Here is a 57,671-nt window from a genome sequence, read left to right as displayed (position 1 = left end):
TGGGCCATCCACTACTCGGAAGTAACCGGGTATATAATGATATCCGCATAGAAAGATCACAAAATGTTCTTTTAATAACAGGTTCCAATATGTCCGGTAAAAGCACACTTCTTAGAACTACAGGTATTAACTTGGTTTTAGCCTATGCTGGTGCTCCTGTATGTGCGCAAAGTTTTAACTGCTCTATAATGGACATTTATACCTGCATGAGAACAAGTGATAACTTAGAAAAAAACATTTCATCCTTCTATGCAGAACTTTTAAGAATAAAAAAACTTGTAAATGCTACGAAAAACAAAACTCCAATTTTCTTCTTATTAGATGAAATCTTTAAAGGAACTAACTCTATAGATAGACATACCGGCGCTAAAATACTAGTCGCCAAGCTAAGTACTGAGAATGCACTAGGCTTTGTGTCTACCCACGACTTAGAGCTAGGTGACATAGAAACCACTAATAAAAGAGTTAAAAATTACCATCTTAAAGAATATTATAAAGATGATAAATTATACTTTGACTATAAACTCAGACATGGAGTATCTACCACTAGAAATGCATTATACTTAATGAAAATGGCAGGCCTTGATATTCCACCTGACATTGAACTCCCAAAATAAAAAATAAAAAAAGTATATATTACAATGCATTATACGTAATATATACTTTTTTGCGCATAAAAAAGCGTAACATCATTTAATAATTCGGTTAATCATAAGGTCAATTATTCCATCATATATATTAAATAATGCAGTCTTTTCTTATGGTCAATATAATTAGTAATTTAACCATGTATATGTTTTGGCAATTTCCCTATGTTTCAATAGGTTTTTAATATTAATTTAGAGCAAAATAATATTATAGTAATATCGTGAAAGGAGAAATCTTATGAAAATCAATTTAAATTTAAAAAAATTTATTATACTAGTTTCTATATTCACTTTTTTGAAAGGTTCTTTTTTCGCCGATTTTGCTAGCAAAAGTAAAGACTATGAAGATAAATATGGTGTTTATCTAGTCTTCGCTGAATGACACAATAAAATACATCAAATTTAAAAAAGTTGTATAAGCTAACTAAAGGATAAAATATCCAATAGAGCTTGTACAACTTTTTTATTACCTCTTATCTTTTATATCCCTCGGGATGACTTTCATGCCATTTCCACGCAGTTTCTATAATAGTTTCAAGAGAAGCATATTTAGGTTCCCATCCGAGAATTTTCTTAGCCTTTTCACTAGAAGCTATAAGAACTGCAGGGTCTCCTGCACGTCTAAGAGCCATTTCAGCCTTTATTTCTTTTCCAGTAACTTTTCTTGTTACGTCGATTACCTGTTGAACAGAAAATCCTTGCCCATTTCCAAGATTGCAAGTTATACTGTCCTCCCCGCATCGTAGCCTCTTCACTGCTAGTAAATGAGCACTAGCAAGATCAGTTACATGGACATAATCTCTAACACAAGTACCATCCTCAGTGTCGTAATCATCTCCAAATACCATAATCTTTTCTCTTTGTCCGAGTGCTACCTGAAGAATAATAGGAATTAAATGAGATTCTGGTCTATGGTCTTCTCCTATATTTGAGCTTATATGTGCACCTGCTGCATTAAAATATCTTAACGCAGTATATTTTATACCATAAGCATTATCACACCATTTTAAGATCTTCTCCACACAAAGCTTTGATTCTCCATAAGGATTAGTAGGAAAAGTCTTATCTTCTTCAAGTATAGGAATATTATCTGGCTCCCCGTAGGTTGCTGCAGTTGATGAGAAAACTATATATTTAACCTTATGATCTCTCATAGCCTTAAGTAAATTTATAGTAGATCCTATGTTATTTTCAAAATACTTTAGAGGTTCTGTAACACTTTCCCCTACCAATGAATCTGCTGCAAAATCTATAACTGCATCTATAGTATTCTCTGTAAAAACCTTATTAAGTATTTCATCGTCTCTTAAATCTCCACAGTAAAGCTTTCCACCAAGTAGCGCATCATGATGTCCCTTTTGGAAATTGTCTAAAACAACTACCTCTTCACCTTTTTCTAAGAGCTCAGCGACCATATGACTTCCAATGTACCCCGCTCCACCACATACTAAAATAGCCATTAACTAAATTCTCCTCTCATAAAAACTTATTATTAAATAATACAATCTTATATATTATTTTAACACAACAACTTCTATTAGTTGTAACTTTATTGTTAATCAAATCATTTCTATACGGTTGACAATGCAGTGCTACCATCATATAATAATTTGAACAAATATATAAGCTTTTCCGTATTATACTAAAAAGCTATTTTTATTGGAGGTACTATCAATGGATTCTGGCCCCATACCGAGGAATTACTATATAAAATTTAATATTATTATAGAGGAAGAATTCATTTATACTAGCGCTTTGACCTAATTATGCACTTTTCTTGCAAACCTTATTTTATTAGCAAACCTTCTTCCTCTAAATAAAAGTTAGGAGGGAGATTATGTCTCATAGATTAAACCAAAAAGAACTAACTGAATTTTTGTTAACCGAAACTATAGATGAAATAAATAAACTTATTCAGTTCATTCATCCTGCTGATATTCTAGTAGTTATTAGGCAATATGATGGAGATAAAATAAATTTATTTCAAAAGCTATCTCCAAATGTGATTGCAAACATTATTGATGATGCAGAAGATGAGGAGAAATATGACCTCTTATCCATTCATTCCACCATCATTCAAAAAAAAATCATACATGAAATGTCATCAGATGAATTAGTAGATTTATTAGAAGCTGTTTCGGAAGATGAAGCTAAAAGCATCATGAAAAAAATGAATAAAGAAGATGTTGACGAAGTCAACGCATTGTTAACTTACTCTCCAGACAGTGCGGGTGGTATTATGGCCACTGAGTTTATCAGTGTAAAAGAAAATATGACTATAGGTGAGACCTTAAATTATCTTCAAAAGGAAGCTACAGAAGCGGAAACTTCTTATTATATATATGTAATAGGCGAAAACGATCTTTTAAAAGGAGTTATATCCTTAAAAGACATAGTACTAAGCAACTTTGATGTGAAAATTTCAGATATCATGAATAGTAATGCCATGAGCGTCCCTGTTGATATGGATCAAGAAGAAGTTGGGCACATTTTCGAAAAATACGGGTTTTTAACTATGCCCGTAGTCGATGAAGATATGCATATTTTAGGAATAATAACTTCAGATGATATAATGGGAATTCTTAGTGATGAACATACTGAGGATCTATATCGTCTCGCGGGTTTAAAAGGAGATGAAAAGGTTACCGGTTCTCTTAAATCTTCCATCTGCAGTAGATTGCCCTGGCTATTTGTAAATCTAATAACTGCAATCCTTGCCGCTTCAACCGTTAGTTTTTTTGAAGGCACCATTCAAAAGGTTGTAGCCTTGGCCGTCTTCATGCCAATAGTTGCAGGTATGGGCGGTAATGTAGGTACACAAACGCTAACTATTATTATTCGAAGCATAGCCCTCGGAGAAATAGACGCTAAAAATTCCAAGAAAATATTATTAAAGGAATTCGGTGTAGGTCTATGTACAGGTGTTGCAGTGGGTATTGCAGTAGCTCTATTAGGCTGCTTTTGGGAAAAGAATATTGTTTTTGGGATAGTTATTGGTTTATCTATGTTGTTAAACATGATGGCAGCAACCATAGCCGGTTTTGCAGTACCAGTTATACTAAAAAAAATCAATATTGACCCAGCACTTGCTTCTGCTGTATTTGTTACTACAGTAACTGACATTTTAGGTTTCCTCTTCTTTCTTGGGCTTGCAACGTTATTTTTACCTTACTTAATATAATAAATAAAAACTACCAAAGTGTATTATTAAATATAGCATGATACGTATAGGATAGAGAGTAAAAAATATTTACTCTCTATCCTATATTTTTTATTTTTATAATTTAAGCATTAACTTTCCCTAAGAAGAAGTAATCTTCCCTAAGAAGAAGCAATTTCCCCTAAGAAGAAGCACCCCTCCCTAATAAGAAGTAATCCTCTATTTACATTATAAAGGTATTAATTTATACTTGATTAAGAAAAGCAATAATATTACATACTTGATTTAACAAAATATTATACCTTGGAAGGGGGGAATTTATCAAAAGTTGAATATTACTTTTGATAAAACCAAAATGCCAAATGGCTCTGTTTTAAAACCTGTTTATAAAAAAATAGCTATTGATATTGCTAATAGAATTCTATCTGGAGATCTTCCTATAGGCGATAAGCTATACGGTCGCTCTTCACTTGCAAGCCAATATAACGTATCGCCAGAGACTATAAGAAGATCAATAACTCTTCTTAGCGACATGGATATAGTTAAAGTAACAAAAGGTAGCGGAATAGTCATAAACTCAGTAGATAATTGTTTGGAATTCATCCATAATTTCAAAGATATAGATTCTATAACTTCTCTAAAAAAAGAAGTTGTTGATTTACTTGAAAAGAAAAAAGAATTAGATAAAAATATAGAGTCTTCTATCGATGAACTAATAGATTATTCTAGCAGATTTAAAAATAGTAACCCTTTCATACCCTTTGAGTTTGAAATACATTCTGAAATGAGTGTCGTAGGTAAAACTATATCTGAAGCTGAATTTTGGCAAAATACAGGAGCAACAATAATTGGTATAAGACGAGATGAAAAATTAATACTTTCCCCCGGGCCACAAACTATATTTGAATATAATGACATATTTGTGGTAATCTGTGATGAAACTAGCTATTATAGAATTAAGCTCTTTCTTTATAAAAAATAAAACTCAAAAATCCCTTACATCGCAGATGTAAGGGATTGATTTTTGGTTGAATTTTCACTAAATTAAATAAATAATCTTTAATAATATACTAGTAATTTCAACATACTAGCAAATTTTATAGATTAGCCCATTCTTTACAAAGTAACAACCCAATGATATGATAAAGTTGTTGCTTTTGCAATAAATTGGGGGGTTTTAATTTGATTAAGGGATATTATGTAATTTTATATACATTAAGAGATCAATTCATAGATATGGAGGTAACTGTTAATGAATAGTATAAATTCCTTTATAAATTTCGTAATAAGTAGACAAGCTGAAATATTCAATTTATTTATACAACATATTCAACTGACTATATTTGCAATATTGATGGCTGTGTTAATAGCAGTGCCTCTTGGAATACTTATAGTTAGGTATAGAAACCTCTCGGGTCCTGTCATTGGTTTTACAAATTTAGTTCAATCAATACCAAGTCTCGCATTGCTCGGGTTTTTAATACCTATAATTGGTATCGGCAGCAAACCAGCAATTATTATGGTAGTTATGTATTCTCTTCTACCAATTCTAAAAAATACATTTACAGGACTAACTAACATAAATCCTTCACTTATCGAAGCAGCTGACGGCATGGGACTTACCAATACTCAGGTACTACTCAAGGTTCGTTTTCCACTAGCTATGCCGATTATTATGTCGGGTATTAGAATATCTTCAGTTACAGCAGTAGGACTTATGACAATAGCCGCTTTTGTAGGAGCTGGCGGTTTAGGCTCCTTAGTCTTTACAGGCGTTTCAACTGTTAACAATAATATGATCCTAGCGGGGGCCCTTCCTGCTTGTTTTCTTGCTATTTTTCTAGACTTTATTATAGGCAAGGTAGAAACTATAGCAATTCCGGAAGGAATAAAGATTTCTCAAGGCACAAAAACACTAAAAACTAATACTATCTTTGACAGCAAAAGATTTAAAATCGGAACTTCGGCATTAGTTCTTATAATCATTTTATCCTCAGTATTTACAAGTTTCTTTACAAGTAAGGATACAATAGTTGTAGGTTCTAAAAACTATAGCGAACAATTAATACTTGGAAATATGGTAGCCTCTTTAATAGAAAGTAATACAGACTATAAAGTTGAAAGAAAAATGAATTTAGGTGGGTCCATTGTAACGCTTAATGCTATAAAATCAGGTGCTATAGACATCTATGTAGAATACACAGGTGTGGCCCTCGTAAATATAATGAAAAAAGATTCTATAAGCGATCCTGACAAAGTTTACAACATAGTTAAAGATGGTTTTAAAAAGGATTACAATGTAGAATGGTTAAAACCATTAGGTTTCAATAATACATATGAGTTAGCGCTAAAGCAAGATCTTGCTAAAAAATATAATTTAAATACTATTTCAGATTTAGCAAAAGTTAGCAAAGATTTTGATTTAGGATGCACCATGGAATTTGCAAGCAGAATGGATGGTTATCTTGGATTACAAAAACTATACAATTTAGAGTTTAAAAATGTAAAAGGTATAGATGGCGGACTTCGCTATTCAGCACTTCAAAATAATGAAACTCAAGTTACAGATGCATTTACTACTGATGGTTTGCTTCAAAGATTCGATCTAAAACTTTTAAAAGACGATAAAAAATTATTTCCACCTTATTATGCAGTTCCTATAGTACGGGAAGAAATACTAAAAAAATATCCTGAAATAAGACCTGTACTACTATCCTTAGAGGGTAAAGTTACCGCTAAAGATATGCAAAAACTAAATTATAGAGTAGACAACGGTGAGGACCCTAGAACAGTTGCAGAAGACTTTTTAAAATCTAAAAAATTAATGGATTAAATTAAATAGGAGGCTATATTTTGATTGAATTTAAAAACGTAAATAAAATTATAAATGGAAAACATATTTTAAAGGATGTAAATATTACTATACAAAACGAAGAATTAGTTGTTTTTATTGGACCTAGTGGTTGTGGAAAAACTACCACACTTAAAATGATTAATAAATTACTAATCCCATCAACAGGTGAAATTTTTTTAGATGGAGATAAAATACAAGATAAAAACACTATAAAACTTAGGCGTAATATGGGTTACGTTATACAGCAAGCGGGTCTTCTTCCTCACTTAACTATAGGTGACAATATTGGTTTAATACCATCCATAGAAAAAATTCCAAAGGATGAAATAAAGGAAAAAGTAATTGAGCTTTTAAATTTAGTAGGGCTAGATCCTGATGAATTTATGGATAAATACCCTAATCAGTTAAGTGGAGGTCAGCAACAAAGAGTTGGCGTTGCAAGGGCATTTGTAATGAATCCTGAGGTAATCTTAATGGATGAACCTTTTAGTGCACTAGACCCTATAACAAAAACGCAACTTCAAGATGAGGTATTTAATATACAACAAAATTTCAAGAAAACCATAATATTTGTAACTCATGATATGGATGAAGCATTAAAACTCGGAGATAAAATTTGTATTATGGATGCTGGCAGCGTTGTTCAATTTGATACTCCAGAAGAAATATTAAAAAATCCTATCAATGACTTTGTACGCGACTTTGTAGGTAAAAAAAGAATATGGAATCAACCTGAATTAATTAAGGCAAAAGATATTATGATAGAAAAACCTATAAAATCAGTTGCAGAGCGAACAATACTCCAAGCAATTGAAATAATGAAGTCTGCTAATGTAGATAGTTTACTTATTGTAGATAAATCCAACATTTTATGTGGACTTGTTACCTTAAAGCATATTAGATCAACTCTAAGAGCGAACCCAGATAAAACTATAAAGATTAAAGAAATAATGCAAAAGGAACTTATAACAGTAAATCAAGAAGATTCTATAATAGATATATTAGAAGTTATAAAAAAAGAAGATATAAATTTTGTTCCTGTAGTAGATGATAACAATAAACTATCGGGACTTCTTACCAAAAGCAGCCTTTTATCTATATTAAGTAATCAATTTATAGACATGGAGGTAGATGTAGATGAATAGTATTAATTCTTTTATGAATTTCGTAATAGATAGAAAATCTGAAATAATAGACTTATTTATTCAACATATACAATTAACTATATTTTCAATTTTGGTGGCAGTTTTAATAGCAGTGCCTCTTGGAATACTTATAGTTAGGTATAGAAAACTAACAGGTCCTATCATTGGGGTTACAAACGTAATTCAATCTATTCCCAGTCTGGCACTTCTTGGATTTTTGATACCTATACTTGGTATTGGAAGCAAACCAGCTATTATTATGGCGGTTATGTATTCGCTTCTACCAATTGTAAAGAACACATTTACGGGGCTCACTAACATAAACCCTGCACTTATTGAAGCAGCTGATGGTATGGGACTTACCAATACTCAGGTACTACTCAAAGTTCGTTTCCCACTAGCTATGCCGGTTATTATGTCAGGTATTAGAATATCTTCAGTTACAGCTGTAGGACTTATGACCATAGCCGCTTTTATAGGCGCTGGCGGTTTAGGATCCTTAGTCTTCACAGGCGTTTCAACTGTTAACAATAATATGATCCTTGCCGGAGCTATTCCTGCTTGTTTTCTTGCCCTTTTTCTAGACTTCATTATAGGCAAGGTAGAAAACATAGTAATTCCAGAAGGAATAAAAGATACTCATAAACCCCCAACTCGAACTACTAGATTCTTTAAAAACAAAAAAACTCAACTTTGGGCTTCTGTCTTAGTTGTTATAATCATTGTATCAACAGTCGCTTCAAGTTTTGTTAAAAGTAAAGACACAATAGTTGTAGGCTCTAAAAACTTTAGTGAACAATTAATACTTGGAAATATGGTAGCTTCTTTAATAGAGGATAAGACAGACATTAAAGTTACACGAAAATTAAACTTAGGTGGAACTAATGTAGTATTTAGTGCTATGAAATCAAAAGATGTAGATGTATATGTAGAATATACTGGAACAGGTCTTGTAAATATTCTAAAAAAACCTACCATGAGTGATCCAAATAAAGTTTATGATGTGATGAAAAATGATTTCTCGAAAAATTATGATATAGATGTAATGGAACCTTTAGGATTTAATAACACCTATGTAATCGCAGTAAAAAATGATTTTGCTAAAAAAAATAATTTAACTACTATTTCTGATTTATCAAAGATAAGTTCTAAATATAATGCTGGTTTTACTATGGAATTTGCAGCTAGACAAGATGGTTACCTTGGAGTTAAAAATTTATATAATCTAAATTTCAAAAGTTTAAAAAGTATAGATGGTGGACTTCGCTATACCGCACTTGAAAAAGGCGAAACACAGGTTCTAGATGCCTTTGCTACAGATGGATTACTTGAAAAATTTCATCTTAAACTTTTAAAAGATGATAAGAGTTTTTTCCCACCTTACTATGCAGTTCCAGTAATAAGAGCAGAAACACTTAAAAAGCATCCTGGATTAAAGGATGTATTACTCCTTCTCGAAGGTAAAATTACAGATGAAGATATGCGAACTCTTAATTATAGAGTAGATAATGAAGAACAACCTAGAAAAGTTGCAGAAGACTTTTTAAGATCCAAAAAATTGATAGAATAAAAAAATAAGAGTGCAAGACCTATGAAGTTTCTCCTGCGTGGCACCAAATAAGAGCTTGAAACGTGAAATTCAATGTTTCGGCCCTTCTTATTTGGAGTCACTCCCGGAGAAACTTCATACTATTATGCAATCTGTTTCCTATAAAATAAAAAAACGTGATATATTTTAATAATATATCACGTTTTTTTTATTTATTCTTCTGATTTTTATGCGCAAAAAAGGTATATATTACGTATAATGCATTGAAGCAAGCTTTAGTAGTTCTTAGCGAAGCGAATGCAATACGCGTAATATATACTTTTTACCTTATCTCATATCTTTTGCTTTTCCTATTGTGCCCCCAAGTCCATCCCATAGGTAATTATGTTCGTCCACTCCACTTTTAAAATTATTATCTTTCCACCTTTCAAGAAATTGTAACAAAGTCGCCTTATCAGGATATTTACTTTTTGTAACTTTCGCAATTAGTTGGTTGCACTTGTCGGGGGTTATTTGTATCTCTCCCCATATTTTCCCGTCTTGTGCTACAATTTTAGTGTTTATCATTTTATGCATAGTACTATAAAGTGATAACTCATCATCACTTATTTTTTCTACGGTATCATTTGCTTTTATTTCAACCGCCTTATTAGCTAACTCCTTATTTAACTGGACTGCCTGTACCGTTTTTGGACTTTCCGTTTCAGTTAATTTATGTTGTGTAATATAGTAACTTCCTGCCCCTATTATTGCAAGTACCAATGCAATGCTACTTACCACAAGCCATCTACCATGTAAGGGAAAGATTTTGCCGCTTATGGCATGAAATTTGTCACTTACTTTATTCTGTTTCATACGATTTTACCCCCTTATATTTACAGGCTTTTTATAGCTAGCCTGAAGCTATTACGTTTTTCAGTTTTTATGAATACGATTTCATATTACTTATTTTCTCTATACCTATTTATCTCCTTCGGGCTATTTATCTCCTTCGGAGCTATTTACATTATTACAATCATAAAATAACATCCCCTGTAATATTTTAGTATGTTAGACATTTATAATTATACCACATTTGTAATATTATTCCAACGTTTATTTTAAAAAGTAATATATTGTATTAGTGTATAAAATTACATAAATTCCGAGTAAAAATTGCATAATTACATGATTATATATGGCAATATATTTTATTATATGCTAATATGTAATAATAAGTATATTAATTTTGGTAATTTACTTAATTTATGATTATAAAATCTATATTGGGCGTGTTAAAAAAATTGGGGGAATTATGATGGAAACCACCTTTAGTAGCATAATAATAAAACCACTTTTATATTCGTGCGATAATATTATAACAAAGGTTAATAAAGATTTTCTTGATTTAACAGAGTATGCGTTAGATGAATTGTTAAATAGATCGCTCATAGAAATAGGAGAAATGCTAAAAATCAACTCACAAATACTTCTTGATACTATAGATAGTAACTATACATACTATATATTCACAAAATCCAGTCAATCAATAGAAGTTAATATATCACTTTCCCATGTTAAAGGGACGAATGAAAGAATATATACTTTTGTTGAGACCCCAAATTCCAGACTTAATGACAAGCTCATGTTTGTTGAGCAATCATTTATAGATAACATATCGGGTGTAGCTATTTACAGTGTACCCGATTTAATATTACTTAAAGCGAATCAAAAATACCTTAATTTTACGGATTCTCCTTTTAATAAAGGAGAAAATAGTATAGGTAGTCCTATTAGAGAAATTATACCTGGATTTTCGGGAAGCCAAGTTGAAGTTATTTATAATACTGTCCTATGGTCACAAAAGGCAAACTATATAAAAGATTTCAAATTTGATAGCTTTACTAGAGGTATAACTTATTGGGATTCTACCCTAACACCTATATTTGAAAACAATAAGATGAAGTACCTATTTCAGACTGCTACTCAGGTTACGCAAAATACTATTAAAAATCAAATTGTAAAGAGGAGAACCAAGCTAATTGAGAATCGAACTGAATTGGCCTCCGTGCGATGCCGATTTGAAATGCTAAGCAGAGTGATAGACACTTTTGATTTACCTGTTATTAGATTATCATGTCCGGATTTAAACATTATTGATATAAATAAAAAAGCATTTGATTACATTAAATTGCTAAAGCCTGATTTTAAATCAATTAACCTTATACGAAATAATAATGCTGAAATTTTACTAGGACCACTCAAAACAACTGAATATTACAAATGTATTGATGAAGTCTTAAAAGAAAAGAAAACTAAGTATTTGAATAAAAAGAAACATTTGATAAATGGGGACGAGGTATATTGGAATCTTATATTTGAACCAGTGTTTAAATTAAACGGAGAAATCGAGGAAATATTAGTTTTAATAATTGATGTTACCCCTGAAATAAAGTCCAATATAGTGATGGAAAGAGCATTAAAATTGCAGGGAGAATTTCTTGTTAACATATCCCATGAACTTAAAACTCCACTAAATGTTATATTTGCAACAACTCAGTTATTAAATATGTATTGCACTAATGGATCCCTGGACCAAAAGAAGGATTCAATTATTAAATATATAGCCTCAATTAAGCAAAATTCCTATAAATTATCTAAAATGATTAATAACATAGTTGATTTATCGAAAATTGAAGCAGGGTTCTTTAAATTAAACCTATCAAATAATAATATAGTCGAATTTGTAGAGGAAATAGCTATGTCTGTAACAAACTTTACTGACAGCAAAGGATTAAAAATCATTTTTGATACAAATACAGAAGAAAAAATTATTGCTTGTGACCCAGAAAAGGTAGAAAGAGTAGTATTAAATCTTATATCAAATGCGATAAAATTTTCAGATGAAGGCGATGACATATTTATAAACGTTAATGATAAGAATGAATTTGTTGAAATATCAGTCAAGGATACTGGGGTTGGCATTGAAGACAAGTACTTGGATATGATATTTGATAGATTTAATCAAGTAGATAACTCACTATCAAGAAATGCAGAAGGTACAGGTATTGGTTTGAGTTTAGTTAAGTCAATTGTAGAATTACATGGCGGTAGTATATCTGTTGAAAGTGAATTCGGCAGTGGAAGTACGTTTACAGTTAAACTTCCGTCTAAAAAGGTACTTAATGAAGATACGCTATATAATAGCAAAATGAGAAGTAGAAATGAAACCGTGCAAGTTGAGCTTTCAGATGCTTATTCGTAATCTCCATATTCGAAAATAAAAAATAATACTGCAAATATAATCCCATCTTTAATAATATAATTATAGTGACTGATAAAAAGGATGGGAATTATGATAAAAACAAAAAAATGTTCAAATAATAAAACAAGCATAGGATTACTTGTTTTATTATTTATATTATTTGAAATTATTTTCACAGCAATTACAGGTCCATTTTTAATTTATTATGGTCCGTTCAAAAAGGTAAAGACTACAGTTGTAGGTGCAGCTATGACTACTACTTCATTGCAATGGCTAGCAACATCATTTTTATCTGATGAAAAAATAAAACAAATTATGAGTCAACAAAAGGTAGACCATATAGTTCAAGATAACGTAAATTCTCACATAAAAATAGAGGCTAAAAATGATACTAGTATTGAACGATATGTTATACGCGCAAAAAGATTTAAAGGGTCTATACTAGTAATTAATGACCCCACTAGGCTAAAAGTAGGTTACAGCCGTAAGCTCGGACATGAAGGCGAAGTTACCAGTGAAATTGCAAAAAATAATAGTGCCATTGCTGCGATTAATGGTGGTGGGTTTTCTGATGGAGTTCCTGGATCACTTTGGACGGGAACTGGAGCAAATCCAGAGGGTATTATAATGACTGGTGGAAAAATCGTTTATAATGATATAACAAATGAAAATGAGAAAGGAAATGTTGTAGGATTAACTAAATCGGGTAAGTTATTAGTTGGTCCTCATTCTATTAAAGATATGAAAAAGATTGGAGTAACTGAAGCAGTATCTTTTGGCCCCGCCATCATAGTTAACGGAAAGAAAACTATAAATAGTGGTGATGGAGGCTGGGGCATTGCGCCTAGAACAGCCATTGCACAAAGAAAAGATGGTGCAATAATATTAATAGTTATTGATGGTAGGCAGCTAAATAGCTTAGGAGCTACTTTAAGAGAAGTACAAGATGAACTGTATAAATTTGGAGCTTATAATGCTGCTAACTTAGATGGAGGTTCTTCCTCTACCTTATATTATAATGATGAAGTCATAAACACTCCCTGCGACAGCTTGGGCGAAAGATCCGTACCTTCAATTATATATGTAAAAAGAAAAACAATAACGCACACGAAATTATACCAACATATAGAAAAGTAGTAGTCTTCCATATGTTAACAAAACAAAAACTGCTGAAATAAATATATTTCAGCAGTTTTTTTCCCCTTACTTTGCCAAGGGTTTGGACTTCTATTATGTTACCTTCAATATAGTTTTCCTACCTTTGTCTGTAATTTTCCACATATTTATATTCACATTTGAGCTACTACAACAGCTCGGTTTTTTAGAACTGCTCCCACAATTACATCCGCCTGAGCAAGTCTCCATATCTTCCTTTTCAATATACCCGAGCCTCTGAAGTTGTACTAGCATTTGCTCAACCATACCCTCATCTATTCCTAATTCCTTGGCCATTATATTATTAGAATACCTTCCGCCTTGAACTAATCTTGCAAGTACTTTCATTAACATAATACACCCTCCCTTTTATTTCAAATTTTCTTTTACATTCTGATATTAATATTCATTCTCATGCAAAGGTTAATCTCTGCTCTTTTTATTCAAAATACTACTTAAATCCTAAGAGACCTCCTATTTGGTATACTAAAACTGCTCCTATCCAACCAATTACGCAAGTATATATTACTGCCATAATAGCCCATTTTCTAGAGTTTGTTTCTCTTCTTATTGCACCTATTGTAGCTGCACAAGGACAATACAATAAAGTCATTACCATAAACGCTAGAGATGTAAGAGGCGTAAATGCCTGTTGAATAGCCGCGGTTAATGATGCATCATTTGATGCTGCATAAACCGTTCCCAAAGTACTAACCACTGCTTCTTTAGCAGCAAGACCTGTTATAAGTGCCACTCCAGCCTGCCAAGTTCCAAAACCTGCCAGTTTAAATATTGGTGCAATAACCGCCCCTACTGATCCAATTAAGCTCTCTCTAGTTCCTGGCTCAATTCCCATTGGTAAGTTTGAGAGTACCCAAACAATTATAACTAGCCCTAATATAATTGTACTCATCTTTTTCAGAAAATGAGAGGATTTTTCCCACATATGAATAAATACACTTTTAGCTGTAGGTATACGATAAGGTGGAAGTTCCATTACAAAATAAGATTCTTCTCCTTTAAATACTTTCGCGCTTAAAAATTTACCCATTAATATTGCAACTGCGATCCCTAGCAAGTAAAGACCGAATACAATAATTCCACCTGCATCAAAAATCCAAACTTTTCTACCTGCAAAGAAAGCACCAGCAAATAATGCATAAACTGGAAGTCTTGCACTACAAGATACAAACGGATTTATAAGTATAGCCACCATTCTATCTTTTCTACTATCTAATGTTCTTGTAGACATTATCCCCGCCACATTACAACCACTAGAAATTATAAGAGATACCGCTGTTTTACCATGAAGCCCTATTGAATTCATAAACTTATCCATTATATAAGCTGCCCTTGCCATGTATCCACTATCTTCAAGAATAGCTATAAGAAAATACATAGTGAAAATCATAGGTGTAAATACAAATACTGCCCCAAGTCCTCCTATTATTCCATCAGTTATAAATGATTGTAACAGTGCAGGCGTTCCCATACCAGTCAAAATGCCACCTACAAAATCTCCTAGAGCACTAAATCCACTATCTACTAGTCCTCCTAAAAATTCATTCCCAAAGGTCATTGATAGCTGATACATAAGAAACATTACTAATGCAAATATTGGTATTCCAAACCACCTGTGAGTAGTCCATTTGTCTATTTTATCAGAAGTACTTTCTACATTTGATACTTCTTTTTTAACACTATTTTGTACTATTTTACTTATAAATTCGTATCTTTTATCTATTATAAAAGCATCTGGTTCATACCCTATTTTGCCGGTTAATTTTTCTACACTTTTTTCCAATGTAGCATTTATCTTTTCAAGATTTTCATTCTCATTTGTATATTTCTTTATATATTCATCGCCTTCTAAAAGCTTAAGTGATGTCCATTGTACTGGGTATTCTAAAGTAGCTGAAGTTTCTAAAAAAGTTTCTGTAAGCAACTTAATTTCTTTATCTATGTCACTACCATAATCAATTTTAAATGCATCGCGTTCTAATGAATCGCCTATTTTTATTGCTTCGCGTATAAGTTCTTTTATACCCTCGCTCTTAGTCGCAATAGTCGCAACAACAGGTATATTTAATGCTTTTGATACCTTATTAACGTTTATTTCTATGTTTTTATTTCTTGCTTCATCCATCATATTAAGTGCTAAAACCATCTTTGCACCAGTTTCTAAAATTTGCATAGTTAAATATAAATTTCTTTCAATATTACTTGAGTCAATTACATTAATCACTACGTCTGGCTTACTTTTTAATATAAAGTCGCGGGCTACTATTTCATCATCTGAGTATGCTCCAAGACTATAAGTTCCTGGTAAATCCACCACAACTATGTTTCTGCCTTCAAACTTAAATTTACCTTCTTTTTTTTCAACTGTAACTCCTGGCCAGTTACCGACATGTTGCTTTGAACCAGTTAATGAATTAAACAAACTAGTTTTCCCACAATTAGGATTACCAGCTAAAGCTATTACTAAATCTTTACTCATATTGCTCCCCCATAATTTCGCATTATTTTAAACTTCTCGGACCATAACCTTTTGTGCCATAGCTCGCCCCAGAACTAATCGAGTTTCTCCGACTTTCACAATTAAAGGACCATTATCATTTTTCATAATTTTTACTATAGCACCCTTGCTCATGCCCATCTCCATAATTTTCTTGCACATACTCTCGCCGCCTTGTACACTATTAATCTCTGCAAACTTTCCTATTCCAATAAAATTTAGTGGCATATTCATCATTCCCACCTCCATATTATTTTTCACACTTAAATGTCGTTAAATCAATTTCACCATAATATCTCTTGCTTCGCTTTTTCTAAGGCTTAAAGAATACCCTCTAACCTGAAGCTCTATAGGATCACCCATAGGTGCTTTTCCTATTACAACAATTTCTGTACCTTTAACTATTCCCATATCCATTATTCTTCTTCGAACTTTACTTGCTAACGATATATCTACTACTTTAACCCTAGTTTTCAATTCTATTTCTACTAATGATATTTGATTTGTCATAAAATCACTCCTCTTAAACTTTATTGACGATATTGAAATTCATTATCAACTGCTATATAAAAAAATATATTTAATTTCTATGTAATACTCGTAATCATTTGATTTCCATTATCATCATACCGTAATATAGAATATTTGTAAACAACTATATTATATTTTTTACTAGAATTAATCCATTAATCTAATTTAGCTCGTCTACTATTTTTATATATTATTAATCTTAAATTTGTATACATACCAAATATTATTGTATAAATACACAATCTTAACCAGTCCATCTCTTTTCTATATAATAGTTAAAAAAAAATAAGCCCTCTAATTTAATAGAGGGCTTATTTATTTTATTTTCAAAATTATATTATACGGGTCCCATTAACCTAATAGGTATGTACCCTTTTTTCATTAATTTACTTTTAGATCTTACATCTTTTCTTGCTACTGGAATTGGCTCGTAGGGTGTAACTGTAGGTATGTTTTGTTCATACACATTTAAATTATCACTGTTTTTCTTATCTGAATCTATATATAACATAATATGTCCTTTTCCACTACCATTATCTAAGAGCAAAGCATCTGCTGGTTTCAAATCATCCCAGGATATTTGGCTGACAAATTTTTTCCCTGTTTTACTAGTTCTCTTTACCTCATCATAAAGCGTAAGGGTAGTCTGCCTTTTTATGCCCCAAGCTGCACTAACTAAACCAGAGCAGTCATTACCATATAGTCCTTTATTTTTATTAATTTTATTTAGAAAATCACCCGGTGATGAAACTTGATATGGGTCCATACTATATGGTACCCCCTGATATACTTTTCCTTTAATAAAAGTATAAGAGCAACTCTTATCAACCATATTACGCTTAGGTATCCATTTTACTTCAGTCATTGCCTTTGCTTTGTTAAGACTCTCAATTTTTAAATCATCAGACTTACTTTCATCTTTAACTTTAGGAATATCAGAATCGGCTTTGGCATTATAGACTATATCACTATCTTTTAAAGAAAATGGAGAGATTTTCGGTATATTACTTAGGCTTGTACTGATTCTAACCGGATTATGTGTAGGCGTTAATATAATAAAAACAAATAGAAACAAGACTATTGCAGAAAATATATTTATTACTATTTTGGCACCTTTAAACGTCATTCTCATATTTCACCCACTTTTTAAATATATAGTATACTTAATACTATTCTATTCAATAAAAGGTGAAACATTCCAAATAAATAATAATTGTATTATTTTTATAAGTTTATGCATTTATCGTATTATTCCTATAAATTTATACATATTATTTTAATAACATTTATTGCATAATTATACATTTTCTAAGGTGCCATAGCAATGATTTCAAGTCCCCTAGTTTCATCTATTCCAAACATTATATTCATATTTTGCACAGCTTGACCTGCGGCACCTTTTATTAAATTATCTATAGCAGATATTACAATTACTCTTTTTGTACGCTTATCTACTTTGATTCCAATATGACATAAATTTGAGTTTCTTACCCATCTTGTTTCAGGTAATCCATCAATAATCTTTACAAAATAATCTTCCTTGTAGAAATCTCTATATAAATCTATAAGCTCACCTGTAGTTACTTCTTTCAAAAGTGACCCATAACAGGTTGATAAAATTCCACGATTCATTGGTACTAAATGCGGAGTAAAACATATCATTAAATCATCGCATGCAGCCTTACTTAGCTCTTGTTCAATTTCTGGAGTATGTCTATGACTAGCAACTGCATAAGCTTTAATTGACTCATTACATTCTGTAAAAAGTGAGCTAATATTCGCAGATCTACCCGCTCCAGATACTCCAGATTTAGCATCAACTATTATGGATTTTAGATCTATTAGATTGTTTTTCAAAAGCGGAGTTAGCGCTAATATAGTAGCTGTTGGAAAACACCCTGGATTAGCTAACAGGTTGCACTCTTTTATAGCTTCTCTGTTTGATTCAGTTAAGCCATAAACAGCACTTGCTAAAAGGCCTTCACTTTCATGTTTAACGCCATACCACTGCTCATATACTTCCTTAGATTTCAGTCTGAAATCAGCACCTAAATCTATCACTTTTACCCCAAGCGACAATGCTTTTTCAGCTATTTTAAAGGCCTTGCCCTGTGGCAACGCAATGAAGAGAACATTTATATTTGATAATTTACTTATAGCTGTTTCCATATCAACGCAAATGTCATCTATATAACTATAGAAGTTATTATAGATGTCACTATAGCCCACCTCTGCATAATTATGAGAAGAATAAAATTCTACATTAACCTCTGGATGCTTGTACAAAAGCCATGTTAATTGTTCACCGGCATAGCCAGTGGCCCCCATTATTCCAGCCTTTATCATAATAACCACCTCTTAATTAAATTTAATGTTAAAAGTGATTATACAATAACCTTATAAAAAAATCAATATTTTATTGAATACTTATTCAAATTGGTGTATAATTATTCAAAAGTTGCAAAGTTCATAAAATTTAATGGAAATTACATATTAAAGTTGGAGGCCAGAATGGATATAACCGATAATCACTTAAATATAAAAGAATTTTTACAAATTAATAAGTATGAGGGAAAGACCTTCGTTATAAAATATGGCGGAAGTATAATGAGTAACAAAGCCGCTAAGTTAGCCTTTGTAGAAGATGTAGTGCTTATGACAAGGGTCGGTATTAAAGTGATTATAGTGCATGGTGGTGGTGCTGAAATTAATAAATGGATTGAAAAAACCGGTGGAGAGCATAAATTTATAAAAGGATTAAGAGTTACAAACAGCGTTACTATGGAAGTTGTAGAGATGGTCCTATCAGGAAATATTAACAAAAGACTATCTTCTATATTAAGTACAAGAGGACTAAATGCCATAGGTATAAGCGGTAAAGATAGTAATCTAATAGAGGCTAAAAAGAAGTTTGTTTATAAAGGTAACCAAAAGTTTGATATAGGTTACGTTGGAGAAGTTGTTAATATTAATTCGCAGTTATTACACACTTTAATTAAAAATAACTATATCCCAGTTATTTCTCCTGTAGGCATAGGAGAGGACGGACATAGTTACAATATAAATGCAGATTATGCTGCAGCCTTTATAAGTGGTGTGCTAAAAGCTGAAAAGTTATTAATAATGACAGATATAGATGGTGTATATACAGATATAAAAGACCCATCAACGCTTTTATCATCAATCACAGTAGCTGAAACTAAAAATTTTATAGATAAGGGTATTGTCTTTGGCGGTATGATTCCAAAACTGGAATGCTGCGTTACTGCTATTAATAAAGGCACTAAAAATGTTCATCTGGTAGATGGAAGAAAAAAACACAGTTTATTACTAAATGTAATCAAGAATTGTGGAACTAAAATTATAACAGCGAAGGAGTAAATAAATGATAGAAAATTGTATAATGGACACTTACGGAAGATATGATGTTACTTTTGAAAAAGGGCTTGGATGCAAGATTTATGATACAAATGGACGTGAATATATAGATTTTCTCTCAGGAGTTGCAGTAAATTGCCTTGGGCATAGCCATCCTGCTATAATAAACGCTATAACTGAGCAAAGCAGTAAACTTATTCATATATCAAATTACTTTTGGAATACTCCCCTCGCGCTCCTTGCAACAAAGTTAATAGATAACTGTGATCATAGCAAGGTATTCTTTTGTAACAGTGGTACTGAGGCTGTGGAGACTGCATTAAAGATATCAAGAAAATACGGGAAATTAACAGGTACAAAAGATAAAAATGTACTTTTATATATGGGTAATTCTTTTCATGGTAGAACTATAGGTGCTCTTTCTGTCACAGGTCAGGAGAAATATCAAGAGGATTTTAGACCTTTAATGGACGGTGTACGTAAAGTAAATTTTAATGATACTTACGATTTAAAAAAGAATTTTGACGAAAAAGTATGTGGCATAATAATAGAACCAATTCAAGGAGAAGGCGGAGTTGTTTCAGCAAACAAAGAGTTTTTAGAAGAAGTAAGAACTCTTTGTGACAAATACAATGCTCTACTAATTTTTGATGAAGTTCAATGTGGAGTGGGACGCCTCGGAAGTCTATTTGCCTATAAGAAATTCTCTGTTATCCCTGATGTAATCTGCATCGCAAAAGCTCTTGGCGGCGGATTCCCAATAGGCGCGACCATTACCAATGTAAAAGCTTCTACTGCTTTTGTACCCGGTGACCATGGAAGCACTTTCGGTGGAAATCCTCTTGGATGTGCAGTTGCTCTCGCAGTTTTAAAAGAACTCGTAGCTGGTGGAATTATAGATGAAATCGACGAGAAGAGTTTTTATTTATTGGACAGGTTATTAAATATCAAAGCAAAATATGAGATAATAGATGAAATACGCGGTATGGGTCTATTAATTGGTATAAAACTAAAAACTGATACAAAGGAGTTTTGTAAATTGTGTTTTGACAAAGGCCTTCTTGTTATTTCAGCTGGAGATAATGTAATAAGATTACTTCCTCCACTTAATATAACAAAAGCAGAACTTGATGATGCTTTAGATATCCTTGAGTTAGTAATATCTGAAATCACAATCTAATAAATTAAGATTTTTTATATGACAAAAGATGCCACTCACTATTTGAGTGGCATCTTTATGTTAAAAAGATAATTATCTTAGGGGGATATATTATCTTTCTATATGTTTCCCAGTATGTATTTTTTTTATACTCTTTTTAATAAAAGAAATCAAATTATATATAATAATATAAACAGCAAAAACTGCTATGAATCCCCACACTCCTGCCACTATATCAGCAAATTCCATTTGGCCGCGATTGGTAAGCTTCTGCTCCAGTTCGATAGCAAAAACAATAACCAAAAGTACAGTAAATGTATATATAAAAGATAAAATAGAAATGCTATATTTCGCCATAGCCTTAAATGCCATATTAACTACAAAATAAATAAGCATACCAATTATGGCTATGACGATAAAATGAAGCTGCTTATCATCAAGTTGCGTATTAAAACCCGAAGAAAAATTTTCAATTAGATCATGTAATTCATTAACTATTGAAACCATAACTTTTAACATTTCAACCATACCCAGCCTCCTAATCCTTTACTTTTATTGTTTTATCTTATATTACGAAGAAAACTACCGAAATATATTTCAGTAGTTTTCCTTATCTTTTGCTAACTAATATTTAACTACTCTAAAAGAGTGGTGCTTTAGACACAGGCTTTACATTTTCGTAAATAAATCTATGAATTTGATCTGCAGTAGCCTTAAGGTCAGCCTTCAAATACCAAACTCCGCCTATTGTTTTTCCCTCACAGTAGCCATCCACTGGAAATCTCTCCTGCTCTAAAGCAGTTGTCTTAGACGCAATCACTTTTGTCCCAAGGGCCATTACATCCATACTACTCATGCTTGTCTCAGTAAGAGGTAGAAGTTTAGAAACAACAGATGGGAATTCAGTTGCCCCCAGTGACTCAATCTTTGTGAGCATACCTGTTAATACAGTTCTTTGTCTTTCAGTTCTCTTAAAATCTCCTCCAGAAGTATAACGTATTCGTGAGTATGCAACAGCTTGAAGTCCATTTAAAGTCTGCGGTCCTGACCTTGTAATTCTAGTTATTGATTTTCCTTCAATTCCAGCTGTTTCATTCATATAACCATTTATTAAATCAATTTCATCTTGAGCAATATCTATAGTTACTCCATCAATACTATCTATTATCTTTTCGAGATTAAAAAAATCAACGGAAACATAATTTCTAATATTTAAATCAAAATTCTCATTAAGCGTTCTTATGGCAAGCTGTGGTCCACCGTAAGCATATGCATGGGTAATCTTTGTTTCATCATGCCCTTTTACTGCTACATATGTATCCCTCATAATAGAGGACATTTTTATTTTCTTGTTTTTTGTATCCACTGAAAGTACCATTATAGAATCCGAACGAGCTGGTTCCTTCGCAGTTCTTCTATCTAAACCGAAGAAAGCAATGTTTGTTATTCCGTTATCTTTTTCTGCTTGAGGCGATGCATCAGTCTTAATACCTAGAGCCTCATCGGTTTTCGATATTTTTACAGTGTTTATTTTACCGAGTTCATAAAAAGTGTAACCAAAAGCTCCCCCAAAAATTAACACACCAATAATAAATAAACTTAAAATAATCTTTGTTGATTTTCTCTTTTTACTCATATTTTCCCCTTCCATCATATGTTGCATAATCATTCTGAAAATACTAATTTTTTATATTTTTCTATTCTCTAATTTTCCACATATAGTACTCTGATTATTATATCCCCTTTTCTTGTCGTATGCAATATTTATCTAAATGCTATGTATAATCATTTTATCCTGCAATTAATTTGTAGTTATAAAATATCCACAACGTAATTATACTATAATATTTACTATTTTACTATATTTTGCCCATATCCGCATGATATTTTTATACTAATTACAAATTAATTTATCAAACTTTTCAGCTCAAGTTCTTTCCCTATAAATCCGCTATTTATAAACCGGAATATCAAAATATATTAGGCTATTAGGACAAAGCTCTGTTAATTTTTTTATATTAGATATTTGATTATATGCCCATTTAACATCTGTAGCATATTGGTGAGTTCCAGGACTTGCAGGATTCCATCTCATTTTATATAAAGTATTTTGATTTGTACTGGCATTATTTATATAACCCTCCGATATAAAATAAGCACCTCCATTTATAGCTTGTTCTTGAGTAAACCAACCTTGCTTATAAGCATATTCTGACCCGTACTTATTCGCATTCGAGTCATAAGCTCCAATTCCAAATAAGTTATAGGATACCCTTGGAGTAACAGCTTTCCCATCAACAGAAGTTACTAATATACCAGTTGCTAAAGCTGAGGTTCCATTTCCTGTTTCCAATATAGCATGAGATATTAGGTAAATCGGATTAATATTGTTAGTTTTTGCTGAGTTTAAAAACATTTGCCCTTTGTCGCTTAATACTCCTTTTCCCTTTAAAACATTGTTTAAGTCGGTAATTGAAGCACCGTCATTATAACTTAATTTTAATAATTCATATTTTCTATATCCATCATCAATAATATTTGATGGATCAACATATTCCTTTATCATACTGGCATTTGCTGGATCCCATGTCCAAGTTGTTGTGTTGTTATAAACCGCACCAGACGCAAGCTGGATACTAACCATTTTATCTAAAGATGTATTATAGCTATGGTATTCAATCATTCCATATACATTAATACCAATGTTTTGATTGATTATCCTTCCATCATCCCCCACCATCTCCACTCTTATAGTATGATTACCGGGTGTAGTTTTTGAAGTATCTAGATTAAAGTTTAAACCTGATTTATCTCCTCCTGTATATCCAGGGAAGGCTGCATTAACATCTCCTCTTGAACTTCCATATGCTGCTTTACCCTTAAAAATATTATCTAAATATATATTTACTGCTTTTACTCCTGAGGCATTTAAAGCCCACCCAACTATATTAATATTATTTTTGATAATATCATTATTTGAAGGTGTATCAACACATAATCTTTCAGGTAATTTTTTTAAAATTAAATTTTGGTTTATGGTTAAGCTTGTACCATCTTTGCCAATTGCAATAATTTTTAAATTCGCATTTTGTGTTCCTATTGCCAGCAATTTTAATGCATTAAAAGAAAAAGAAAATCCACTATTGCCTCCATTTAAATATCCTGGATATGCAGCATTTACATCGCTTCTTTCAACACCCTCAAAGGAAGTGCCTACTAAATTATCATTTAGGTAATATTGTATTTCTTTAATTCCGGAATCATTTAATGCCCAGCCTTCAATATGTATATCTTTTTGAGTAGTTGAAAAGTTGTCAATTGGAGTATCTACATGCATCATAGGGTCTTTTTTGTTGATAATTATAGATCTATCAATTTTATCTTCACTTCCGTCCTTACCAATTGATACAACGGAAAGATTATGCGTTCCTGGTGATATAGACTTTGTATCTAAGTTATAGCTATATCCACTTTTATCTCCATTAGGATAACCTGGGAATGCAGCATTTACGTCACTCCTGTCTAATTCATAAGTTGCATTAGCAGTATATACATTGTCTATATATATTTTTATTTCTCTTATACCAGTAGCATTCAATGACCACCCTTTGATATTAAAACTTTCCCCACTAATTGATTGAGCCTCGCTAGGTGTCTCAACATATACTCTCGATGGTAAAATGGTAGTAGCCATTACCGTATTACTTTTATTTGTATACAATACAAACAAAGTCATAGCCATAAACAATAACGTTTTTTGAATATTTCGCTTTCTCAATTTATATTTCACCCGCCCTTATCAAAATAATTATATTAAAAATTTTTTTCATTCATTTTCATTTAATTTATCGGTGTTAATGTATCTTCTATCAGATCCCATTCAAACGCTTTACCGGTGTCAACTTGAACATAATACCATCCCAATGTACTTATGTGATCACTCATATCATCGTATACTCGAAGAACATAGTAATCTTTTCCACCTTTCTTTTGCGTATGGTCATATCCAACCTTTACCTTTTGGTTTTTGTTAATTACGATTTTGCTTACTATTTCAATCGCTTTTTCCTTTGTAAATTCATTCTTTTTAATGTTTTCGTTAATATTATTAGCCTCTTTTCCAACTTCTGCTTTGTCAGCTTTTTTTTGTTCCTCTATTTTTTTTTGATTTTCCAAAAGCCTCTGTTCTTTCAACTTTTTTTGTTCTTCCGGAACTTTCTGCTCTTCTATTTTTTTTTGATTTTTCGAAACTTTCTGTTCCTTTATTTTTTTTTCTTCAACCTCCTTATTCAATTCTTCTTGTTTTTTATTTACAATTTTTCCATCAGCTTTTTTTTGTTGAATAATAACCATCTGCCCTTTTTTATCACTTTGATGCTTATTATATATTGAAATAATAAAGATAACCCCAATCACAATAGTTAAAAATATTGCAATTAATCTCACTTCTTTTGATTTAAAACGTTCGCGTATTTTATTCAATAATCTATCCCCTTTAATAATTGTAAATACAATAAATTATATATTCCACCATAATTATACTTTAAAATCACTTTTAAATCAATATTTTACAAAATATCCATAAATTAAATTAACGACGAAAAAACTGCTGAAATATATTTCAGCAGTTTCCTTTGCTGGCTTTCGCCAAGCTCTTTATTAAATCATCACCTGCAATGCTCCAATATTAATATAAAACACCTTTTATAACCTACTTGAAATAATTATAAACTACTTCAGCCATTTTACTCGCAAAAGCATCTTGCTCTGCATTATTCGCAGTTTTAGCTGCCTCTTGTAAGTTACTTATAAATCCACATTCAACCAAAATAGAAGGCATATTTGTATTTTGAGTAACATACAAATTATGGTCACTTTTTCCTCTGTTATTATAACCTAAATTAGCTAAGGCATCTATTAATCGCTGAGCTAGATCAGCACTTTTCAATGCTGCTAAAGTTGGAGTTGTATCATAATTTATACCGTTTTTCGTTACTATACCACTTTTGTCTAGATTGGGTCTATAGGTACTATAATGTGTAGTTATACCACTGGACTCTGGGGTATATGCGAAATCATGGTGAATACTAAGAAATAAATCTGCCTTAGCATTATTTGCAATATCAACTCTTTTTTTCAGACTAGAAGTTTCATTATCATAAAATTTATCATTTTCATTTCTTGTCATTATTACATTAAACCCATACTGTACTAACTTATTTTTTAATTTAAGTGCTAATTGCATATTTAAATTTCTTTCCACATAGGTAACCCCACCAAAAGTTGAGTAGGATCCATCATCTCCACCAAAATTATGCCCTGGATCTATAACAATAGTTGCTTGTATCTTAAAGTGTATACTTTTATAAGCAATAGTATTGTCATAACCCTTAGCGTATACCCCGATTGTATGAGTTCCAAATCCTATATCATCTATGCCTAGTTTATATGCAAACCCTGAGTTAATCGAATATGGATATTTGGGATAGGCAGCTTGAACATCCGATCTTAATACATCAGCTTGAACACTTCCTTTTAATTGGCCATCTAAATAAATGTCAACTTGTTTTACTTTGGAATCATTCAATGCCCATCCCCGTATGTTTAGCTCTTTTCTTTCAGTTAAATTATCATAATCCGAAAAATCAGTATCTATATTTACATTTGGGTTTAATTTTTGGAGGTCAAAGCTTCTTTCAACAGATGCCTCACTTAAATCATTCCCAACTGAAGTAACTTTAACTGAATGCTTGCCAATTGATAAATCAGATAATGAACTAACAAAGTTAAATCCACTTTTTTCTCCATTAGGATATCCATTATATGCTGAGTTCACATCCGGTCTATTTAGGCCATAATCTGCCTTTCCTTTATAAACTCCATCAATGTAAACATCAACTTCCTTCATACTAGACTTATTTAAAGCCCAACCACCTATAACTAATTGTTTATCTTTTGTAAGACTACCAATTTCATTTAAAAAAACTCTAGGTTCTGAACCAACAATATTTAATTGCTTAGATATAACCTGTGAACTACTATCATTCCCAATAATCTCTATCCGCAATAAATGCTGCCCTAACAAAATTTCATTTGTGTTTAATGCATATTGAAATCCAGATTTACCCCCGTTTATATACCCTGGGAATGCTCCATTAACATCATCTCTTGTTAATCCACACTGTGCCATACCTTTTAATTGGCCATCCACATAAACCTTAACATCTCTTACTCCCTCTGCATTTAAAGCCCAGCCTTTAACATCAATGGTGTTTATCTTTGCTATATTACTATAGGATGGAGAATCAATATAGCCTATAGGTTTTTTCTTCTCCACTATTATCTTATTATCTATAGTTTTTTTTGTTCCATCTGCGCCTACTGCCTCTACCCTTAAATCATAATTTCCTGGAGGCGTGTTATTTAGAGGGATTTTATATGTAAATCCACTAAAGTCACCACTAGGATATCCTGGAAATGCCTTATTTACATCTGATCTATCAATTCCATAGACAGCACTACCTATAAATTTGTTATCCAAATACATATTAACTTCTTTTATCTTTGAAGTGTTAAGTGCCCATCCATCAATTAGAATTTCTTTTTCAAATTTTTGGTTATTTAAAGGAGTGTCAATAAATAATGTATTGTCACCTTTATAAACTTCCACTACCATTTGACTCTCAATACTACTTTTATCATTTCCTACAGTAACTACCTTTAAAACATTTCTACCTACAGCTAATTTATTAGCATTAATAGTATAATCAAATCCTGATTTTGAAGCATTATTATAGTAGGGGTAAGCATCCTTTACATCTTCTCTAATTAATCCATAATCAGCATTTCCACACTCGACATCATTCACATAAATTTTTACCTGATTAACGCCTGAGGGGTTTAATGCCCAGCCAGCAATCTTCAAGTCTCTTCCATTTACATACCTGCTTAAGGTTGGATCATCAATATAACTCATAGATTCTTTCTTTAAAATAATATTGCTTTCCTGTATATCTCCATTGTTCCCTACAGCTTTTATGGTAACTGTCGCTGTAGAAGTCTTTATAAGACTAGTATCTAGCTTATACGAAAACCCAACTTTATTTCCATCTGGATAATTAGGATAAGCATCTGCTACATCCGATCTATCTAAATTATAATTAGCTTTACTTAAAAATTGATTATTTAAATATATTTGTACTTCTTTCATACCATTTTGATTAATTGCCCATCCACTTATAATTTCCTCATCGCTGTTTACCACTTTTTGATCTAGAGGCTTGTCTACAATCATTTTAGGCAATTGATGTACTTTTTCAATATTCCTAATTTCTTTAAATTTTGATCCATCAAGTCCTATAGCTTCAACTAATATCTTATGTACACCATAATCTAAATTTGTATTTTCAATATCATAGTTAAATCCAGATTTACTGCCATCAGGGTATCCTTGGAATGCGCTATCCACATCTGGTCTTTCCAATCCATAAGTTGCAGTTCCTATAGCTTTATCATCCACGTATATTTTCACTTCTTTTACACCTTTAGGACTTAGTGCGAACCCTGCAACCTTTAACCCTTTATCTCCATAAACTTTAGGTGAACTGGGATAATCTAGATAAATTTTATTTTCTAATCTTTTTTCGGAATCTATTGCTTCAATATTATTCTCTGTTGCTGTACTTGGTTGTTCTTGTGCTAATGCTAATGCTTGGACATTAAATAAAGGTAAAATAAAAATTACTAACATATTAATTACTATAGCAAGCCTAGTACTTTTCTTCATATATGTTGCCACTTCCTTTCACTTAAGTTAATAGCCTTTTAACTATTTAAATTTTTAATCCTACTTTTTTTAACTTTAAATGTTTCATATAATCTGATTCTACCCTTCTTCGCAAAGACTGCTATATAAGTTGGAATTAAAATTCCTGCCATAACGTAAACTAACCAATACTTTTCAAGTCTATATGCATACCAAACACTATTAAGCACATTATGATCAATTGCTTTTACCTTTACTATAATAAAATTCATTATAAGAAATACAAACAAATGATTAGCCATTATATGAAATGAATTTTCACCAATAGATAATAATATATCATTTTCTTCAATGTATCTTGTTATTAACTTTGAAATCACAATGCATAAATATATGCCATTAATACTAGCTATTATTGGCAAAAATAAGCGTCCTCCAAAATCACACCAACTCAGAGCATAAGATACATCCTTATATTTTATTATTAATATAATTTGCAGTATAACTGAGCCTATGATATATTTGGATTTAATTAACTGGACATCATCCAATTTATTTTTATACCAAAATCCTAAATAATAGAAAAACAGACCAAATAACGTTCTATCTGCAACTAGTTCATATTCTGAATGAATACCACTTTTCGCAAACCTAAGCCCTATTAATGCCAAGCACATAAAAACACTAAAACTAAATAAATAAGACTTATTAATTTTTTTAATCATTTTAAATAGTAATATAAAACTTATTTGAATAATAAACAATTCAACTACAAACCACCCCGCTAAAAACAAATGGTATTGATGTCCATGCAGAAATGGGCTAAGAAAAAAGTTATACAATGTAGGTAGTTCACCTAATAAAATGTTATTTTTTTTATATAAAACATATGTAACTACTGCATAAAAAAGATTATATATAAAATATGGTATCAATAGTGTTTTTATCTTTTTTATAAAAAATATTATTATATTGTCCTCATTATTCTGATTGTAAAAATATCCCGATGCAAAAATAAATAAGACAATATGATATGAATATGTAGGGTACCATGTAAATGGATCATATTTATGTCCAATTACAACTGCTATAATACCAACCGCTTTAAGTATAGTCATTTCTTTATTCATTTCTTTTTTCATTTCACTTAATACTCCCCCACAATATTTTATATATATTTTTTATTCCTTCGCCACAATTTACTGTTCTATGTTCTCTTATATTTCCTTTTATACTTCCTTTTAAATACAAGGATCCCTTCAAATATTAATGGATAACATAATTGAAAGCTCATACCTGAAAAACTTAATATATTAGAAAATGTACTTAAAGCCACTATGTTACACAACATTGCTACTCCTGTAATTGCAAACATATTTGACTTAGATAACAATGTAATATAAAAATAACATATACCTATCAAATACAAGAATAAAATTGCAACTCCCGCCCATCCTAAATAATGAAATGCGCCCAAATAGAAACTTCCTACCGTAAGCTCAGGTTTTATTAGTAGAACTGCGTTTTCTTCCCTTACATCAGTCTTAGAAAAAAATCTTTTAGATAAAAAGTCCGGAACTATCTCGTTACCAACAAATTTCATCAAGTTATTAGTATTTATTTGAGGACTGGTCTTATCTATATTTAATTGAAGATTCGCCAGAGGGGAAGATATATATATGTATGCCCAAAAAAAAGGTTTCGGTATAATTGATTTTTTAAAGCGTTGAGAAGCTTCCCCTACTTCTAATATGTAATTACTACTAAATTTTTCTACACTTTTATTTAACGTATTGTTTCTATAATTTCCAAAAACACCAAAAAAATAAAACATCGCCAAAAATAAAATAATAAATTTGGTTATATTTTTTTTATAAAAATTCAAATTCAAATCAACTTTTAGAAGCGTTACAAAAAAACACCCTAAAAAAATATTCATGAACATTCCCCTAGATATAAGCAATACAGAAGGTATGAGGCATATCAAATAAAGTAAAATTACAATTTTCTTTCTTGTAGAAATATAAACATGATATAAATATACAGCAAAAAAAATAGTAAACGTATATAAAATAACATGAAAGGTAGGTATCCCTCTAAATTCTAGATAATTTATCTTTTTAGAAAATATAGGTATGGATCCAAAGTATATAAATTCTGCAATATTACCTAGTATAATTAATATTGTTACATATATTAGATTATTGCTATATTCTGCATCTACATAATTGATAATCTTTTTTTTCCTCGTATACGCCCAAGCAAACCCACATATTACAAAAGTTAGTATAAAAAACATTATTGTCGTCCAGGTTAATCCTGGATATGCATCTGACCAGCCAAATGCATAAAATAATATTACTGTTAAAAAGCTTATAATGTATATTAAAAACGGATTCGCCACTTTCTCACCCTCTTAGAATTATTTGTATTTGCCGAAAATAAATCTTTTACTATCCAATACTCCTTTTATAATCATCTTATATTTTGATAATTTATTTTTCTCATGCAATTGTATTTTTATTATCTCATTAATAAAACGAAGTTTGTCCTCTCTTACCCACGTTGGGAAATCACTTTTAAATTCTTTCCAACAATAAAATCTATTACGTGTTATATAATATCTTCGTATAACAGAATGATTTGTAACAATTATTTTTTTGCCAAGAAAACTCTTATTAACAGAATCGCCTAAGCTATGTAATAAAATGATATTAGATACCTTTACTATATTATAATTTTTTCTCTTAATCCTTAGACAAAATTCATGATCTACAAAATCTATAAATAATTTTTCATTAAAAAATCCTATTTTATTAAATATTGAAGCTTTAACCAAATTTCCTGAAGTCATTTCAACAATAACATTTTTTAAGTTATCTATATCAAAACTATACTTTTCACACTTTAAATTTACAGTTTCAGTTTCACTCTTATCAACATAAGTTGGAGCAATTATAGCCACCTTATCTCTTTCATTTTCTGATAAGTTTTCATATACACAAATCATATTTTCAATCATATTTTCAGTAGCCACACTATCGTGATCTAAAGTGAAAATCCACTCATACCCTTCTGATAATGCAAATCTAACTCCATAATTCAAAGCTTTTGCAATACCGTAGTTTTCGTTATTATAAATGATTTTAATATAATCATTTTCATCTAATTTAGCCAATTCATTTATAGTATCTCTATTAGATCCATTATCAATTATTACTACTTTGTCAACCTGTCCTTTTATAGCATCTACGCATTTATATATATCCTTGCCAATGTTATAAGTTATAACTACTGCACATACATTTGTATTAGTTCTCATATATACCATATCCTATCGTCAACTTTTTATTAAATCGATAAAATCACATTGCATAGTAACTTTATCTTCAAAAGCCTTATGCTTTAATTTCATCTTATTTTTCAAACTCAATATCTCTTTAATTGATTTCAAATTGAAAGGTTCAAATATTAAAGAGAACATTAAAAATTTTATAAAATTCTTGATTATTTGCCACTTATCTCTTTTAAATGTTTGTTTTGTTTCATTTTTTAAAATCATTAGATATTGATTTCTGAAAGATAATCCTCTAATAAATTTAGATTGTTTTTTTCTAGCATTAATATAATTTTTAATTCCATTTTCACCTTTTCCGAAACCTCTTCCATGGTATGCTATTGCTTTTGGATAATACATACACTTGAGTCCCGCTAAGTTAAATCTCCATGATAAATCTATATCTTCTTTATATGCAAAAAAGTCTTCATCAAAATATTCATTTTCTATCCTAACTTTTTCTAAAGCTGATTTCCTATAAAAGGGAGCTGCACCACAAACTCCAAAAATCTGTTCTGTGGTGTCATATTGACCAATATCCTCTTGATTTTGCCCTCTATCAATGCATCTCCTACTACGAAACATTTCTATCCCAGCGCTATCTATGTAATTCAATTTTTTATCTTTCTTAAAATCATACTTTAATAATTTTCCTGACACTGCAGCAATTTCTTCATCTCTTACTGTGAATATATAAAGCTTCTCAACGAAATCTGACTCCATCACAATATCAGGATTAATTATCATAACATATTCTCCATGTGCCATATTAATCCCTTGATTTGCAGCTCCCGAATATCCCAAATTCTTATCATTATTAACCTTAATAAAATTTTCATTTGGGTATTCTTTGCAAAAATATTCATATGAATCATCACTTGAATTATTATCTATAAAAATCAACTCAATATTTTTGAATGTTTGCCGGATTATTGAATCTATACATCTTTTTATGTATGATTTATTGTTCCAGTTTATCACAACTACACTTACGGTATCCTTCATACAACTAATCCTCTTCCTCAACGTAATCTAATATCTAATAAATTTAGTATCAAGCTATTCTTTAATTTTATAAACGAATTGTATATCTAACTCTCTTAATTGTTTTTGAACCTTATCTTTTTCTGATAAAAGTACTTCATCTATTCCATCTAATGGCCATTCTATATTAATATCTGGATCGTTCCATAACATGCCACAATCAAATTCCGGATGATAAAAATCAGTACATTTATATACAAATTCTGCTTCATCAGATGTAACTAAAAATCCATGTGCAAAACCTTCTGGCACGTAAAATTGTTTTTTATTTTCTTCAGTTAATAATACACCATACCATTTACCAAAAGTCTCTGATCCTTTTCTTAAATCCACAGCTACATCAAAAACTTCACCTTTTATTACTCTAACAAGTTTTCCTTGAGTATGCTTAGTTTGGAAGTGTAACCCTCTGAGCACTCCTTTTGTAGACATAGATTGATTGTCTTGTACAAACACCATGTCAAGTCCTGCTGCTTTAAACTCCTCATAATTATAAGTTTCCATAAAGTATCCTCTGTTATCACCGAACACCTTTGGCTGTATAACATATAAACCTTCTATTCCTGTTTTAGTAAATGTAAATTGTCCCATAAATATCACCTATACTTTCTTATTAATCTTTTATTCTATTGAAGCTGCTGCTTCTTTATACACGTCCTTATATTCATCAGCTATATTTAATAAATATCTACCATATTCCACTTTGAATAACGGTTCTGCAAGCTTTATCAATTGTTGCCTATCTATAAATCCTTTTCTATAAGCAATTTCTTCTAAACAAGCAACATACAGCCCTTGCCTTGTTTGAATAGCCTCAACAAAATTAGAAGCTTCAAGTAGTCCTCTATGAGTTCCAGTATCAAGCCATGCCATTCCACGTCCAAATAGCTCAACCTTTAGTTTGCCACGTCTTAGATATTCATTATTTACCGCAGTAATTTCTATTTCACCTCTAGCAGATGGTTTAACATTTTTCGCTATTTCCACTACATCATTATCATAAAAATACAGTCCTGGAACTGCATAATTTGATTTTGGATTTTTAGGTTTCTCTTCTATAGATACTACATTGTTATCTTTATCGAATTCTACTACACCAAATTCTATTGGATTACTAACATGGTATCCGAATATAGTTGCACCTACTTCTCTTGAGGCAGCTTTTTCTAATCTTTCACTAAATCCATATCCATGAAAAATATTATCGCCAAGTACTAATGCAACTCTATCATCACCTATAAATTCTTCTCCAATTATAAACGCATCAGCAAGTCCTTTTGGTTCTTCTTGCACTGCATATTGTATATTAAGTCCTAATTGACTTCCATCCCCAAGTAAAATTTCAAAAGTACTTGTATCTCTTGGTGTTGATATAATTAATATATCCTTAATTCCTGTTAGCATTAACACTGATAATGGGTAATATATCATTGGTTTGTCATATATAGGTAATATCTGTTTAGACACAGCTTTAGTTATAGGGTAAAGCCTAGTTCCAGAACCTCCAGCTAATATTATTCCTTTCATCTTTGTTCCTCCTAAATTTTAATTATAATCCTAGAAAACCTTTTTTTCCTTTTTAGTAGCATTCATTGTTAAACTTAATCCCCATTTTGAGTAGATACCCAAATATGTTAGTAAATTTACAATTGTATTGTATTTATTTTTATAATGTTTATTATAGAATATAAACATTGATTTGTGAAATTCGCCTATCATTCTTGTGCTTTGCTTCTTACTGCTTTCACCTTTATAATGAACTATTCTTACCTTAGGATGATAATAGTTTTTCCACCCTGCTTGTTTTATTCTATAACACCAATCAATGTCCTCTCCATACATAAAAAAGGTTTCATCAAGAAGCCCAACCTGCTCAATGGCTTCCTTGCGTAGCATCATAAACGCTCCAACTAAAGAATCAATTTCGCTTTCTTCATCCTCATGTATAAATGTAGCATTATATCCTCCAAATTTTTTATTATTTGGAAATAGCTTGTCTAGCTTCATAAGATAGCATAAAGAGTTCCATGGAGACGGGAATCCTCTTTTGCATGCCTTATCTAAAGTGCCATTAACTTTTACCACTTTACATCCAAGGCATCCAATCTCTTTATCCTTTTCCATAAAATCAACGCATTCCACTAATGTACCTTTTGGTACAATAGTATCAGGATTTAAAATTAGAACATACTTGCTCGACCTGCATTGTCTTATGGCTAAATTATTAGCCTGTGAAAAGCCACCATTAATGCTGTTACGTATGAGCTTTACTTGTGGAAATTCACTTTCTACCATCGTAGCACTACCATCTTTTGATTGGTTGTCTACTACCCATATTTCATATTCTATGTTTTCAGTATTCTGAATTACGGAACTTAAACAATCCCTTAATAAATCTACCGTATTATAACTTACTATAACTATTGACAAATCCATACGCTGTCCCTCATTTATCTTTTGATATTTTAATGAGACAATAAAACTTTATATTGCCCCTTCTTTTTAAATACTACAAAAACTGTTTTTAAAGTAATTTTTATATCCATCAAAAAACTTCTTTTATCTATGTATTCCATATCTAAATGGAGCAATATGTTACTATTTTAATTAATTTACGCCATGCCATTAATTCCCTTTTAATACAATTTAATGCATTTTAATACAATTTATATTTATTCCCACTCCGTATTCGAGTATACCATAATATTTATGAAAAGTTAATATTTTTTTTTAATATTTCCAAGTTTTTCATGCTCTTTTCCTAAGCCATTTGCAACCTAATATATACCATAAATCGAGTAGGAGCTAAATAATTAATTTATTTAGCGACCTCTCACACCACCGTGCATACCGTTCGGTACACGGCGGTTCAATAGAAATTAATGTTTTAATAAATATGTCTCAGATATAGAAACTAATCCTATATTTTTAAGGTATTTATTGGTCAATGTTTTGTTTAATATAGGGCTATTGGATGTTCTCCAATAGCCTTTCCTTGTATTTGCATATTGCAAAGCTTTATTGTTTGGTATTCCTAATTTAACAAGGTTCCCATATTTTGTTTTAATCTTTTTCCATTGTTTCCAAAAACACATTCTAATTCTTCGCCTTAACCATTCATCAAGTGTTTTAAGAATACTTTTAATGTCTGCAATAGCAAAATAATTTATCCATCCAACTATCACTTGCTTAAGTTTCATAAACCTATATTTCATGCTCATCGCATTACTTCTTGAAGTTAATTCTTTTAGCTTTGCTTTGAATTTGATTATAGGTTTTTGAGGAACTCTCATTCTGTATTCACCTTTTGCTCGGTAAAATGAAAATCCTAAAAATTTAAGTTTCCAAGGTCTATCTACTGTACTCTTTTCTTTATTCACTCTAAGCTTTAACTTTTCCTCAATAAATCTCGTAATACTCTTCATTACTCTATTTGCTGATTTCTCACTTTTGACGTATATATTCGCATCATCAGCATATCTACAAAAGTTTAGTCCTCGTTTTGTTAGTTCTACATCGAGTTCATGTAACATTACGTTACTTAATAATGGGGACAAAGGCCCGCCTTGAGGTGCTCCTTCTTCTGTATTCATAAATACCCCATTTATCATCACTCCACTTTGTAGATACTTTCGTATCAGAGAAATTACTCTACTATCTTTAATATCTTCCGATAGTATCCTTATTAATTTATCATGATTTATCGTATCAAAGTATTTAGAAAGGTCTATATTCACCGTCCATGTATGTCCAGCATTAATATATCCCCTACATTTTTCAACAGCTTGTTTTCCACTTCTTAAAGGTCTAAAACCGTAACTATTATCAGAAAATTTCTTTTCATATATTGGTATTAGAGTTTGTGATATCGCTTGTTGAATAACTCTATCTAATACAGTAGGTATTCCAAGTAGCCTAATTCCACCGTCAGGTTTTGGTATTTCTACCCTTCTTACGGCTAGAGGTCTATATCTACTTTCTAATAATGATTGCCTTAATTCTTGTCCATGCTCTTTTAGATAATGTAGAAGTTCATCTACTGTCAAACCATCAATCCCATGACTTCCTTTATTGGCTTTTACTCTTTTATATGCTTTATTCATATTATCTCTCGATAATATCTGCTCGAGTAAACCATTATCATATTCATTCACATCGTTTCTTCCTTCTTCTGACATAGAGGAAATACTATGCACTTCTACATTACCTTCGAGTTCCACTCTATTCTCTCGTAGAGAGCCTTCTTTATGAAGTTGTCTGCTTTTATCATATTTTCTCGTATCCTTCAAAATTCCAAACCTCCTATTGTTCAGTCCTTCCCACGCTAACGCGTTTTGCATGGTACTATGACGTCTGCTGACTTCTGATAGTTCAGCCATACATCACTGTATGGGTTGTTATTTCTAAATTCATATCCACAACTTACCTATCAGATCTCCCCGGGTAAGAACGCAATCTTTCACTCCATCTATCTGCTACATTTACACCACTTGTTTCGAATAGTTTTGGGCTTCGTTTTGTATTGCAAACTTACCCACAAGCATATGCCTTATATGTAGTTTCTGTTCGTCAGACCGGAGTTTGGCCGCCAACTTCCTTCAGATTCCATCTCACGATGGACACCCTTGTCTTAAGCTATGCACTTGGCACTATTAACCCGTGCTAGGGACTTTCACCCATTAGATTGCGCCCATGCCGGGCGCACAATGAAAAAGCAGGTGTATTATCTACTCCTGCTTTTAATTATTTTAAATACTCACTAATCGCTTCCTGCCAAGTCCTAGTTATATCCCCAGTAGTCAATTCCAACATATAATTTCTAAGCACTGAATATTCAGGCCTTTTTGCTGGTCTTTTAAATTCATCAGTTGTACAAGGCAAAACTTCTGTATCAATTCCTTTAAGTCTAAATATTTCTTTAGTGAATTCATACCAGGTACATTCACCTTTACATGTGCCATGAAAAAGTCCATAATTCTTATCTTCTACGAGTTTTATTATAACTCTAGCTAAATCAACTGTACTTGTAGGAGTTCCTCTTTGGTCATTAACTACTTTTAATGTCTTATTAGTTTTGCTTAAATTTATCATAGTCTTTACAAAATTATTTCCATCTCCGTAAAGCCATGCAGTTCTAATTATATAATGCTTAGGATTGTGATTCTTAACTAATATTTCTCCCTCAAGCTTTGTCTTTCCATAGATAGTTTGTGGATTTACGGGATCAAACTCTGTTAGTGATTGATTTACATCGCCAGCAAAAACATAGTCTGTTGATACTTGAACAATTTCGGCTCCAATTTCATTTGCAGCCGCTGCTAAGTTTTTAGGTCCTATTGTATTTATCCTATATGCCATATCTATTTCAGTCTCACATTTATCAACAGCCGTAAGTGCAGCACAGTTAATAATCACATCTGGTTTATTTTTATTTACAACACTATATACTTGATCCACGTTTGCTATATCTAAATCTGATACATCCGTAAGTATTAAATCAATGCCTTTTTTCCCTTTATATTGGTTAGCGAGTTCGCGACCGAGCTGACCATTAGCTCCTGTAATTAATATCTTCATAATTCATTCTCCTTTATATCTAGTTATTTTTTCATAATTAAAACAATAATTCCATTATCTCTTGCGATCTGAGCTTAAAATAAAACTCTCAGAGTTCAATCCCTAAGAGTATCATTTTAACTGCGTTTATAACATAAAATCAAATTATCTATTAAGAATAATGTCACAAATCCTATCGACATCATCTAAACTTAAATCAGCATAAAGTGGCAATGTAAGCACCCTATCTGCTATGTAGTTTGCAACTGGTGTCTTTTCAACATCAAATCTACCTTTGTAGCATTCAAAACTATTCGTGAGGGGATAGAAATATTTACGAGCAAAGATATTCTCTGCTTTCAGCTTCTCAATCACTTCATCACGACTTAGCTTATACTCATCAAATACCACAGGGAAGTAAGCATAGTTGCTCTTCACCCCTATTTGAGGTTTACATACCTTAATTCCATCAATACTCCCTAATCTTTCAATATATCTTTCTACCACAGCTTTTCGATTTTTTATCTCGCCATCAACATGACGAAGGTTGCAAATACCCATTGAGGCTTGGAATTCATTCATTTTAGCATTTCCACCTACATACTCAACAGACTCTGGTCCAGTAATACCGAAATTTTTCAAGTCATTTAATATTCTAGTTAACTTATCATTCTTAAAGGTTATTGCTCCACCCTCAATAGTATTGAATACCTTTGTAGCGTGAAAACTAAACATTGAAGCATCACCAAAGTTAGCGACACTTACACCCTCTGCCGTTACACCAAAGGCGTGAGCAGCATCGTAAATAACTTTTAGGTTATGCTTATTTGCTATCCTTTCAATCTCCTTTACATTACAAATATTCCCATAAACATGTACTGGGATAATAGCGGATGTCTTATCCGTTATCAAACTCTCCAACTTGTCCACATCTATAGTGTAATCGTCAGGATTCACATCACAAAATACTGGCTTTAAACCATTCCTTACTATTGCATGAGTTGTAGATGCAAATGTGAAAGGCGTTGTTATAACTTCTCCTTTAAGATTGAATGCTGCTATTGCGCACTCCAATGCAAGATGTCCATTAGTGAAAAGAGTAATATTTGGAGTATTTAAATAATGCAGTAATTTTGCTTCTAATTGTTTATGTTTTGTACCCATATTAGTCAGCCAGTGGCTGTCCCATAGGTCTTTAATTTCTTCTGTGTACTCCTCAAATTCTGGCATTGAGGATCGAGTTACTTGAATTGAGTTCAATATACTCACCTCTTTATATTATTTATAAATCTGTTAATTTTTAACCCCTAAGTTCCTCAAATCTATTTAGTTCCATTTCCTTTTTAAAATCCTTTAGATAATCTAAATAGTAATACTGAGGTATGTATCCTAACTCTTCTCTGGCATTTGTTATGTCCATAATAAATTCTCTACTATTAGGTTTATCTGGGCAAGGAATAATTACGGACTTACTACCCTTAGGTGAAAATACTTCAATTACGCCTTCAATTTGTTCTTTTAAAGTTACAGCCCTACCAGTACCTACATTATAAAACCCACATTCTCTATCAACCGTAATCGCTTTACACAGCATTTGGCAAAAATCTCTAACATAAACTACATCTTTTGCTTTAGTCGGTTCTCCCCACATTTCAATTTGTTTACCTGCCATTGCTTGATTCATCAAATGGCGATAAGCAAGCACTCTTTTTTCACCATCAACATAGAAATATTGATTAGGTGTATATGCATAGATAGTCGGGCACCTGAATATGAAGCTCTTAATGTTATACGTCTGATGATAATGTTCTATCATATCTACGGCGGTATTTTTTGATATAACATATAATGCATGATCGCCTTTGTAACTAAAACTTCTCGGGAAATCCGGTTTAATTAAAATTTCCTTCCCCCAGTAACCAGAAAGATCACCTTCCGACTGTGGATATAAAATCCTATCAGCTTGAGTCCTTCTGCAGTACTCTAATACGTTAAAAGCTCCAACTATATTAGTTTCCATATACTGTTCTGGCTTATAGCCTTCCATATATGCTGGTAGAGCTGCAGCAAGATTGATGACAGCATGAATACCATTCTGTGGTAACTTGTTAAACTGACTAGAGTCTGTGATATCAACACTGTAATACTCTATTCCCCTCTTTTGAAAAAATTTTGTTTGTTTACGACCAACAGCTATTATCTCAAATTCTTGGGAATTTAGGTTTTCAATACAATATTCTATTAAATATGCTCCAGTGTTACCTGTTGCGCCAAAAATAATTACTTTTTTTTTCAGCTTCCACACCGCCTTCTTATATTAATTCGTATGTTTCAAGCATATCTTTAATCTGATATCTTGAATTAAACATCATCACATCTATTATTGATAAGTTTGACACAAATTCATTATTAAACTGCTGATATTCAACCGTCCCGGTCTTCAGAAAACTAAGTTTTATCTCTCTATCTGCAAAGTCATCATAAGAATATAGATCTTGTCCTCCTACCGCATTGTAATACTCATCTGCACCAATCACCTTGCATATTTCTATAACTTTGTCCTGACCTTTTAAATCATTATTTTTATTTATTGTTGATGAAACAATAATCTCAGTATCTATAGATAAATATTCACAAATTTGTCTTATGGAAAATTCCAAATACTTTGCTAAATTACTCTCGTCTTGATTAATAATATTCTCAATAACCGAAAAGGCATCTGAATAATATGGTGCTTTTTTATAACAACTTTCAATAGTTTTAAGCAGCTTTTTGTTTTGAATTGGGTTTCCTAATACCTCAACTTCATTAATGCGCTTATTAGGGCTTGCGCCATTCATCTGAAGGTTTATCATTTTACCCTCACCATTCATCAAAATTTTGTTTCTGTTTATCCATCCACCTTTTATAAAGTTAACATCATCATATATGACGTATTTATCTACTGCGTTCATTAATTGCCAATACCCTATGTATGGTAAAAAGTATGGTTGCATTATACCTACCTTCATTTTGTTGCTCCTTTCATACTTTTGAAAACATCCTTATTATCCTGATTTAATTAATGTTTGCTCTTTTTATTTACCTTTTTTTAAAATAGAATTTAACAACTCATACACAGTGTTTAATTCTTCTATTCTTTCAATTTTACTTAAACCTACATATGCCACTACCCCTATTATGAATTGAGCTATAATTTTAACTAAATTATTATTAGGGAGCACTGCGCCACTGAAATAAACAACTATTGCCATTATCACTGATGCAACAAATGTAGGCATTATCTCCTTGATTTGTTCTATAGTTGAATAAGAAAGCAATTCAGCTGAATAATAGGAGTTTATAAAATAGGCAATATACGAACTTAGAACCGCCGCCCAAAGTAATCCATTAATACCAAATTTAAAAAATAATACTATTACTATTAATATTAAACCTATTGCTTTTTTAATGATCTCTAATCTTAAAAACAAATCAGATCTTCCTTTTACTTGAAGGATATTCAAATTAATTGCATGAAGTGGAAATAACATTCCTGCAAAACATAATATTTGAAAATAAACAATAGAATTCACCCATTTTTGTCCAAATATTAATCTTATAAGGGGACTAGCAACCGCTGCTAATCCTATCATTAAAGGAAAAGTTATAAAAACTGATGTCTTTATAATCTTCTTATAAGCATCTCTTAGTTTGTCCTCATTTTCTTTTATACTACTAAGAACAGGATAGCTCACTTTTTGTACTGAGGATGTTATCGATTGAGATGCAGTATCTCTTAATTTTTGAGCATTCGTATAATAACCAAGCTCTACTGCTGAAAATGATTTCCCTATTATTAAAAAATATAAATTATTATATAATGTATCAATCAATCCAGATGCCAATAATTTCCACCCAAACCCAAATAGCCTTTTAAAAGATTCTACGCTAAAAACTAATGATGGTATCCAGCTATTATAAATACACAATAAAAAAGATTGAATAAGTTGCATAGATAAAGTTTTAATTACAAGACTCCATACTCCAAACCCCATATAAGCGAAAATAATCGCAATAATACCTGATAAAACAGATGATATTAAGCTTATTTTGGTTTGGGTTTTAAAATTTATACTCTTTGTTAACATAGTTCTTTGAATTAATCCAAAGGAATTAATAATAAGGACTATTGCAAGCACTCTTAATATAGCTATAAGTTGGGGTTCTTTAAAAAATCTGCTAATGCCACCTGCGGAGAGAAATAGTACTATATACAGTACGACTGCCATAGCAAGATTAAAATAAAAAACTGTTGAATAATCCTCCTGGCTTGGCTCTTTCTCCCTAATTAAAGCATTAGTAAACCCACTATCTATAAATGATTGAGATACTGCAATAAAAACTGTTATCATTCCTATGATCCCAAAATCTTCTGGCACTAAAAGTCTTGCAAGTATTACTAAAATCACAAATTGTATTCCCTGATTTGCAATTAAATCTGAAAAGCTCCAGAATAGACCTGATATTGTTTTTTTCTTTAATGTACTTTGTTCTTGCATTTGTTTTCTCCTAAACTATTTTTGAAATTGAATAGTTACTAATATGTATCTTGAAATAACATCTACCTTAGACTACTACCAGTTTCCATTTGCTATTATTTCTTTTTATATAAACCGGATGATTTTAAAATTTTCTTTAGTAGTTTATAAAAGAATATTATTATAATCCATACAAACATTTTAACTTTACATATAATACCATTTTTCGAAACGTATTTTTTCATAAAGTCTTTGAGTTTAGGTATATTAAACGTACAAATATAATTCAATATTATTTCACATTCTATTTTTTTTAATTCTGTGTTAAAAAGTTTACTATAACTCGTATCCATATTTGATAAGTTAGCTAATGAATTCACCATATCAATTCTAAATAAATTCGGATTGTTTTTAGTTTGAGCTGAAAATGATGAACCCGAATCTCTTACCCATCTGTAAGTCCCCATATTTTCACTAAAATATTTAATTTTACCTTTCGTCAATAGCAAAAGCTTAAATGGATAATCGCCAACAATTTCTACATCCTTGAGAAGTTTATTACGTACCACGGAATAATCCTCTCCCCATATATTTTTAAAAACCAAACTAAGAGTAGGAAGATTATTATATTTAAATTGGTCTAAAGGTGTTTTCAAATCACCTTTATAGCTACCAAACGGTGTATCGCTTAATAATTTACGATTTTCATCTATTATAGATACATCATGGGCTGTTGCGATATAATCACTATTATTTTCTAAAAAATCTATAGACTTTTGTAATTTCGTTTTATCTGTCCAAAAATCATCGCCTTCTAAATATGCGATATATTCACTATTACAATTTTTAGATACTTCTAAACAGTTTAATGATGCTCCAACATTCTTTTCATGCAGGATTAATTTAATTTTATCTGGAAATCTCTGCTTATAGTCTTTTAAAATTTCCCTGGTATTATCAGTAGAACAATCTTCCCCAATAATTATTTTATAATCAAAGTTCACTTCCTGCATTAGTATACTGTCAATTGCTTCTTCAATGTACTTTTCATGATTATATGCCAACATATGTATAACCAATTTAATCAATTATTAACACCTCCTTGTATAATCTAATTATAAGTTTTGATAATAAATTTGTAGTAAAAGCAGTAAGTCTATCTGTTTCTCTATTAGCTCCTGCAATTAGTATCTTCATAATCCATTCTCCTTTATATATCTTCTGTATAAGGTATAAAACTATCATAGCTTAATCCCTAAGCGTATTATTTATATCAATTATTTTTCATACATATTGTTGTAATAATTTTGGTACTCACCTGTTGTAATATTATCCATCCACTGTTTATTGTCTAAATTCCATTTTATTGTCTTCTTTATTCCTACTTCAAATGTAGTTTCAGGATACCAACCGAGCTCGGCCTTTATCTTAGTTGGATCTATGCCATACCTTTTGTCATGGCCTTTTCTATCTTCAACATAACTTATTAGTTTATCTGTTATTTCTTTATCTACATTTTCATTTAAATAACTTATAACAGTTTTAACTATTTGCATATTAGTTCGCTCGTTATGTCCACCTACATTATAAACTTCGCCTACCCTGCCACCATTTATAACCATATCTATTGCTTTGCAATGGTCTTCAACATAAAGCCAATCTCTTATATTCATTCCATCACCGTATACTGGCAAATCTTTATGACTTAAGCAATTGTTTATTAGTAATGGTATTAATTTTTCTGGGAATTGATATGGTCCATAATTGTTTGAACATCTAGTTGTATTTACAGGCATTTTATACGTATCAAAGTAAGCTTTTACCATTAAATCTGAACCTGTTTTACTTGCTGAATATGGACTATGTGGGTCTAGTTGTGTTGTTTCAAGGAAAAATCCTGTTGCGCCGAGGGATCCATATACTTCATCCGTAGATACTTGCATAAACTTCTTGCCTTCTTTAAATCCGCCTGGTATTTCCCATGCATTCTTAGTTATATTTAAAAGATTTACTGTACCTAAAACATTTGTCTTAACAAATATTTCTGGCTCTTTTATACTTCTATCTACATGTGATTCTGCCGCAAAATTTACAACATAATCAATATCATTTTCTGCAAATAATTTTTCTACTAATTCTTTGTCACATATATCTCCTTGAACAAAAATATAGTTAGTATTATTTTCTACATCTTTTAAATTTTCTAAATTCCCTGCATAAGTTAATTTATCTAAATTTATAACTTTTACATCTGAATATTTGTTTAACATGTAATGAACAAAATTTGCACCTATAAACCCAGCTCCGCCTGTTACTAAATAAGTTTTCATATTATTTATTCTCCTTACTAAACTTTATTTTTAATTCTCTAATTGGTTCTATTATTACCGTTTTACCTTGCTCCCTGTTTATTAACCACAGCTCCAAAAGTCTTAAAAATGATTTTCAAATCCACCCAAACGCTCCTATAATCTATATAATTCATATCGAGTTGTACTCTTTCATCATATGTCGTATCACTTCTACCACTTGCTTGCCAATTACCTGTAAGACCGGGCTTTACACTTAATAGCTTGTCCCCATATATTCCATAGTTCTCAATTTCTCTTTCTATTATAGGTCTAGGTCCAACGATAGACATATTGCCTTTTAAAATATTTAATAATTGAGGTAATTCATCTAAACTTGATTTCCTTAAAAATTGTCCAAATTTAGTTATTCTTGGGTCATTTTCAAGTTTAAAACTTTTCTCAAATTCTATTTCTTGTTTCGGTGTCAATTTCTTTAGTAATTCTTCAGCGTTGGGCAGCATGGTTCTAAATTTATAAACTTTTATAAATTCGCCATTCATACCCAATCTTTTGTGTCCAAAAAAAACAGGCCCCTTTGAATCTATCTTAATCCAAATAGCAACAACAACCATCACTGGACTAAGTAATAAAATCCCACATAAAGCACCTATAACATCAGTTATTCTTTTGATTATAAAATATCCTGCATTTTTTTCATACTCACTAGTAATCTTTACCTGTGTCTCCCTCATATCCGTTTCTAATTCTTCCATTTGTATCCCCCCTATTACTATATTATACAGACTCCTGCGCTCTACTTCGCCCCACATTTATAACAATATCTAAAATTTCTATTTTACTAATTTCTACAAAGTTACACAGATTTATTATATAATTTCGAAGATTTTACGTCAAATTTTGAATTTTATAATTCAGTACATCTATCGACCAAATATGACATTTTTTTTAATTTTATTGCTTATATGTATTGGAGTATACTTGCTTTTTTTAACTTGTTTTATGCTATTAAATAATTTATTAAATATACATTTTAATACAATTTAATACATTTTAATTTATTTTTATTTACAATTTAGTATATCATAATATTTACAAAATGTTTCCTTTTTTTATTATATAACAAATTTAATGGTATTTACATCATTTTTTATCCCTAAGTTGAACTATCCTCTTTATATTATATTCAACTTGTTACTTTAAGATATATGTATTTATAATTTTCAGCTTTAAAATCAAATAAAAGAGGAAAGAATAATTATAATTATTCTTTCCTCTTTTATTTGTCCATTTATTTCATTGACTAATTATGCATAAAGTAGGCAAACTTATCTGTTGAATAAGTTGCACGCATATCTCGTACATGAGCCTCGCTACCTTGGTTGTCTGCAACATATGCCAAAGTATAATTACTATTAGCCCATCCCATAAATACAAATGTATGCGTTGGATATCCTCCGCCATCATTAGTTGTAAAACAAATACTTCCTGGTGTAAGCTTTTTAATATTCCAATTAGACTCCCATCCACGTGCATTTAGGTAACTTAAATACTGTCTTGTGTTACATGTTTCTAGTGGAATAGGTACTCCCATTCTTCTCATTACTTCGCTTGAGAAATAAACGCAATTATTTGAAGTACTTCCACCATGTAATGCCACAGCCCTGTTTAGTACATTAGTAACATTAGTTGAAGAGTTTAAATAGTTTGCAATCCTAGCTTCAAGCGCTGTTTGATTTGAACCTTCCGCTGCCGCAATTCTATCCACTTCTATTTTAGCAAGTCTTGCCGCTTCTTCTTTAGCCAACCTGTCTGCTTTTATTTTAGTAAGTCTTGCTGCTTCTATTTTAGCTATTCTATCCGCCTCTATTTTAGCAATCTTATCCGCTTTTTCTTTAGTTGTACTATCTCCTTTAGTTGTACTATCCCCTTTAGTTATATTACCTTCTGCTTCTTTAGGTATTCTAGCTGTCTTTACTTTTACTATCCTATCGGTTTCTACTTTGGCTATGCTATCAGCTTTCACTTTAGCTATTCTATCTGCTTCTACTTTAGCAAGCCTGTCCAACTCTGTTTTAGCTAAATTAGCAGCCTTTACTTCTTCTGCTTTGTCAAATGATGCTTTCGCTATTTCATAATTTTCTGCTATTCTAGCCTGTTTAGGCGCATCTGCTCTCTCAGCGGCTATCCTATCAATTTCTTCTTGTTTAGCTTTATTTGCAGATACTTGCGCCAATTTGCTAGCTCTTTCTTTATCTGCTTCTCCTTTTTCCGCTTTATCTACTGCTATTTTTTCCAGTCTAGCAACCTCCGCTTGCTTCGCTAGCATCTCTGCTTGCTTTTCTTGCGCCTCTGCTTCCTTGGCTAATTTGTCCTTTTTAGCCTTTTCAATTACTAATTCATCGATTTTCTCTTTAGATATCAACTGTTTCTTACTAATTGTTGCCTTAGTACTCGTTGGATTAGCAACTGATGCTGTAAGCGTTACTTCTCTTACTTTCTTTCGGCTTGAAAGGGAAACCTCGCTTTTAACTGGCTCTTTCGCTTTACTTGCAATTGCCCACGCACTAGTACTTAACCCTACCACCGCTGTTAATACCGTTATTACTACTATTCTCGTTCTCATTTTCCTTTTCTTTCTCATTTCAGTTCTAGTTCTCCGCTTCACTAATCATGTCCCCCTAAATTTGTTATATAAAATTATCCATTATTAATATATCAATTTAATCTACTTCCCTATTACTTGTCGTAATCCTTTAATTTTCGCATTGCAAATATCGACAAACACTCCAGTGTTATCACTTCTATTACCTAATCTATTTTTCATTTGTTCCTCATCATGTTGGACAACCTACCTTACCTATTTGGTTTAGGTAGATTTTTTAATTTCTGTCGAAATCTATCGGAAAATAAAGCACTATATTTTTTTATATTAGGAGGTATTGATACCCTCTCTATAGAATATGTACATTATAATTATTTAGGATAAAGGAGGGAGTGCGTTCTGTATTTGGGCTCCTAGAACGTGTAACCCACCCAATCTGCGTAATTAGGTTTATTTTATCATATATCAAATGGAGTACAAATGGGGGGATTATAAAATGTTATTTAATGGGCTATTTTTAAAAAAAATCTCGATAAAACAAGGCGGAAAATTACTTAGCGAATATTGTGTAATAAATGGGTTTGATGATATTACCTCGCAATGGAAGAAGCCTTCCCATGCTAAAAGTTTGTTTGCATATCGCAGGCGAAAAGATAGAATGATATCAAAAAATTGGGTATCGTATCACCCTACTAGGGGGGATGCGAGATATAGTATATGGATTGATTTAGTAACTAGAGAAATCAGAGAAATTTTTAGGTCACCAGCTTAACCTAAATTTTTCAATTTTACAAGTAATATTATTAATTTCTTCATCAACATTTCAAACATTCTCTTTGTTTTGCTTAGAAAAATAGATCCATCAGATAAGTATTTACCAACTAAATCTATTTTTCTAGGCTACTTAAACTATACTAGTATCAGTAGTAACTATCTTAGCATTTTTCTTGCCAGTTAAATCATCTCCTCTAGAGCTACATAAGCGCTTTGAGTTTTTGTAATGCTTTTTTCTTAATTCTTGCAAATTGATGGTAGCTTTTATCACTATCACAGGCTATTTCTCCTATTGAATCTCCTAAAATATAATATCTCTCTAGCATTTTTCGCTCTAATGGCTCAAGCGTTTCGAGAGCTACATATAATTTTTTCACTTCATCATAGGCAATTACTTCATCCTCTAAGGTAAATTCATAATGCCCTGCAGTATCAAAATCTAGCATTTCATTGTTTGGAACTTCTCTAAAATGCTTTATCTGTCCTTTTAGAAGGGCTTTGAAGTTCATTCTTATAGAATTTATGCAGTAGCCGTTAAAGCTGTTGCTGCCTAGCTTATACATGTCTATGGCTTTTATAACAGAAAGGTAACCATGCTGCACTAAATCTTCTAGTTCATAACCTGGAATGTGATACCTTGAAGATTCCTTGAATATGAGATATTTGAATTTTTCTATTATCGCTTCTGTAGCTCCACTCTCTTTATTTTTAGCCTTTTCAACTAGTTTTTCCATAATAAAAACACCGCCTTTTAAATTTTTTATATCGAGAATATTAAAAGAAAACTAATCAGTATGCTTGTCCTAATAGCTGTTTTTCTAGAAGATCGAAATCATATGTTCTTTGCTCATAGTCGCAGAAGCCACCATTTTTCACATTAGGGCTTGAGCTGCCACTCTTTTTACTAGCCCACTGTTTTTGATAGAATTTTACCTGCTCAGCAGTTTTTATGCCTTTACTTATCCAGCTATTGAGTACTTTAGTGATGTACTTTATAGTTTTAGCATTATATTCTACAGCCTCATCAATAGCCATAATGATAACTTTGCTACTTACCTGCTTTGCAAAATCTAATATTTTTTCATACACCAAAGGCGTGATAGCATGTACATTTTCTTCAAATACCTTAAGTACACTTTTTAAGCCCTCACCATCAGCATCAGCAGCAGAATTTTTTCTATATTTTATGACTATTGCTTTTTTAGTCACTGCTTCTTCTTTAGTTAATGCTTCTTCTTTAGTCACTGCTTCTTCTTCTTTATTCCTTAATTCTTGTTCTTTATTTATTAATTCTTCTTTATTACTTCTTATTCTATTACTTGGTAGCCCCTTATAAGGGCCTTGTAAGCCCCTACTAATATCCTTGTTAATTATGAATTCACGTGGCTCCTGAATTTCTTCCTTTTTCAGAAAATCATTATTATCTTGGTCTTCTATATTTTCCATGGGAATTACATCAGAGCTTCTTTCTAAAGTAAGATTTATGGGATGATTGTCCACTTTTTCTAAGTAGCAATTTACAGAAGTTCTATCATCAGTAAAATTAATATCAAAAGATTCCTCTATAATGAGGTTCTCGAAAATTTTCGCTACATCTAATTGAGCTACATCACATTTTTTAAATAAAATTTTAAGAAATTCTTTATTTTTAACCCTGGATAACTCGTGATGAACACATTTAATAGCGTTTATATTGTTAGGTACGTTGTATTTCATCCAATTTAACAGCATAATCTCTTTCGTATCATCACAGTATAAGATTTTGTTATACTCACAGAATCTTTTAATTAGCTTATCTACAGTATCTCTGTTGTACCCAGTTTCTGTAGCTATAAATTTCTTTGATATTTCATAAATACCACACTGCGTTGTTTTGGTATTTGAAATAAGATATAAATAAAAGTATTTTTCCTCTGGTGTAAGTTCAAACACAAAGCTATCACTCCAAAATTCTGTATAAATCTGTCTGTATTTAGCCATTAGTTAATCCTCCTTAATATATCTAGTGTCCCTGCAAATCTACACTATTAGCACCTTTTAATTAAGCCCTATATATAATAGCCACGAGAATTGCAAATCCGAGTCCCCTAATATTAAATATTTTTAAGTTTCTTATAAATTTTTTTAAGACGGGTTCTTATAGATGCTTCATTCACTCCTTCAGCACGAGCGATTTGAGTAATTGATATATCTTGAAAAAACACCTTTTGTACTAATACTTTCTGCTGTGGTAACAGTTTTTCCAAAGCATTATGTAATGCTTTACTTGTTTCTTTTTTTTCAACTATGATATCAACAGCTACACTGTTATCTTCAAATTGAAACCCTTGTTCCTTCTTCTTCTCTAATGAATTGTGTCTACGTGTTTCTCTTCGTTCATTGTTATAAGTTTCTCTTCCAATTTCTATTGCAATCTCCGCAATATCCTTTGATAACTCAATCTCCGCTATTTCTCCTGTTACAAATTCATACTTAATGACCATTATTACATCTCTCCTTTAATCTTTTTAAAATTCAGATAGAATCCCCTAAAAGAGCAAAAAAAATAGCCGAATAATTGCTTTTATTAGCAATCATCCGGCACTTTGAATAAAAAAAAATAAGAGCCGTACAAAAGCTTTGTTAAAAGCAATTGTTCGGCTCTTAGGTAGTTCTTTTAGACTCCTTTTAGCTCGAAACACATGAATCTAGTTTTTTTAGGTTATTGTAATTTGGCTTGTCTAATCTCATCTGTGCAACTTGTTTACACTGTATGCACTTTATATCTATTACTCCTGTTGCATCTCCCTCTATATCAAATAATCTTCTCCTACAAATCGGACATTTAACTTGCTCGGTCATAATATATCCCCCTCGTGATTATTTATAGTTTTAATACCCATTTTTTTCATAAATTAATTTCATTACTTCTTAAACACATGCATTTTAATCTCCCCCCCATATTGTTAACCTAATATTAATGTTATACTACGAATGTATATTCGTCAAGCATTTTTTTGTAATTGTTTACTTAATTTTGTATTTATTCCAATGGAAAGAGATTGAACTTGAATTATCTCTACAAGGTCGCAAATTTGATTGACATAAAATTATGTGAATTGTATAATAATTATTATAAAATAATACTTGGAAAATATATTTTTATATGAGAAATAAGTCAATATATAAATATATATAGAATTTTATGCAATTTTAAAGCAAAAATTTATTTATACTTTTGCATAATATGAATGATAGGGGCGAATTAGTGTGAGTGAACAAACTGTATATCAGTATGCAAAATTTGATTTTTTAAAAAAATTTCTTTTTACTTCTAAAGTTAACAAACAACTTAAATATTGCAAAAACATTGAATCATATTTACTTAGCAATGATTATTTAAAAAAACTGGACAGTAGATTAAACTTAATAATCTCTGATGGATTTAGCAGTGAGGTAAAAAATAGTTACTTCTTATATAAGGGCTATACCCAGGATGGGAGTTTAACTCCTTTACAAAAATATACTGTTATTGATGGAGAAGTAAAAAAACACATTGATGTGATTAATCATGGCATTATTATTATAGATTTATATGAAGAAAGCATATACCTACATAGCTATCTTAAAAACAGCAACTATATAACAGGCTATTTAATTAAAGAAGAAACAACCTCTGAAACAAACAAAACTTTAATTTTCAGCAATGAAAAAATTAAAATAAATATCAAGAATATTAATACATCTGATACCATTCTTGTAGTTGATGATTTTATAAATAAATTTATCATATAGAAAAGCCCTCCGAATAGGAGAGCTTTTTTTTATATTCTGAATACATAATCCCAAACTCCACACAAAACATAGTAGATGCATATATATTCAGTGAAAACAAAATGAACTGTGCTGTTATTTATGTTGAACCTCTGTATATAAGAATGACTTTTGTAGAATACTAAGGATAAATTCTGAGAAATTATGGAGATGTTATTATTGGCTTCTAAAAAAAATTCATTACTAATTGTGATGTTGTCGTTGATAACATTGTTATTTTTTAGTTTTCTACCTCTAACTAATATCCAAAATGTTATTGCTACAAATATAACACTAGATAATGAAACATCAAATGAGAAACGAGGAACACCACATTATGATTATATTATAGGAAAGGATCACTGGCCTCATTACCGTGTATTCTTTTGGGTTCCTAAAAGTGCTACCCATTTTACACCTTATGCTGATAGCGGAGTTAATACAAACGTTTCAGAACATGGTGATGCTTCAAAGTGGTCCGTAGTTGTTACACCCGAAGTAAAAGATGATAGAAAATTAGTGTTCATATATGTACCTAAAACCTTTGTTTTTCTATATGGAAATAACTTTGAGGATGTTATACATTTAAACTATTATTAGTTTTTAGGTATTTACTATCCATAGGAGATTACCGCAAGTTATCCTATGGATTTAACGACATTATATTTAAGACCTAATAGAATTTCTTTTTCTTTTTGTGTATTAATTTTATAATCTTCTATGAAATCCATGTTCTCTTTCCTTTTTTCATTTTTTGAAATTATATATCTACCATAAATGACTGATGTTCCATCTTCGCCTAGCTTCCGCATCCCCAGTTTATGTGTTCCCATAAACTAGGCGACTGACACAACTCCTTTCCAACAAATGGATGAACGAAGGAATCCGTTTGTTGGTTGCTAACAGCGTTTGGAAGTGAAATAGGACAAACTTTATTGCTAATACATTCGAGTATCTTTTGTTTATTAATACCTTGTTTGGATATAATTTAGAAAGAAGAATATATATAGTAGAATATTTGCTAACATTAAAACATATAATCTATATAATTCTAAATGAAAAAAACATATTAATTATTATTAATAGGAAAGGATGTTGACTTTATGCTTAAATTTATAATTATTTCAATTATATTATCTATTATGTATATTTTATTAGGTAGCTTAATGCATGCAGCAGGTAAGGATACTCCTGTAATGCCAGATATTAACCATAACGAGTATAAATGTAAAAATAATTAACTTAGGCCTTTTGTCTTAGTAAATCTCTTAAACACTTAAATAAGTGCCTTTACCAGGCCTCGTATTATCTAATATGTCAAATATATCTGTAGTTATTATATATCTACCAAGTATAGCTACAATTGATGGTGGTACCTCTACTTGTAGTTTTTCTGACGTTATACTTTCGCTCTATTGAAAGCTCTTTATTCCTCGGTCTTCCTGACTTTTCTTCCTATATATATAGTCCTTCTAGACACAAAAATGCTCCCCTTAAAGGAGGCCGCTGAAAAAAGCACTCTTTATTTAGTAGAGTTTTCAAGCTTGAATAGAAAAAGCATGAGATATTCATATTTTGGATATCTCATGCTTTTTATTTTATAATTAAGTTTTAAAAGCCCTATTTCATGCTTTTCAACTTAATTATTCTCTTTAGATTCACAGTGAAGATTGATAATGCACCTTGAATTTGCATACTAATTAAGCCTGACGATATTGCTACATCATAGCTATGTTGGTGCTTAAGTTCACTGTTTTTAGCCTCTATCATATAACGTTCCCTAGCTCGTTTTTTAAAATATTCACTTTTTTCGAACTCTATTTGATCTTTGTGAGTATTTGACTTTATTGAAACTGAATAAGTTTTAGATTTAGCGCCTTCTTTATAACACCCATCTTTATGAACACAATTTTTACACTTTTCTACATTAAAATAGTAGGTTAGCACTTGATTTTTACCAACATTCTTCTTTCCCTGTTTTGCTTTTTTAATAGCCATATGACCTGCCGGACATACAAATAAACCAGCATCTTTATTAAACTCAAATTCATCTTCTTTTTTTCGCATTCCTTGTGAAATTACAGGATTTAGTCTTGAAATTAATGCAATTTTATTTTCTTTTGTATATTCTAGGTTTTTCTTTTCAGAATAAGCTGTATCTCCAATTACTTCATTTACATCTATACCAGCCTCACGGCTTTTTTCTATTAAGGTTATGAGCTCCTTTCCATCACTTTTTTCGCCAGTTGTAATAACAGCTGCTGTAATTAAACGTTCTTCACTCATAGCAAGGTGTGATTTATATCCAAAAAAAGAACTATCCTCAGTTTTATGCCCCACTTTTGCATCCTCATCTTTTGATATTTTTAGATTTTCTAAGTCATCATTAATAGCTTCCATTAAGTAGTTTAATTTAGTTTTCACAGCTGGATTTGCTGCAGTTTCTGGCTTCTCATTTATGGTATCAATTAATAATTTGCAGTACTCAAGAATATCTTCAAGTACTCCAGTTGTAACTTTATTAGGTAACTCTTCTTTAATACCAGGATGTACTCCGTACAATGTTTTTCTTAAGTTTTTTGCACGTTTCAATAATTCCTCGCTTGCTGACTTTTGGTTATAACGTGACTTGGTATGCGTAGCATCAACTATTATTGCTTTACTTTTTAAAACTCCCTCTTTTATAGCAAGTTCTACAGTCTTGTTTATTAATAAATCCAATAAATTCATGTCTTTAAGGCGAAGCTTTCTAAATTTAGTTAGTGTACTTGAGTTTATTAAATTTGTTTCTTCTGGGGCTAAATTTAGAAAATATTTAAAGGACATGTCATAAAGAGTTCTTTCAACAACATCTTCATCAGACAATTCATATATTACTTTCAAAAGTAAATATTTAAATAGCATTATGGGGTTAATAGCACCTCTACCCATAGATGAACTATAGTTAATCATCAATTCGTCATAAACAAATGAAAAGTCAACAAGGTCATTAATTTGCTTTAAAATGTTATCTTTCGGAATAATTAACGAATATAAGCTATGGTATGTATTTATTTTTATTTCCAATTGTCCTTTTAGCATAATAGTTTAGCCCCTTTTATTTTATTCTACTATACTAATTCGACATATCTTTTAAAATTCCTTTTTGTTTTTTAGTCTTTTATATAAAAAAATCGCCATCTTTAATTAGATGACGATTTTTTTATATAGTTTTTCAGTGGCCTCCCTTAAAGTAGACAGATTTTTATTTTTTAATCTGTCTACTTTAGGGGGAGCATATCAATGCCTACTCAATAGGTCACATTATAAAAATTATAGCCTAACGGATATTTATTTTATTTTTTATTAGATACATTTCTAGTTTCATAGCAGCCCCAGCACTATCAATAATGACATCCTTAACATGAGCTCCCCTTCCAGGCACAAAAACTTGGTGCACTTCATCACCTATGGCAAAAAGGATACAAATAAGTAATCAAATACTACACGCTGTATTTCTTCTTAATGCATTTATCATTAGTGTGCCAAGAACTAAATAAACAAAGAAGTGGGCATTTTCCCTACTAAGTAATCAAATTTTATTATTAATTTTAGTATTAGGATTAGCTTTCTTTATTGCTTTTATATCAATCTTTGTTATTCCAAAGCTCAGCTGGCATGACTTAAAAATAAGCGCCACCCAAAGAATAACAGCTATCTAAGATAAAATTCTATGCATTTTGTTACTCCTTCTCAAACCACTAATCATTCCTACACATATCCGTTGCCGTAGCGGGTCATGAAGTGACCCAATTTCTCTCACTAACTACTTTTCATTACTACAAGCTATTTCTTCGTATAAATTACTAAAGTTATCATTATGCTTTAAAGTTTGAAGATACTCCATGAATGGAACTTTTAACCCATCTCTTTTTAAAGCAAACTCTACTGTTGCCTCAAGAAACCCTAATTTATCCCCTACATCATATCTACGTCCTTCAAATATGTATGCATACATATCTTGCTGAGATATTAACGTCTTTAGAGCATCCGTTAACTGAATTTCCCCACCTTTACCAGGTTTCGTGTTATCTAATATATCAAATATCTCAGGAGTTATTATGTATCTACCAAGTATGGCTACATTTGAAGGTGCTACATCTACTTGTGGTTTTTCAACAAGGTTATTTACCTTGTATACTCTATCACTAATTTGAATTCCATCAACTATTCCATATTTATCAACATTTGCCTTAGCTACTTCTTGAACCCCTAATATTGATACTTGTTTCTCGTCATAACAATCTATAAGTTGCTTTAAACACGGAGTTTTAGCATCAACTATATCATCACCTAGCATGACAGCAAAAGGTTCATTGCCTACAAATGTTCTGGCACAATTTATAGCATGTCCCAGTCCTTTAGGTTCCTTTTGTCTTATAAAGTGTATATTTACCATGTTCGATATATCTCTAACCTGCTTAAGCATGTCATCTTTATGTTTATTTTCTAATTCTAATTCTAATTCCACTGATTTATCAAAGTGATCTTCAATAGACTTTTTATTTCTTCCTGTAATAATTAATATTTCTTCTATACCTGCAGCAACAGCTTCCTCTATAATATATTGCATCGTAGGCTTATCAACTA

General features: G+C 31.2%; 53 protein-coding genes and 1 pseudogene (2 of these 54 cut by a window edge). 15 read left to right on the top strand and 39 right to left on the bottom strand.

The features are described 5' to 3' along the window. Positions 1-617, top strand: partial view of a MutS-related protein gene (locus ACWJJ2_RS16355; RefSeq protein ID WP_462953544.1) — the final stretch only. The gene continues 1,207 nt to the left of window position 1, outside the view; only the last 617 of its 1,824 coding nucleotides appear in the window; its start codon lies off the left edge, out of view; it ends in the stop codon at positions 615-617. A 268-nt stretch (positions 618-885) separates the two neighbouring features. Further along, complete coding sequence (locus ACWJJ2_RS16350) at positions 886-1,029, top strand: hypothetical protein (RefSeq protein ID WP_220286177.1); 144 nt, start codon at positions 886-888, stop codon at positions 1,027-1,029. 91 nt (positions 1,030-1,120) lie between these two features. Here the strand turns inward: ACWJJ2_RS16350 and galE are convergent, their stop codons facing one another. After that, the gene (galE, locus tag ACWJJ2_RS16345) at positions 1,121-2,107 is read right to left on the bottom strand and encodes a UDP-glucose 4-epimerase GalE (protein ID WP_216302600.1); all 987 of its coding nucleotides are present in this window, start codon (positions 2,105-2,107) and stop codon (positions 1,121-1,123) included. Positions 2,108-2,484: 377 nt separating this feature from the next. On the opposite strand from galE, the gene mgtE reads away from it, so the two are divergent. The 5 genes from mgtE (at position 2,485) to ACWJJ2_RS16320 (ending at position 9,376) form a co-directional block, all read left to right on the top strand. Further along, positions 2,485-3,828, top strand: coding sequence for a magnesium transporter (gene mgtE / locus ACWJJ2_RS16340; protein WP_216302599.1), 1,344 nt, complete (start codon positions 2,485-2,487; stop codon positions 3,826-3,828). Positions 3,829-4,162: 334 nt separating this feature from the next. Continuing rightward, positions 4,163-4,789, top strand: a complete 627-nt coding sequence (locus ACWJJ2_RS16335; protein ID WP_462954353.1) for a TrkA C-terminal domain-containing protein — start codon at positions 4,163-4,165, stop codon at positions 4,787-4,789. 270 nt (positions 4,790-5,059) lie between these two features. Next, entirely contained in the window at positions 5,060-6,640 is a 1,581-nt protein-coding gene (locus tag ACWJJ2_RS16330) for an ABC transporter permease/substrate-binding protein (protein WP_462953543.1), read from the top strand. A 20-nt stretch (positions 6,641-6,660) separates the two neighbouring features. Then, positions 6,661-7,806: an ABC transporter ATP-binding protein gene (locus ACWJJ2_RS16325; protein WP_216302597.1), complete on the top strand. Its 1,146-nt coding sequence runs from the start codon at positions 6,661-6,663 to the stop codon at positions 7,804-7,806. Continuing rightward, a complete protein-coding gene (locus tag ACWJJ2_RS16320; RefSeq protein ID WP_462953542.1) occupies positions 7,799-9,376 on the top strand; it encodes an ABC transporter permease/substrate-binding protein in 1,578 nt (525 codons plus the stop codon). Before ACWJJ2_RS16325 ends, ACWJJ2_RS16320 begins: the two co-directional genes overlap by 8 nt. A gap of 306 nt (positions 9,377-9,682) precedes the next feature. Here ACWJJ2_RS16320 and ACWJJ2_RS16315 read toward each other — a convergent pair whose 3' ends face one another. Continuing rightward, positions 9,683-10,210: a DUF6241 domain-containing protein gene (locus ACWJJ2_RS16315; RefSeq protein WP_220286180.1), complete on the bottom strand. Its 528-nt coding sequence runs from the start codon at positions 10,208-10,210 to the stop codon at positions 9,683-9,685. Between the two features lie 439 nt (positions 10,211-10,649). Between ACWJJ2_RS16315 and ACWJJ2_RS16310 the strand changes: the two genes are divergently transcribed. Then, positions 10,650-12,599, top strand: a complete 1,950-nt coding sequence (locus ACWJJ2_RS16310) for a PAS domain-containing sensor histidine kinase (RefSeq protein ID WP_258280620.1) — start codon at positions 10,650-10,652, stop codon at positions 12,597-12,599. 90 nt (positions 12,600-12,689) lie between these two features. After that, a complete protein-coding gene (locus ACWJJ2_RS16305; protein WP_216302594.1) occupies positions 12,690-13,736 on the top strand; it encodes a phosphodiester glycosidase family protein in 1,047 nt (348 codons plus the stop codon). A 93-nt stretch (positions 13,737-13,829) separates the two neighbouring features. On the opposite strand, the gene ACWJJ2_RS16300 is transcribed toward ACWJJ2_RS16305, so the two are convergent. The 6 genes from ACWJJ2_RS16300 to argC form a co-directional block, all read right to left on the bottom strand. Next, on the bottom strand, positions 13,830-14,108 hold the full coding sequence (locus ACWJJ2_RS16300; RefSeq protein WP_216302593.1) for a FeoC-like transcriptional regulator: 279 nt from the start codon (positions 14,106-14,108) through the stop codon (positions 13,830-13,832). Between the two features lie 97 nt (positions 14,109-14,205). Then, on the bottom strand, positions 14,206-16,254 hold the full coding sequence (gene feoB, locus ACWJJ2_RS16295; RefSeq protein WP_462953541.1) for a ferrous iron transport protein B: 2,049 nt from the start codon (positions 16,252-16,254) through the stop codon (positions 14,206-14,208). A gap of 27 nt (positions 16,255-16,281) precedes the next feature. Next, the gene (locus ACWJJ2_RS16290; protein WP_165412500.1) at positions 16,282-16,509 is read right to left on the bottom strand and encodes a FeoA family protein; all 228 of its coding nucleotides are present in this window, start codon (positions 16,507-16,509) and stop codon (positions 16,282-16,284) included. A gap of 36 nt (positions 16,510-16,545) precedes the next feature. Further along, the gene (locus tag ACWJJ2_RS16285; protein ID WP_165412499.1) at positions 16,546-16,782 is read right to left on the bottom strand and encodes a FeoA family protein; all 237 of its coding nucleotides are present in this window, start codon (positions 16,780-16,782) and stop codon (positions 16,546-16,548) included. A 358-nt stretch (positions 16,783-17,140) separates the two neighbouring features. Further along, positions 17,141-17,935 (bottom strand): NlpC/P60 family protein, encoded by a 795-nt coding sequence (locus ACWJJ2_RS16280; RefSeq protein ID WP_462953540.1) that lies wholly within the window; start codon positions 17,933-17,935, stop codon positions 17,141-17,143. Between the two features lie 176 nt (positions 17,936-18,111). After that, complete coding sequence (argC, locus tag ACWJJ2_RS16275; protein WP_462952743.1) at positions 18,112-19,149, bottom strand: N-acetyl-gamma-glutamyl-phosphate reductase; 1,038 nt, start codon at positions 19,147-19,149, stop codon at positions 18,112-18,114. Positions 19,150-19,314: 165 nt separating this feature from the next. Between argC and argB the strand changes: the two genes are divergently transcribed. Together argB and ACWJJ2_RS16265 are read left to right on the top strand one after the other, a co-directional pair. Beyond that, positions 19,315-20,184 carry an acetylglutamate kinase gene (gene argB, locus ACWJJ2_RS16270; RefSeq protein ID WP_220320133.1) on the top strand — a complete coding sequence of 290 codons (870 nt, stop codon included), beginning with the start codon at positions 19,315-19,317 and terminating at the stop codon, positions 20,182-20,184. Between the two features lie 4 nt (positions 20,185-20,188). After that, the gene (locus ACWJJ2_RS16265) at positions 20,189-21,361 is read left to right on the top strand and encodes an aspartate aminotransferase family protein (RefSeq protein WP_462953539.1); all 1,173 of its coding nucleotides are present in this window, start codon (positions 20,189-20,191) and stop codon (positions 21,359-21,361) included. Between the two features lie 90 nt (positions 21,362-21,451). On the opposite strand, the gene ACWJJ2_RS16260 is transcribed toward ACWJJ2_RS16265, so the two are convergent. The 22 genes from ACWJJ2_RS16260 to ACWJJ2_RS16155 all read right to left on the bottom strand — a co-directional run bounded on the left by ACWJJ2_RS16260 (position 21,452) and on the right by ACWJJ2_RS16155 (position 48,539). Continuing rightward, positions 21,452-21,868 carry a hypothetical protein gene (locus tag ACWJJ2_RS16260; protein WP_216302587.1) on the bottom strand — a complete coding sequence of 139 codons (417 nt, stop codon included), beginning with the start codon at positions 21,866-21,868 and terminating at the stop codon, positions 21,452-21,454. Between the two features lie 112 nt (positions 21,869-21,980). Continuing rightward, positions 21,981-23,003 carry an LCP family protein gene (locus ACWJJ2_RS16255; protein ID WP_462953538.1) on the bottom strand — a complete coding sequence of 341 codons (1,023 nt, stop codon included), beginning with the start codon at positions 23,001-23,003 and terminating at the stop codon, positions 21,981-21,983. Between the two features lie 288 nt (positions 23,004-23,291). Further along, entirely contained in the window at positions 23,292-25,118 is a 1,827-nt protein-coding gene (locus ACWJJ2_RS16250) for an Ig-like domain-containing protein (RefSeq protein WP_462953537.1), read from the bottom strand. Between the two features lie 62 nt (positions 25,119-25,180). Beyond that, complete coding sequence (locus ACWJJ2_RS16245) at positions 25,181-25,822, bottom strand: hypothetical protein (RefSeq protein WP_220286184.1); 642 nt, start codon at positions 25,820-25,822, stop codon at positions 25,181-25,183. A gap of 229 nt (positions 25,823-26,051) precedes the next feature. After that, entirely contained in the window at positions 26,052-29,126 is a 3,075-nt protein-coding gene (locus ACWJJ2_RS16240; protein ID WP_462952739.1) for an N-acetylmuramoyl-L-alanine amidase family protein, read from the bottom strand. A gap of 38 nt (positions 29,127-29,164) precedes the next feature. Next, positions 29,165-30,247 carry an acyltransferase family protein gene (locus tag ACWJJ2_RS16235; RefSeq protein WP_462952738.1) on the bottom strand — a complete coding sequence of 361 codons (1,083 nt, stop codon included), beginning with the start codon at positions 30,245-30,247 and terminating at the stop codon, positions 29,165-29,167. A gap of 65 nt (positions 30,248-30,312) precedes the next feature. Then, a complete protein-coding gene (locus tag ACWJJ2_RS16230) occupies positions 30,313-31,509 on the bottom strand; it encodes an O-antigen polymerase (protein ID WP_462953536.1) in 1,197 nt (398 codons plus the stop codon). Positions 31,510-31,527: 18 nt separating this feature from the next. Continuing rightward, on the bottom strand, positions 31,528-32,427 hold the full coding sequence (locus tag ACWJJ2_RS16225) for a glycosyltransferase family 2 protein (protein WP_462953535.1): 900 nt from the start codon (positions 32,425-32,427) through the stop codon (positions 31,528-31,530). A gap of 18 nt (positions 32,428-32,445) precedes the next feature. After that, positions 32,446-33,447 carry a glycosyltransferase family 2 protein gene (locus ACWJJ2_RS16220; RefSeq protein WP_462953534.1) on the bottom strand — a complete coding sequence of 334 codons (1,002 nt, stop codon included), beginning with the start codon at positions 33,445-33,447 and terminating at the stop codon, positions 32,446-32,448. 54 nt (positions 33,448-33,501) lie between these two features. Then, positions 33,502-34,077 (bottom strand): dTDP-4-dehydrorhamnose 3,5-epimerase, encoded by a 576-nt coding sequence (gene rfbC / locus ACWJJ2_RS16215; RefSeq protein WP_216302578.1) that lies wholly within the window; start codon positions 34,075-34,077, stop codon positions 33,502-33,504. A gap of 30 nt (positions 34,078-34,107) precedes the next feature. After that, a complete protein-coding gene (gene rfbA / locus ACWJJ2_RS16210; RefSeq protein ID WP_216302577.1) occupies positions 34,108-35,013 on the bottom strand; it encodes a glucose-1-phosphate thymidylyltransferase RfbA in 906 nt (301 codons plus the stop codon). 30 nt (positions 35,014-35,043) lie between these two features. Then, positions 35,044-35,922, bottom strand: coding sequence for a glycosyltransferase family 2 protein (locus tag ACWJJ2_RS16205; protein WP_220286188.1), 879 nt, complete (start codon positions 35,920-35,922; stop codon positions 35,044-35,046). A 443-nt stretch (positions 35,923-36,365) separates the two neighbouring features. Further along, a complete protein-coding gene (gene ltrA / locus ACWJJ2_RS16200; RefSeq protein ID WP_462952630.1) occupies positions 36,366-37,775 on the bottom strand; it encodes a group II intron reverse transcriptase/maturase in 1,410 nt (469 codons plus the stop codon). A gap of 454 nt (positions 37,776-38,229) precedes the next feature. Next, a complete protein-coding gene (gene rfbD, locus ACWJJ2_RS16195) occupies positions 38,230-39,063 on the bottom strand; it encodes a dTDP-4-dehydrorhamnose reductase (protein WP_216302574.1) in 834 nt (277 codons plus the stop codon). A gap of 144 nt (positions 39,064-39,207) precedes the next feature. Then, on the bottom strand, positions 39,208-40,305 hold the full coding sequence (locus ACWJJ2_RS16190; protein ID WP_462954352.1) for a DegT/DnrJ/EryC1/StrS family aminotransferase: 1,098 nt from the start codon (positions 40,303-40,305) through the stop codon (positions 39,208-39,210). A gap of 37 nt (positions 40,306-40,342) precedes the next feature. Continuing rightward, a complete protein-coding gene (locus ACWJJ2_RS16185) occupies positions 40,343-41,347 on the bottom strand; it encodes an NAD-dependent epimerase/dehydratase family protein (RefSeq protein ID WP_258280618.1) in 1,005 nt (334 codons plus the stop codon). 7 nt (positions 41,348-41,354) lie between these two features. Then, positions 41,355-42,053, bottom strand: coding sequence for a WbqC family protein (locus ACWJJ2_RS16180; RefSeq protein ID WP_220286190.1), 699 nt, complete (start codon positions 42,051-42,053; stop codon positions 41,355-41,357). Between the two features lie 66 nt (positions 42,054-42,119). Next, a complete protein-coding gene (locus ACWJJ2_RS16175; protein WP_462953533.1) occupies positions 42,120-43,583 on the bottom strand; it encodes a lipopolysaccharide biosynthesis protein in 1,464 nt (487 codons plus the stop codon). A 95-nt stretch (positions 43,584-43,678) separates the two neighbouring features. Next, the gene (locus tag ACWJJ2_RS16170; protein ID WP_462953532.1) at positions 43,679-44,650 is read right to left on the bottom strand and encodes a glycosyltransferase; all 972 of its coding nucleotides are present in this window, start codon (positions 44,648-44,650) and stop codon (positions 43,679-43,681) included. Positions 44,651-44,839: 189 nt separating this feature from the next. After that, complete coding sequence (rfbB, locus tag ACWJJ2_RS16165) at positions 44,840-45,892, bottom strand: dTDP-glucose 4,6-dehydratase (protein WP_462953531.1); 1,053 nt, start codon at positions 45,890-45,892, stop codon at positions 44,840-44,842. Between the two features lie 62 nt (positions 45,893-45,954). After that, positions 45,955-46,626: a sugar transferase gene (locus ACWJJ2_RS16160; RefSeq protein WP_216302569.1), complete on the bottom strand. Its 672-nt coding sequence runs from the start codon at positions 46,624-46,626 to the stop codon at positions 45,955-45,957. A gap of 548 nt (positions 46,627-47,174) precedes the next feature. Continuing rightward, positions 47,175-48,539, bottom strand: a complete 1,365-nt coding sequence (locus ACWJJ2_RS16155; RefSeq protein WP_462953530.1) for a hypothetical protein — start codon at positions 48,537-48,539, stop codon at positions 47,175-47,177. 433 nt (positions 48,540-48,972) lie between these two features. On the opposite strand from ACWJJ2_RS16155, the gene ACWJJ2_RS16150 reads away from it, so the two are divergent. Further along, the gene (locus ACWJJ2_RS16150) at positions 48,973-49,248 is read left to right on the top strand and encodes a hypothetical protein (RefSeq protein WP_462953529.1); all 276 of its coding nucleotides are present in this window, start codon (positions 48,973-48,975) and stop codon (positions 49,246-49,248) included. 202 nt (positions 49,249-49,450) lie between these two features. Here the strand turns inward: ACWJJ2_RS16150 and ACWJJ2_RS16145 are convergent, their stop codons facing one another. The 4 genes from ACWJJ2_RS16145 to ACWJJ2_RS16130 all read right to left on the bottom strand — a co-directional run bounded on the left by ACWJJ2_RS16145 (position 49,451) and on the right by ACWJJ2_RS16130 (position 52,091). Continuing rightward, the gene (locus ACWJJ2_RS16145; protein ID WP_220320144.1) at positions 49,451-49,984 is read right to left on the bottom strand and encodes a sigma-70 family RNA polymerase sigma factor; all 534 of its coding nucleotides are present in this window, start codon (positions 49,982-49,984) and stop codon (positions 49,451-49,453) included. A gap of 55 nt (positions 49,985-50,039) precedes the next feature. Continuing rightward, positions 50,040-51,230, bottom strand: a complete 1,191-nt coding sequence (locus ACWJJ2_RS16140; RefSeq protein WP_462953528.1) for a DnaD domain-containing protein — start codon at positions 51,228-51,230, stop codon at positions 50,040-50,042. Positions 51,231-51,343: 113 nt separating this feature from the next. After that, on the bottom strand, positions 51,344-51,733 hold the full coding sequence (locus ACWJJ2_RS16135; RefSeq protein WP_462953527.1) for an RNA polymerase sigma factor: 390 nt from the start codon (positions 51,731-51,733) through the stop codon (positions 51,344-51,346). A 184-nt stretch (positions 51,734-51,917) separates the two neighbouring features. Continuing rightward, positions 51,918-52,091: a hypothetical protein gene (locus ACWJJ2_RS16130; protein WP_462953526.1), complete on the bottom strand. Its 174-nt coding sequence runs from the start codon at positions 52,089-52,091 to the stop codon at positions 51,918-51,920. A gap of 408 nt (positions 52,092-52,499) precedes the next feature. Between ACWJJ2_RS16130 and ACWJJ2_RS16125 the strand changes: the two genes are divergently transcribed. Together ACWJJ2_RS16125 and ACWJJ2_RS16120 are read left to right on the top strand one after the other, a co-directional pair. Continuing rightward, the gene (locus tag ACWJJ2_RS16125) at positions 52,500-53,024 is read left to right on the top strand and encodes a hypothetical protein (protein ID WP_220319851.1); all 525 of its coding nucleotides are present in this window, start codon (positions 52,500-52,502) and stop codon (positions 53,022-53,024) included. Positions 53,025-53,222: 198 nt separating this feature from the next. Next, positions 53,223-53,642, top strand: a complete 420-nt coding sequence (locus ACWJJ2_RS16120; protein ID WP_462953525.1) for a hypothetical protein — start codon at positions 53,223-53,225, stop codon at positions 53,640-53,642. A 38-nt stretch (positions 53,643-53,680) separates the two neighbouring features. Here ACWJJ2_RS16120 and ACWJJ2_RS16115 read toward each other — a convergent pair whose 3' ends face one another. After that, positions 53,681-53,875, bottom strand: a complete 195-nt coding sequence (locus ACWJJ2_RS16115; RefSeq protein WP_462953524.1) for a hypothetical protein — start codon at positions 53,873-53,875, stop codon at positions 53,681-53,683. 270 nt (positions 53,876-54,145) lie between these two features. Between ACWJJ2_RS16115 and ACWJJ2_RS16110 the strand changes: the two genes are divergently transcribed. Next, entirely contained in the window at positions 54,146-54,283 is a 138-nt protein-coding gene (locus ACWJJ2_RS16110) for a hypothetical protein (protein WP_462953523.1), read from the top strand. Between the two features lie 45 nt (positions 54,284-54,328). Here ACWJJ2_RS16110 and ACWJJ2_RS16105 read toward each other — a convergent pair. From ACWJJ2_RS16105 to galU, 4 genes and pseudogenes are all read right to left on the bottom strand, one after another. Next, positions 54,329-54,436 (bottom strand): annotated as a pseudogene (locus tag ACWJJ2_RS16105) (UTP--glucose-1-phosphate uridylyltransferase); the annotation flags it as partial. A 226-nt stretch (positions 54,437-54,662) separates the two neighbouring features. Next, complete coding sequence (locus tag ACWJJ2_RS16100) at positions 54,663-56,123, bottom strand: IS1182 family transposase (RefSeq protein WP_462952569.1); 1,461 nt, start codon at positions 56,121-56,123, stop codon at positions 54,663-54,665. 238 nt (positions 56,124-56,361) lie between these two features. After that, positions 56,362-56,481, bottom strand: a complete 120-nt coding sequence (locus ACWJJ2_RS16095; RefSeq protein ID WP_462953522.1) for a VanZ family protein — start codon at positions 56,479-56,481, stop codon at positions 56,362-56,364. 366 nt (positions 56,482-56,847) lie between these two features. Then, positions 56,848-57,671: the 3' portion of a UTP--glucose-1-phosphate uridylyltransferase GalU gene (gene galU, locus ACWJJ2_RS16090; protein WP_462953521.1), read on the bottom strand. It continues 91 nt past the right edge of the window; 824 of the gene's 915 nt are visible here — the last part of the coding sequence; the start codon falls outside the window, past its right edge; the stop codon is at positions 56,848-56,850.

It is taken from the genome of Clostridium sp. CM039 (assembly GCF_055081075.1).
The sequence above is the reverse complement of the archived record's forward strand: the minus strand, read 5'-3'. Positions and strand labels throughout refer to the sequence as shown.

Bases quoted from the DNA above. Each gene is read 5' to 3' on its own strand.
- ACWJJ2_RS16350 (WP_220286177.1), top strand. From the start codon at position 886: ATGAAAATCAATTTAAATTTAAAAAAATTTATTATACTAGTTTCTATA.
- galE (WP_216302600.1), bottom strand. From the start codon at position 2,107: ATGGCTATTTTAGTATGTGGTGGAGCGGGGTACATTGGAAGTCATATG.
- mgtE (WP_216302599.1), top strand. From the start codon at position 2,485: ATGTCTCATAGATTAAACCAAAAAGAACTAACTGAATTTTTGTTAACC.
- ACWJJ2_RS16335 (WP_462954353.1), top strand. From the start codon at position 4,163: ATGCCAAATGGCTCTGTTTTAAAACCTGTTTATAAAAAAATAGCTATT.
- ACWJJ2_RS16330 (WP_462953543.1), top strand. From the start codon at position 5,060: ATGAATAGTATAAATTCCTTTATAAATTTCGTAATAAGTAGACAAGCT.
- ACWJJ2_RS16320 (WP_462953542.1), top strand. From the start codon at position 7,799: ATGAATAGTATTAATTCTTTTATGAATTTCGTAATAGATAGAAAATCT.
- ACWJJ2_RS16315 (WP_220286180.1), bottom strand. From the start codon at position 10,210: ATGAAACAGAATAAAGTAAGTGACAAATTTCATGCCATAAGCGGCAAA.
- ACWJJ2_RS16310 (WP_258280620.1), top strand. From the start codon at position 10,650: ATGATGGAAACCACCTTTAGTAGCATAATAATAAAACCACTTTTATAT.
- ACWJJ2_RS16305 (WP_216302594.1), top strand. From the start codon at position 12,690: ATGATAAAAACAAAAAAATGTTCAAATAATAAAACAAGCATAGGATTA.
- ACWJJ2_RS16300 (WP_216302593.1), bottom strand. From the start codon at position 14,108: ATGTTAATGAAAGTACTTGCAAGATTAGTTCAAGGCGGAAGGTATTCT.
- feoB (WP_462953541.1), bottom strand. From the start codon at position 16,254: ATGAGTAAAGATTTAGTAATAGCTTTAGCTGGTAATCCTAATTGTGGG.
- ACWJJ2_RS16290 (WP_165412500.1), bottom strand. From the start codon at position 16,509: ATGATGAATATGCCACTAAATTTTATTGGAATAGGAAAGTTTGCAGAG.
- ACWJJ2_RS16285 (WP_165412499.1), bottom strand. From the start codon at position 16,782: ATGACAAATCAAATATCATTAGTAGAAATAGAATTGAAAACTAGGGTT.
- ACWJJ2_RS16280 (WP_462953540.1), bottom strand. From the start codon at position 17,935: ATGAGAATGACGTTTAAAGGTGCCAAAATAGTAATAAATATATTTTCT.
- argC (WP_462952743.1), bottom strand. From the start codon at position 19,149: ATGATAAAGGCTGGAATAATGGGGGCCACTGGCTATGCCGGTGAACAA.
- argB (WP_220320133.1), top strand. From the start codon at position 19,315: ATGGATATAACCGATAATCACTTAAATATAAAAGAATTTTTACAAATT.
- ACWJJ2_RS16265 (WP_462953539.1), top strand. From the start codon at position 20,189: ATGATAGAAAATTGTATAATGGACACTTACGGAAGATATGATGTTACT.
- ACWJJ2_RS16260 (WP_216302587.1), bottom strand. From the start codon at position 21,868: ATGGTTGAAATGTTAAAAGTTATGGTTTCAATAGTTAATGAATTACAT.
- ACWJJ2_RS16255 (WP_462953538.1), bottom strand. From the start codon at position 23,003: ATGCAACATATGATGGAAGGGGAAAATATGAGTAAAAAGAGAAAATCA.
- ACWJJ2_RS16240 (WP_462952739.1), bottom strand. From the start codon at position 29,126: ATGAAGAAAAGTACTAGGCTTGCTATAGTAATTAATATGTTAGTAATT.
- ACWJJ2_RS16235 (WP_462952738.1), bottom strand. From the start codon at position 30,247: ATGAAAAAAGAAATGAATAAAGAAATGACTATACTTAAAGCGGTTGGT.
- ACWJJ2_RS16225 (WP_462953535.1), bottom strand. From the start codon at position 32,427: ATGAGAACTAATACAAATGTATGTGCAGTAGTTATAACTTATAACATT.
- ACWJJ2_RS16220 (WP_462953534.1), bottom strand. From the start codon at position 33,447: ATGAAGGATACCGTAAGTGTAGTTGTGATAAACTGGAACAATAAATCA.
- rfbC (WP_216302578.1), bottom strand. From the start codon at position 34,077: ATGGGACAATTTACATTTACTAAAACAGGAATAGAAGGTTTATATGTT.
- rfbA (WP_216302577.1), bottom strand. From the start codon at position 35,013: ATGAAAGGAATAATATTAGCTGGAGGTTCTGGAACTAGGCTTTACCCT.
- ACWJJ2_RS16205 (WP_220286188.1), bottom strand. From the start codon at position 35,922: ATGGATTTGTCAATAGTTATAGTAAGTTATAATACGGTAGATTTATTA.
- rfbD (WP_216302574.1), bottom strand. From the start codon at position 39,063: ATGAAGATATTAATTACAGGAGCTAATGGTCAGCTCGGTCGCGAACTC.
- ACWJJ2_RS16180 (WP_220286190.1), bottom strand. From the start codon at position 42,053: ATGAAGGTAGGTATAATGCAACCATACTTTTTACCATACATAGGGTAT.
- ACWJJ2_RS16175 (WP_462953533.1), bottom strand. From the start codon at position 43,583: ATGCAAGAACAAAGTACATTAAAGAAAAAAACAATATCAGGTCTATTC.
- rfbB (WP_462953531.1), bottom strand. From the start codon at position 45,892: ATGAAAACTTATTTAGTAACAGGCGGAGCTGGGTTTATAGGTGCAAAT.
- ACWJJ2_RS16160 (WP_216302569.1), bottom strand. From the start codon at position 46,626: ATGGAAGAATTAGAAACGGATATGAGGGAGACACAGGTAAAGATTACT.
- ACWJJ2_RS16150 (WP_462953529.1), top strand. From the start codon at position 48,973: ATGTTATTTAATGGGCTATTTTTAAAAAAAATCTCGATAAAACAAGGC.
- ACWJJ2_RS16145 (WP_220320144.1), bottom strand. From the start codon at position 49,984: ATGGAAAAACTAGTTGAAAAGGCTAAAAATAAAGAGAGTGGAGCTACA.
- ACWJJ2_RS16140 (WP_462953528.1), bottom strand. From the start codon at position 51,230: ATGGCTAAATACAGACAGATTTATACAGAATTTTGGAGTGATAGCTTT.
- ACWJJ2_RS16135 (WP_462953527.1), bottom strand. From the start codon at position 51,733: ATGGTCATTAAGTATGAATTTGTAACAGGAGAAATAGCGGAGATTGAG.
- ACWJJ2_RS16130 (WP_462953526.1), bottom strand. From the start codon at position 52,091: ATGACCGAGCAAGTTAAATGTCCGATTTGTAGGAGAAGATTATTTGAT.
- ACWJJ2_RS16115 (WP_462953524.1), bottom strand. From the start codon at position 53,875: ATGGGAACACATAAACTGGGGATGCGGAAGCTAGGCGAAGATGGAACA.
- ACWJJ2_RS16110 (WP_462953523.1), top strand. From the start codon at position 54,146: ATGCTTAAATTTATAATTATTTCAATTATATTATCTATTATGTATATT.
- ACWJJ2_RS16100 (WP_462952569.1), bottom strand. From the start codon at position 56,123: ATGCTAAAAGGACAATTGGAAATAAAAATAAATACATACCATAGCTTA.